53 protein-coding genes and 1 riboswitch (1 of these 54 running past the window's edge) are annotated in these 57,251 nt (G+C 71.9%); of the genes, 34 read left to right on the top strand and 19 right to left on the bottom strand.

The features are described from left to right. The 5 genes from AC067M_RS31455 to AC067M_RS31435 form a co-directional block, all read left to right on the top strand. Nucleotides 1-741: the 3' portion of a CoA transferase gene (locus tag AC067M_RS31455; RefSeq protein ID WP_478700427.1), read on the top strand. It extends 627 nt beyond the left edge of the window; only the last 741 of its 1,368 coding nucleotides appear in the window; its start codon lies beyond the left edge, outside the window; the stop codon is at nt 739-741. Nucleotides 742-933: 192 nt separating this feature from the next. Next, on the top strand, nt 934-3,534 hold the full coding sequence (locus AC067M_RS31450; protein ID WP_478700426.1) for an MXAN_6230/SCO0854 family RING domain-containing protein: 2,601 nt from the start codon (nt 934-936) through the stop codon (nt 3,532-3,534). Between the two features lie 132 nt (nt 3,535-3,666). After that, complete coding sequence (locus AC067M_RS31445) at nt 3,667-4,659, top strand: DEDDh family exonuclease (RefSeq protein ID WP_478700425.1); 993 nt, start codon at nt 3,667-3,669, stop codon at nt 4,657-4,659. Nucleotides 4,660-4,739: 80 nt separating this feature from the next. Beyond that, complete coding sequence (locus AC067M_RS31440) at nt 4,740-4,973, top strand: hypothetical protein (protein WP_079168513.1); 234 nt, start codon at nt 4,740-4,742, stop codon at nt 4,971-4,973. 49 nt (nt 4,974-5,022) lie between these two features. After that, nucleotides 5,023-5,817, top strand: coding sequence for an SURF1 family cytochrome oxidase biogenesis protein (locus AC067M_RS31435; RefSeq protein ID WP_478700424.1), 795 nt, complete (start codon nt 5,023-5,025; stop codon nt 5,815-5,817). Nucleotides 5,818-5,964: 147 nt separating this feature from the next. Here the strand turns inward: AC067M_RS31435 and AC067M_RS31430 are convergent, their stop codons facing one another. Continuing rightward, on the bottom strand, nt 5,965-6,174 hold the full coding sequence (locus AC067M_RS31430; RefSeq protein ID WP_478700423.1) for a YbdD/YjiX family protein: 210 nt from the start codon (nt 6,172-6,174) through the stop codon (nt 5,965-5,967). After that, the gene (locus tag AC067M_RS31425; RefSeq protein ID WP_478700422.1) at nt 6,174-8,297 is read right to left on the bottom strand and encodes a carbon starvation CstA family protein; all 2,124 of its coding nucleotides are present in this window, start codon (nt 8,295-8,297) and stop codon (nt 6,174-6,176) included. Before AC067M_RS31425 ends, AC067M_RS31430 begins: the two co-directional genes overlap by 1 nt. Before the next feature lie 227 nt (nt 8,298-8,524). On the opposite strand from AC067M_RS31425, the gene AC067M_RS31420 reads away from it, so the two are divergent. Genes AC067M_RS31420 through AC067M_RS31400 form a run of 5 tightly spaced genes read left to right on the top strand, consistent with a single transcriptional unit; the run spans nt 8,525 to nt 13,637 of the window. Then, nucleotides 8,525-10,081 (top strand): sodium:solute symporter family protein, encoded by a 1,557-nt coding sequence (locus AC067M_RS31420; protein ID WP_478700421.1) that lies wholly within the window; start codon nt 8,525-8,527, stop codon nt 10,079-10,081. Further along, nucleotides 10,078-10,677: an RNA polymerase sigma factor gene (locus tag AC067M_RS31415; protein WP_478700420.1), complete on the top strand. Its 600-nt coding sequence runs from the start codon at nt 10,078-10,080 to the stop codon at nt 10,675-10,677. The genes AC067M_RS31420 and AC067M_RS31415 overlap by 4 nt, the downstream gene beginning before the upstream one ends. After that, nucleotides 10,674-11,054, top strand: a complete 381-nt coding sequence (locus tag AC067M_RS31410) for a hypothetical protein (RefSeq protein WP_478700419.1) — start codon at nt 10,674-10,676, stop codon at nt 11,052-11,054. Before AC067M_RS31415 ends, AC067M_RS31410 begins: the two co-directional genes overlap by 4 nt. Before the next feature lie 34 nt (nt 11,055-11,088). Continuing rightward, a complete protein-coding gene (locus AC067M_RS31405; RefSeq protein ID WP_478700418.1) occupies nt 11,089-12,876 on the top strand; it encodes a glycoside hydrolase family 15 protein in 1,788 nt (595 codons plus the stop codon). A gap of 5 nt (nt 12,877-12,881) precedes the next feature. Next, nucleotides 12,882-13,637 carry an SDR family oxidoreductase gene (locus tag AC067M_RS31400; protein WP_478700417.1) on the top strand — a complete coding sequence of 252 codons (756 nt, stop codon included), beginning with the start codon at nt 12,882-12,884 and terminating at the stop codon, nt 13,635-13,637. 84 nt (nt 13,638-13,721) lie between these two features. Here AC067M_RS31400 and amaP read toward each other — a convergent pair whose 3' ends face one another. The 5 genes from amaP to AC067M_RS31375 all read right to left on the bottom strand — a co-directional run bounded on the left by amaP (nt 13,722) and on the right by AC067M_RS31375 (nt 16,170). After that, entirely contained in the window at nt 13,722-14,300 is a 579-nt protein-coding gene (gene amaP, locus AC067M_RS31395; RefSeq protein ID WP_478700416.1) for an alkaline shock response membrane anchor protein AmaP, read from the bottom strand. A gap of 5 nt (nt 14,301-14,305) precedes the next feature. After that, a complete protein-coding gene (locus AC067M_RS31390; protein WP_478700415.1) occupies nt 14,306-15,019 on the bottom strand; it encodes a DUF6286 domain-containing protein in 714 nt (237 codons plus the stop codon). Then, nucleotides 15,016-15,429 (bottom strand): Asp23/Gls24 family envelope stress response protein, encoded by a 414-nt coding sequence (locus AC067M_RS31385; RefSeq protein ID WP_478700414.1) that lies wholly within the window; start codon nt 15,427-15,429, stop codon nt 15,016-15,018. Before AC067M_RS31385 ends, AC067M_RS31390 begins: the two co-directional genes overlap by 4 nt. Nucleotides 15,430-15,435: 6 nt before the next feature. Continuing rightward, on the bottom strand, nt 15,436-15,621 hold the full coding sequence (locus AC067M_RS31380; protein ID WP_478700413.1) for a hypothetical protein: 186 nt from the start codon (nt 15,619-15,621) through the stop codon (nt 15,436-15,438). A gap of 63 nt (nt 15,622-15,684) precedes the next feature. Continuing rightward, nucleotides 15,685-16,170, bottom strand: a complete 486-nt coding sequence (locus AC067M_RS31375; protein ID WP_478700412.1) for an Asp23/Gls24 family envelope stress response protein — start codon at nt 16,168-16,170, stop codon at nt 15,685-15,687. Nucleotides 16,171-16,258: 88 nt separating this feature from the next. Between AC067M_RS31375 and AC067M_RS31370 the strand changes: the two genes are divergently transcribed. Next, on the top strand, nt 16,259-16,984 hold the full coding sequence (locus AC067M_RS31370) for a nucleopolyhedrovirus P10 family protein (protein ID WP_478700411.1): 726 nt from the start codon (nt 16,259-16,261) through the stop codon (nt 16,982-16,984). 129 nt (nt 16,985-17,113) lie between these two features. Here AC067M_RS31370 and AC067M_RS31365 read toward each other — a convergent pair whose 3' ends face one another. The 3 genes from AC067M_RS31365 to AC067M_RS31355 form a co-directional block, all read right to left on the bottom strand. Further along, entirely contained in the window at nt 17,114-17,917 is an 804-nt protein-coding gene (locus tag AC067M_RS31365; RefSeq protein WP_478700410.1) for an enoyl-CoA hydratase/isomerase family protein, read from the bottom strand. A 117-nt stretch (nt 17,918-18,034) separates the two neighbouring features. Then, the gene (locus AC067M_RS31360; protein ID WP_004002281.1) at nt 18,035-18,256 is read right to left on the bottom strand and encodes a helix-turn-helix domain-containing protein; all 222 of its coding nucleotides are present in this window, start codon (nt 18,254-18,256) and stop codon (nt 18,035-18,037) included. A gap of 358 nt (nt 18,257-18,614) precedes the next feature. Continuing rightward, nucleotides 18,615-20,213, bottom strand: a complete 1,599-nt coding sequence (locus AC067M_RS31355; protein ID WP_478700409.1) for an ABC-F family ATP-binding cassette domain-containing protein — start codon at nt 20,211-20,213, stop codon at nt 18,615-18,617. A gap of 257 nt (nt 20,214-20,470) precedes the next feature. Between AC067M_RS31355 and AC067M_RS31350 the strand changes: the two genes are divergently transcribed. Next, nucleotides 20,471-20,884, top strand: coding sequence for a VOC family protein (locus tag AC067M_RS31350; RefSeq protein ID WP_478700408.1), 414 nt, complete (start codon nt 20,471-20,473; stop codon nt 20,882-20,884). Nucleotides 20,885-20,906: 22 nt separating this feature from the next. On the opposite strand, the gene AC067M_RS31345 is transcribed toward AC067M_RS31350, so the two are convergent. The 3 genes from AC067M_RS31345 to AC067M_RS31335 form a co-directional block, all read right to left on the bottom strand. After that, on the bottom strand, nt 20,907-22,211 hold the full coding sequence (locus AC067M_RS31345; protein ID WP_478700407.1) for a hypothetical protein: 1,305 nt from the start codon (nt 22,209-22,211) through the stop codon (nt 20,907-20,909). Between the two features lie 481 nt (nt 22,212-22,692). After that, the gene (locus AC067M_RS31340) at nt 22,693-23,820 is read right to left on the bottom strand and encodes an alpha/beta hydrolase (protein WP_478700406.1); all 1,128 of its coding nucleotides are present in this window, start codon (nt 23,818-23,820) and stop codon (nt 22,693-22,695) included. A 236-nt stretch (nt 23,821-24,056) separates the two neighbouring features. Further along, complete coding sequence (locus AC067M_RS31335) at nt 24,057-24,758, bottom strand: class II aldolase/adducin family protein (RefSeq protein ID WP_478700405.1); 702 nt, start codon at nt 24,756-24,758, stop codon at nt 24,057-24,059. Between the two features lie 225 nt (nt 24,759-24,983). Between AC067M_RS31335 and AC067M_RS31330 the strand changes: the two genes are divergently transcribed. The 10 genes from AC067M_RS31330 to cobI all read left to right on the top strand — a co-directional run bounded on the left by AC067M_RS31330 (nt 24,984) and on the right by cobI (nt 38,801). Beyond that, nucleotides 24,984-25,733 (top strand): lysozyme, encoded by a 750-nt coding sequence (locus AC067M_RS31330; protein ID WP_478700404.1) that lies wholly within the window; start codon nt 24,984-24,986, stop codon nt 25,731-25,733. A 143-nt stretch (nt 25,734-25,876) separates the two neighbouring features. Beyond that, the gene (locus AC067M_RS31325) at nt 25,877-27,112 is read left to right on the top strand and encodes an inorganic phosphate transporter (RefSeq protein WP_478700403.1); all 1,236 of its coding nucleotides are present in this window, start codon (nt 25,877-25,879) and stop codon (nt 27,110-27,112) included. A gap of 42 nt (nt 27,113-27,154) precedes the next feature. Further along, nucleotides 27,155-27,376 (top strand): hypothetical protein, encoded by a 222-nt coding sequence (locus AC067M_RS31320; protein ID WP_478700402.1) that lies wholly within the window; start codon nt 27,155-27,157, stop codon nt 27,374-27,376. A gap of 147 nt (nt 27,377-27,523) precedes the next feature. Beyond that, a riboswitch (cobalamin riboswitch) is annotated at nt 27,524-27,663 on the top strand. A gap of 101 nt (nt 27,664-27,764) precedes the next feature. After that, nucleotides 27,765-28,817 (top strand): cobalamin biosynthesis protein, encoded by a 1,053-nt coding sequence (locus AC067M_RS31315; protein WP_478700401.1) that lies wholly within the window; start codon nt 27,765-27,767, stop codon nt 28,815-28,817. Next, nucleotides 28,814-30,349, top strand: coding sequence for a cobyric acid synthase (locus AC067M_RS31310; protein WP_478700400.1), 1,536 nt, complete (start codon nt 28,814-28,816; stop codon nt 30,347-30,349). Before AC067M_RS31315 ends, AC067M_RS31310 begins: the two co-directional genes overlap by 4 nt. Then, nucleotides 30,346-34,002, top strand: coding sequence for a cobaltochelatase subunit CobN (cobN, locus tag AC067M_RS31305; protein ID WP_478700399.1), 3,657 nt, complete (start codon nt 30,346-30,348; stop codon nt 34,000-34,002). The genes AC067M_RS31310 and cobN overlap by 4 nt, the downstream gene beginning before the upstream one ends. Next, the gene (locus AC067M_RS31300; RefSeq protein ID WP_478700398.1) at nt 33,999-36,020 is read left to right on the top strand and encodes a putative cobaltochelatase; all 2,022 of its coding nucleotides are present in this window, start codon (nt 33,999-34,001) and stop codon (nt 36,018-36,020) included. Before cobN ends, AC067M_RS31300 begins: the two co-directional genes overlap by 4 nt. Further along, nucleotides 36,020-36,619: a cob(I)yrinic acid a,c-diamide adenosyltransferase gene (cobO, locus tag AC067M_RS31295; protein WP_478700397.1), complete on the top strand. Its 600-nt coding sequence runs from the start codon at nt 36,020-36,022 to the stop codon at nt 36,617-36,619. Before AC067M_RS31300 ends, cobO begins: the two co-directional genes overlap by 1 nt. After that, entirely contained in the window at nt 36,616-38,055 is a 1,440-nt protein-coding gene (locus tag AC067M_RS31290) for a cobyrinate a,c-diamide synthase (RefSeq protein WP_478700396.1), read from the top strand. The genes cobO and AC067M_RS31290 overlap by 4 nt, the downstream gene beginning before the upstream one ends. Then, nucleotides 38,052-38,801, top strand: a complete 750-nt coding sequence (gene cobI / locus AC067M_RS31285) for a precorrin-2 C(20)-methyltransferase (protein WP_478700395.1) — start codon at nt 38,052-38,054, stop codon at nt 38,799-38,801. Before AC067M_RS31290 ends, cobI begins: the two co-directional genes overlap by 4 nt. A 20-nt stretch (nt 38,802-38,821) precedes the next feature. Here the strand turns inward: cobI and AC067M_RS31280 are convergent, their stop codons facing one another. Next, nucleotides 38,822-39,550 carry a ZIP family metal transporter gene (locus tag AC067M_RS31280; protein WP_478700394.1) on the bottom strand — a complete coding sequence of 243 codons (729 nt, stop codon included), beginning with the start codon at nt 39,548-39,550 and terminating at the stop codon, nt 38,822-38,824. A gap of 102 nt (nt 39,551-39,652) precedes the next feature. Between AC067M_RS31280 and cobM the strand changes: the two genes are divergently transcribed. The 6 genes from cobM to cobC are packed head-to-tail and all read left to right on the top strand — an operon-like array spanning nt 39,653 to nt 46,033. Continuing rightward, nucleotides 39,653-40,471, top strand: coding sequence for a precorrin-4 C(11)-methyltransferase (gene cobM / locus AC067M_RS31275; RefSeq protein ID WP_478700393.1), 819 nt, complete (start codon nt 39,653-39,655; stop codon nt 40,469-40,471). Further along, entirely contained in the window at nt 40,468-41,727 is a 1,260-nt protein-coding gene (cbiE, locus tag AC067M_RS31270) for a precorrin-6y C5,15-methyltransferase (decarboxylating) subunit CbiE (RefSeq protein ID WP_478700392.1), read from the top strand. Before cobM ends, cbiE begins: the two co-directional genes overlap by 4 nt. Then, complete coding sequence (cobJ, locus tag AC067M_RS31265) at nt 41,724-43,463, top strand: precorrin-3B C(17)-methyltransferase (RefSeq protein ID WP_478700391.1); 1,740 nt, start codon at nt 41,724-41,726, stop codon at nt 43,461-43,463. The genes cbiE and cobJ overlap by 4 nt, the downstream gene beginning before the upstream one ends. Next, nucleotides 43,460-44,047 (top strand): precorrin-8X methylmutase, encoded by a 588-nt coding sequence (locus tag AC067M_RS31260; protein WP_478700390.1) that lies wholly within the window; start codon nt 43,460-43,462, stop codon nt 44,045-44,047. Before cobJ ends, AC067M_RS31260 begins: the two co-directional genes overlap by 4 nt. After that, on the top strand, nt 44,044-44,982 hold the full coding sequence (locus AC067M_RS31255) for a sirohydrochlorin chelatase (protein ID WP_478700389.1): 939 nt from the start codon (nt 44,044-44,046) through the stop codon (nt 44,980-44,982). Before AC067M_RS31260 ends, AC067M_RS31255 begins: the two co-directional genes overlap by 4 nt. Continuing rightward, nucleotides 44,972-46,033: an Rv2231c family pyridoxal phosphate-dependent protein CobC gene (cobC, locus tag AC067M_RS31250; RefSeq protein WP_478700388.1), complete on the top strand. Its 1,062-nt coding sequence runs from the start codon at nt 44,972-44,974 to the stop codon at nt 46,031-46,033. The genes AC067M_RS31255 and cobC overlap by 11 nt, the downstream gene beginning before the upstream one ends. A 24-nt stretch (nt 46,034-46,057) precedes the next feature. On the opposite strand, the gene AC067M_RS31245 is transcribed toward cobC, so the two are convergent. From AC067M_RS31245 to AC067M_RS31225, 5 genes are all read right to left on the bottom strand, one after another. Next, nucleotides 46,058-47,824 (bottom strand): DUF2264 domain-containing protein, encoded by a 1,767-nt coding sequence (locus tag AC067M_RS31245; protein ID WP_478700473.1) that lies wholly within the window; start codon nt 47,822-47,824, stop codon nt 46,058-46,060. Nucleotides 47,825-48,261: 437 nt separating this feature from the next. Next, the gene (locus tag AC067M_RS31240; RefSeq protein WP_478700387.1) at nt 48,262-49,353 is read right to left on the bottom strand and encodes an amidohydrolase family protein; all 1,092 of its coding nucleotides are present in this window, start codon (nt 49,351-49,353) and stop codon (nt 48,262-48,264) included. 10 nt (nt 49,354-49,363) lie between these two features. Further along, entirely contained in the window at nt 49,364-50,158 is a 795-nt protein-coding gene (locus tag AC067M_RS31235) for an amino acid ABC transporter ATP-binding protein (RefSeq protein WP_478700386.1), read from the bottom strand. Continuing rightward, complete coding sequence (locus AC067M_RS31230; RefSeq protein ID WP_478700385.1) at nt 50,155-50,988, bottom strand: amino acid ABC transporter permease; 834 nt, start codon at nt 50,986-50,988, stop codon at nt 50,155-50,157. Before AC067M_RS31230 ends, AC067M_RS31235 begins: the two co-directional genes overlap by 4 nt. 4 nt (nt 50,989-50,992) lie before the next feature. Continuing rightward, nucleotides 50,993-51,838, bottom strand: a complete 846-nt coding sequence (locus AC067M_RS31225) for a transporter substrate-binding domain-containing protein (protein ID WP_478700384.1) — start codon at nt 51,836-51,838, stop codon at nt 50,993-50,995. 173 nt (nt 51,839-52,011) lie between these two features. Here AC067M_RS31225 and AC067M_RS31220 point away from each other — a divergent pair, with 173 nt between their 5' ends. From AC067M_RS31220 to thpD, 6 genes are all read left to right on the top strand, one after another. Next, entirely contained in the window at nt 52,012-53,109 is a 1,098-nt protein-coding gene (locus tag AC067M_RS31220; protein ID WP_478700383.1) for a pyridoxal-phosphate-dependent aminotransferase family protein, read from the top strand. A 57-nt stretch (nt 53,110-53,166) separates the two neighbouring features. Beyond that, nucleotides 53,167-53,694 (top strand): DinB family protein, encoded by a 528-nt coding sequence (locus tag AC067M_RS31215; protein ID WP_478700382.1) that lies wholly within the window; start codon nt 53,167-53,169, stop codon nt 53,692-53,694. Nucleotides 53,695-53,999: 305 nt separating this feature from the next. Continuing rightward, nucleotides 54,000-54,512 carry a diaminobutyrate acetyltransferase gene (gene ectA, locus AC067M_RS31210; RefSeq protein WP_478700381.1) on the top strand — a complete coding sequence of 171 codons (513 nt, stop codon included), beginning with the start codon at nt 54,000-54,002 and terminating at the stop codon, nt 54,510-54,512. Between the two features lie 32 nt (nt 54,513-54,544). Continuing rightward, nucleotides 54,545-55,816 (top strand): diaminobutyrate--2-oxoglutarate transaminase, encoded by a 1,272-nt coding sequence (gene ectB, locus AC067M_RS31205; RefSeq protein ID WP_478700380.1) that lies wholly within the window; start codon nt 54,545-54,547, stop codon nt 55,814-55,816. Nucleotides 55,817-55,835: 19 nt separating this feature from the next. Continuing rightward, complete coding sequence (locus AC067M_RS31200) at nt 55,836-56,240, top strand: ectoine synthase (protein ID WP_393624243.1); 405 nt, start codon at nt 55,836-55,838, stop codon at nt 56,238-56,240. A gap of 6 nt (nt 56,241-56,246) precedes the next feature. Further along, nucleotides 56,247-57,140 carry an ectoine hydroxylase gene (thpD, locus tag AC067M_RS31195; RefSeq protein WP_478700379.1) on the top strand — a complete coding sequence of 298 codons (894 nt, stop codon included), beginning with the start codon at nt 56,247-56,249 and terminating at the stop codon, nt 57,138-57,140. Nucleotides 57,141-57,251: the final 111 nt, after the last annotated feature.

The raw sequence follows: 57,251 nt of genomic DNA, 5'->3' as shown, positions 1-57,251 counted from the left end.
GTCCTCGACCTGACCCGCGTCATCGCGGGACCGGTCGCCACCCGCACGCTCGCCCTGCTGGGCGCGGACGTGCTGCGCGTGGACCCGCCGCAGCTGCCCGAACTGCCCGACCAGCACGCCGACACGGGCTTCGGGAAGCGCTCGGTGACGCTTGACCTGCGAGCCGACCGGCGCACCTTCGAGGAGCTGTTGTCGGCGGCTGACGTCGTCGTCACCGGCTACCGGCCGGGCGCCCTGGACGCCTTCGGCCTCTCCGCCGAGGCGCTGACCGAACGCCGTCCCGGCCTGGTCGTGGCTCAGCTCTCGGCGTGGGGCGCGTACGGGCCGTGGGGCGGCCGTCGCGGCTTCGACAGCCTGGTGCAGGTCGCGACCGGCATCGCGGCGATCGAGGGGTCGGCCCAGCACCCGGGCGCACTGCCGGCGCAGGCCCTGGACCACGGCACCGGATATCTGCTCGCGGCGGCCGTACTGCGGGCGCTGACGGAGCAGTCGTACGAGGGTTACGGCCGGGTCGTACGGCTGGCATTGGCACGGACGGCGGGCTGGCTGACGGGCGGGATCGTGGGCGGCGGGGGCGCGGAGGGCCTCCCGTACGACGGCCCGGGTGCCTGGCTCACCGAGAGCGCCAGCGACCTCGGGCGACTGCGGTACGCCCGGTCGCCCGTGTCCTTCGAGGGGAGTCCGGTGGACTGGGGGCGGCCTCCGGGGGCGCTGGGGGCCGATTCGGCTCACTGGGACTGAGCCGCACCGCAAGGCCGGACCACAGCGGGAAAATCAGTGGCGCACACGACGGGGCCCGGCCTACATTCGTGATCGCGGGGGCGGCTCCGCAAGTGTGCTTCCTTCTCCTTCTTCCAATGAATCCGTAGCGCGCTCACTCTCCGTCCCCGCTTCATCAGACTTCTTTCGCTTCGTTGCTCCGGGGGACTCCGCTTGTCCGTACTCGCGTCCGTGCTGCTCCGTCGTCTCCGTACCGTCTACGTCGACCAGGCAGGGCCACGGCCGGGCGACCCGTCGACGCAGGAGGGGCTCGTCGCGCTCGAAGCGGAGTTGCTGGACCGGGGGTTCGCGCCGACGGCTGAGTTGCGGGAGGCGCTGGCGTGGCTGGGGCCGCGGGGGCTGGCGGACGCGGGACGGCAGCTGGTGCGGAGTATCGACGTCGAACTGGGCGCCGACCGTACGCACATGCCGCTGTTCCGCAGCTTCCCGGCCTCGGTGCCGGACAACACGTTCCAGCTGTTCGTCGACCGGGTCTTCACGCTGCTGCTGCAGTGGCCGGCCCAGCCGTGTGTGCTGTGTGGCACGGTGGGCAGCGTTCAGCCGGTGCGGCCGTGCGCGCATCTGGTGTGCGGGGAGTGCTGGGACGGCGCCGAGTACTCGGGGTGCCCGATCTGCCACCGGCGGATCGATCCGGAGGACCCCTTCCTGAAGCCTCAGCCGCCGCGTCACCGGCGTGAGGTGTCCGTCGGACCGCTGAAGCTGCTCGCGCTCGGTACGGACGCGAAGGCCGATGCCGTGACGGCCCTGCTGACGCTGCTGGCCCGGCGTACGCCGCTGCCGCCGCAGGACCGCGCGGACGTGAAGATCCTGCTGGGCAACGCCCCGGCCGACCTCGGCTGGTTCCCGGACGACATCCCCGTCCGCGAGACCAAGGCGCTGGTGCTCGGCAACCTCCTGCTCGGCCGGAACACGCGCGTGACCGCGGTCGAGCTGCTGGACACGCATCTGACGACCGCGACGGACGTGCTGCGGCTGCTGGCCGTGCGGTCCGGCGGCGAGGCCGATCTGATCGAGCCGCCGCGGATGCGGTCGCTGCCGCGCGCGCTGCGCCGGCGGCTGCTCGCGGTGCTGAACGGCCTGCCCGTGCCGTCGCTCGTCGAGGACGTGCTGCGGCACCCGGTCACCTGGAAGCGCGCCGCCGAGATCCTGCACCCCTTCGAGCAGCACGCCCGTCACCCGAGGGCAGCGCTCGCCTTCGCGGTGCTGCGCGCCACCGACACCTCGGCGAGCGAGCTGGGTGAAGCCCTGCTGCGTACGGCGGCCGCGCACCCGGACGCCGTACGCGTCGACGGCCCCCGCATCAAGGCGGCCACCTGGGGCGCCCGCGTCGAACAGGCGCTGCACGAGAAGGACGTACCGGCCGCTCTCGCGTTGCTCACCCAGCGCCCCGGCGAGCTGCTGCGACGGCTCGACCACCTGCTGCGGCTGCGCGAACTCGACGCCCTGCCCGAGGACTTCGCGGCAGTGCTGCGGCGCGTCCTGCCCAAGGCGGGCCCCGGGCCGCTGCTCGCCGCGCTCGGCCGGATGAGGATCCGTCATCTGCCGAACGAACGGCGGGTGTTCTTCCCGCGCGGCCAGGTCACGCGCGCGCAGTCCGTCGACGACGACCGGCCTTTGCTGGCACCCGAGGTGACGGGCGAGATCTGCGCCCTGCTGGAGGCCGAGGCCGTGCGCCGGCTCACCGCCGCCCCGCGCGTGGAACTGGCCGTGCTGGACTCGGCGCTCGACGGCCTTGCGGTGCCGGCCACCGAGCGCGCCGACACCAAGGCGCTCGTCTCCGTGCCCCGGGGCAGCACCCAGCCGCTGCCCGCCGGCGAGGTCCTGCGGCTGTTCCTGCACTGGACCGAGCCTGCGAAGACCCGCGTGGACCTCGACCTGTCGGTGGCCCTGTACGACGAGGAGTGGACCTTCGTCGGCCTGTGCGACTACACCAACCTCGTCCACGGCGACCGGTGGGCCGTCCACTCCGGCGACCTCACCTCGGCGCCCGCGCCCGCCGGCGCGACCGAGTACGTCGACCTGGACCTCACCTCGCTCGGCGAGCAGGGTGTGCGCTACGCGGTGCCCGTCGTCTTCAGCTTCAACAACATCCCCTTCGAACGGCTCCTCGACGCCTTCGCGGGCTTCATGACGCTGCCGTCGGCGGCCGAGAAGACGCGCGACGCGTCGTACGACCCGCGTACGGTGCGTCAGCGCTACGACCTGGTCGGCGACTCGCGCGTCCACGTCCCGATGCTGGTCGACCTGCGCAGCCGGACGTTTCTGTGGACGGACCTGCACCTGTCGGGCTCCGACGGCTACCACGACGTGATGCGGCACCGTGACGACCTGGGCCGCGTCGGGCGGGACCTGTACGAGTACTTCGCCTCCGGCCGTACGACGCTGTGGGAGCTGGCGGTGTGGCATGCCGCCGCCCGCGCCGACGAGGTGGCGGTGGTGCGGCGCGCGCCGAGCCCGGGCGCTCCCGAAGAGCTGTGGCACTACCGGCGGCACGCCGGGGAGCCGGACACCGCGTTCGCGACCCGGGTACGGCTGCTTCAGCCGCCGGAGCGACAGGAGCGCGCCGACGGCTCGACGGCGGCGGCGCTCGCCGGTGAAGCCGCCGCGAAGAAGCGCGTGTTGCTGGCCTTGGTGGACGGCGGTGTGGCGCCGGAGGGGGCGAGCGGGTCGGTGTACCGCCTGCTGCCGGGCCCGGTCGACGGCTGCGGTCTGGAGGCCCTGGCGGCGGGCGACCTGGTCGCGGCCCTGGGCTGAGCACCCATCAGACCGGAGTCGAACAACAGTCAGGCAAGTCGGGCGAACCGGACGAACTTCCGTACCGTGTCCATTCCTTGCGCGCACCACGCGTGCGTGGCCTGTCAGTCGTGGCCCGTATCCTCAGGGACCATGCTCGAAGACGTCACGACCGCAGCCTCCCCCGCCACGGAGTGGCCGACCGCGTATCCCCAGGGATACGCGGTCGTTGACGTGGAGACCACCGGCCTGGCCCGGGACGACCGCATCATCTCCGCTGCCGTCTACCGTCTGGACGCGCGCGGCGAGGTCGAGGACCACTGGTACACGCTGGTCAACCCGGAGCGGGACCCCGGCCCGGTGTGGATACACGGTCTGACGAGCGAGGTACTCGAAGGGGCACCCCTGTTCAGTGACGTCGCCGAGGAGTTCGCGACCCGCCTCGACGGTCGGGTGCTCGTCGCGCACAACGCCGTCTTCGACTGGCAGATGATCGCCCGGGAGTACGCGCGCGCCGAGCGTGAGGCACCCGTGCGGCAGCGACTGTGCACCATCGCGCTCTCCAAGGAGCTGGGGCTGCCGCTGCCCAACCACAAGCTGGAGTCGCTGGCCGCGCACTTCGGTGTCGTCCAGCAGCGGGCGCACCACGCCCTCGACGACGCGCGCGTGCTGGCGGAGGCGTTCCGGCCGAGCCTGTGCGCCGCGGCGGCGGGTGGCGTGCGGCTGCCGCTGCACGAGTGCCGGCCGCTGACCGAGTGGACCGACCGGTCCGCGCCCCACATCGGCCGGCAGGCGAGCGGCGGCCAGGGCGGCTACCGGCCCACCAGTTGGCGCCCGTCCCGTAAACGGCCCGCATGCCCCTACCCCAACCCGGGCCGCTACGAGGAGGGCAAACCGCTCAAGCAGGGCATGCGGGTCGCCTTCTCGGGTGACACCTCGGTGGAGCGCGACCTGCTGGAGGACCGCGCCACCGAGGCCGGGCTGCACGTGGCGACGAGCCTGTCCCGCCTGACGAGCCTGCTCGTCACCAACGACCCCGACTCGGGGACGTCGAAGGTGGTCAAGGCACGCCAGTTCGGGACGCCGGTCGTCGACGAGGCGGCGTTCGGGCAGTTGCTGCGCGATGTGGAGCCGGCCGACGGGTGACCCGTACGTATGGGTGATTGCCGCGCGACTCGCCCGTGGGCCGCTCGCCCGCGCGACGGTGACGGCTCACCCTGTGGCGCATGGCGAGATGCGAAGTATGCGGCAATGACTACGGGATGACCTTCGAGGTCCACGCTCAGGGTGCTGTACATGTGTTCGACTGCTTCTCCTGTGCGATCCACCGTATGGCCCCCATCTGCGAACACTGTCGTGTCCAGATCATCGGCCAGGGTGTCGAGGTCGAGGGCCACTGGTACTGCGGCGCACACTGTGCGCGGGCCGAGGGGAAGGCGGGCATCGTCGACAAGGTGTGAGCCGGCACCCCGCTGAGAGCGCCCCACGACCGAGATGTACGGTCGTGGGGTGTACCGCTTCCTGTTGTCCCGGCAGTGGGTGATCATCACACTGGTCGCCTTCCTCCTCATCCCCACGATGATCAGGCTGGGCATCTGGCAGATGCACCGCTACGAGGAGCGCAGCGCCCGGAACCAGCTGGTCGCCGACGCGCTCGGTGCCAAGCCGGTACCCGTGGAGAAGCTCAGCTCCCCCGGGCACGCCGTCACCACCCACGAGCGGTATCGCAACGTGACCGCCGTGGGGCACTTCGACACCGACCGGGAAGTCGTCGTCCGGCGGCGCGTCAACGCGGACGATGAGGTCGGTTTCCATGTCCTCACCCCGTTCGTCCTGACGGACGGCAAGGTGCTGCTGGTCAATCGCGGCTGGATCCCCGCCGACGGGCCGAGCCAGACCGCGTTCCCCAAGATCCCCGCACCGCCCGGCGGGCAGGTCACCGTCATCGGGCGGCTGATGCCCGACGAGACGACCGCGGCGAGCGGCATCAAGGACCTCAAGGGGCTGCCGGACCGGCAGGTCATGCTGATCAACAGTGAGCAGGAGGCACGCCGCCTCGGCGCCTCGGTGCTCGGCGGCTATGTCGTACTGACGGCGCCGGAGCCCAAGGGCGACACACCGGAACTGCTGGGGAAGCCCGGCGAGGAGAACGCCCCGCTGAACTACGCGTACGCCATCCAGTGGTGGCTGTTCGCCGCGGGCGTCCCCGCCGGTTGGGTGGTTCTGGTCCGCCGGGAGATCCGTGACCGGGCGGCGGCGGAGAAGGAGACTGCGGCGAAGGCGGAGGAGCCGGCGGCGGTCTGACCTGACCGGCCGGGTCGAGGGTCAGTGGCCGTCGTCAGGTGGTCTCGCCTCGGGCTGCCCGCAGCTGCGCGGCCGAAGGGTGAGCGCCGGCCCAGCGGCGCCACTGCCCGCAGCTCGGCGGACTGAAGGTGCCGCCGCCGGGCTGCGTCAGCAGCAGCGGCTCTGGGGGTGTTCCTCCCTGTGCTGGGTGCGCAGCACCTCGTACTCGCGTCGGGTTGGAAGGGGAGCGTCCGGGTGGTGTTGGCGGTGGCGGGCGCAGTAGTGGTCGTACTGCGACTGGCCCGTCAGCTCGCGTAGGTACCAGCGCACTGCCCTGGCCCAGCGCACCCCCAGGGCCAGGGCGGCGGCTCGCCGCATCAGTGGGCCTCCTCCAGGATGCGGGACTCGACGTAGGGCGCCTCGGTCGTCGGCAGGGTGCCCGGGGAGCGGATGGCGCGGACGCAGACCACCGCCGCGTTGACCAGGACGACCGCGACCAGGAGGAGGAAGAGGGCGATCAGGACGCCGTCGACCGTGGAGTTGGTGACGACGGTGTGCATGTCGTCGAGGGACTTGGCCGGTGGGACGACCTGGCCCGCGTCGATCGCGTCGGCGTACTTCGCGCGCTGGGCGAAGAAGCCGATCTTGGGGTCGTCGGAGAAGATCTTCTGCCAGCCGGCGGTGAAGGTGATCGCGACGACCCAGGCCAGCGGGACGCCGGTGACCCAGGCCCAGCGCAGGCGGCCGGACTTGACCAGTACGGTCGTGCAGACGGCGAGGGCGATGGCGGCGAGGAGCTGGTTGGCGATGCCGAAGAGGGGGAAGAGCTGGTTGATTCCGCCGAGGGGGTCGGTGGCGCCGGTGTAGAGGAAGTAGCCCCAGGCCGCCACCACGAGGGCGCTGCACAGCCAGATGCCGGGCTTCCAGTTGACCCGGCCGACCGGCTTCCAGACGTTGCCGAGCATGTCCTGGAGCATGAAGCGGCCGACCCGGGTGCCCGCGTCCACCGTGGTCAGGATGAACAGCGCCTCGAACATGATGGCGAAGTGGTACCAGAAGGCCTTCATGGCCGTACCGCCGAAGACTCCGGAGAAGATCTCCGACATGCCGACCGCCAGGGTCGGGGCGCCTCCGGAGCGGGCGATCAGAGTCTGTTCCTCGACCGCCTTCGCCGCCTGCGTCAGCTGGTCGGGAGTGATGGTGAAGCCGAGGCCCGCGACCGCGTGGGACGCGGACTCGGCCGTCGCGCCGAGCAGGCCCGCCGGTGCGTTCATCGCGTAGTACAGGCCCGGCTCCAGCGTCGCCGCGGCGATCAGCGCCATGATCGCGACGAACGACTCCATCAGCATGGCGCCGTAGCCGATCAGCCGGACCTGGGACTCCTTCTGGATCAGCTTCGGAGTGGTGCCGGAGCAGACCAGGGCGTGGAAGCCGGACAGTGCGCCGCACGCGATCGTGATGAACAGGAAGGGGAACAGGGATCCCGCGAAGACCGGGCCCGCACCCGAGGTCGCGAAGTCGCTCACCGCGTCCGCCCTGAGCACGGGCGCGGCCACGACCACGCCGACCGCGAGCAGCGCGATCGTGCCGATCTTCATGAAGGTGGAGAGGTAGTCGCGCGGCGCGAGCAGCATCCACACCGGCAGGACGGAGGCGACGAAGCCGTACCCGACCAGGCAGAAGACGAGGGTGGTGGGGCTGAGGGTGAAGGTGTCGGCCAGGGAGGAGTTCTGCACCCAGCTGCCGCCGACGATGGCGAGCAGCAGCAGAGCGACGCCGATGAAGCTCGTCTCGACGACCCGGCCGGGGCGGATGCGGTGCAGCCAGAAGCCCATGAAGAGGGCGATGGGGACGGTCATCGCGACGGAGAAGGTGCCCCACGGGGAGTGGGCGAGCGCGTTGACGACGACCAGCGCGAGCACGCCCAGCAGGATGATCATGATGGCGAACACGGCGATCAGGGCCGCTGCCCCGCCCGCGCGACCGATCTCGTCGCGGGCCATCTGCCCCAGCGACTTGCCGTCGCGTCGCATGGACAGGAACAGCACGACCATGTCCTGCACGGCCCCCGCGAAGATCACTCCGGCGACGATCCACAGCGTGCCGGGCAGGTAGCCCATCTGCGCCGCGAGCACCGGTCCCACCAGCGGTCCGGCGCCGGCGATGGCGGCGAAGTGGTGGCCGAGCAGGACGCGTCGGTCGGTGGGGTGGAAGTCGACGCCGTCCTCGAGGCGTTCGGCGGGGGTGGCCCGGCTGTCGTCCGGCCGCAGCACACGGCGGACGATGAAGCGGGAGTAGAAGCGGTAGGCGATGGCGTACGAGCCGAGGGCTGCGACCACCAGCCAGACCGCGGAGATCTTCTCGCCCCGGGCCAGCGCGAGGACGCCCCAGGCGACGGCGCCGAGCAGGGCGACGACGGTCCACAGCAGGACGGACCGAGGTGATATGCGCGACTTTTCGGGCGCTGGCAGGCCGGTTTCGGGCAGGGTGGACGTAGGCATGGCGGCTCCTCACCGGGGCGGTGCGGGACACCTCGTGACACGAGGTGCCTGGAGATCAGCGAAACGGCGGCTCTCCCGCTCGCTGTCGGTCTGTGCAAGAGTTGCCCACCCGCCGGAACCGGTTGACAGCGAATTTCCAGAGGATTTCCCGCCGGTTCTGTGTCCTCCGATCGGGGCCGCCGCGCAACTCCCCCGTGAGGGTTCAGGCACACCAAGGACGGTGACCCATGGCCGACGGCGCCATGACCGCGACGTTCCTCGCCGTGATCGGCGGGGCGTCGCTGCTCGCCGTGACCGCGCGTCGCCTGCGCCCCAGCGACCGGCTGCCCTCACTGGAGGGCTGGGCGCTGGCCGACCGCAGCCTCGGCCCGGTGTGGACGTGGCTGCTGCTCGGCGGCACGATCTTCACCGCGTACACCTTCACCGCCGTGCCGGGCCTCGCGTACGGCAACGGGGCGCCCGCCTTCTTCGCGGTGCCGTACACGGTGATCGTCTGCCCGCTCGCCTTCGTGCTGCTCAGCCGCCTGTGGGCGGTGGCCCGCCGGCACGGCTACGTCACCGCCGCCGACTTCGTGCGGGGCCGGTACGGGTCGCCGCCGCTGGCTCTGGTGGTCGCGCTGACGGGGATCCTGGCGACGATGCCGTATCTGGCGCTGCAACTGCTCGGCATACGGGCGGTGCTGACGGCGGGGGGTGTCTATCCGCGGGGCGCGGCCGGCGACCTGGTGATGGTGGCGCTGTTCGCGGGGCTCGCGGTGGCCACGTACCGGCACGGGCTGCGGGCGCCCGCGGTGATCTCGGTGCTGAAGGCGGTGGCGGTCTTCGTATCGCTGACCGCCGTGTGCTGGCTGGTCCTGCGACGGCTCGGCGGCCCCGGCCCGGTCTTCGAGGGCGCGGCCCGGCGGCTGGGCGGGGCCGACGTGGCCCACTCCCCGCTGGTCCTCTCCCCCGCGCAGCAGCCCGCGTACGCCACACTCGCGCTCGGCTCGGCGCTGGCCCTGCTGATGTACCCGCACGTACTGACCGCGGGTTTCGCCGCCGACGGGCCGCGCACCCTGCGCAAGGTCTCCGTGGCGCTGCCCGCCTGGACGGGGCTGCTGGCCCTCTTCGGCTTCCTCGGCATCGCGGCCCTCGCGACGGGAGTTCAGGCTCCGAAGGGCGGGGCCGAGGCCGCCGTGCCGATGCTGGTCGACCGGCTGATGCCGGCGCCGCTGGCCGGGCTGGTGTTCGCCGCGATCACCGTGGGCGCGCTGGTGCCGGCCGCCGTGATGTCGATCGCCGCGGCGACGAGCTTCGTGCGGAACGTGTACGTCGAGTACGTGCATCCGACGGCCACGCCCAAGCGGCAGGTACGCATCGCCAAGGCGGTGTCGCTCACCGCGAAGGTGGGGGCGGTGGCGTTCGTGTTCGGGCTGCGCGACCAGGACGCCATCAACCTGCAGTTGCTCGGCGGGGTGTGGATCCTCCAGGTCTTCCCGGCCGTTGCCGTGGGGCTGTTCACCGGGCGGCTGCATCCGCGGGCGCTGCTCGCGGGGTGGGCCGTGGGCATGGTGGCCGGGACGCTCATGGTGGTGCGCGAGGGGTTCTCGTCCATCGTGACCCTGGGTTTCGGCCCGCTGGAGGTCTACGCCGGGCTCGCGGCGCTCGTGCTCAACCTCGTCGTCGCGGTGGCCGGCACCGCGTTCCTCGACCGTCTCGGCGTCCCGCGCGGCGCCGACGCCACCGACCTGCCGTCCCGCCTGAGTGTCAGGCGCCGCCCCGAGACGGGAGCGAACCACCCGTGAGACGCAGACACCCCATCCCCGTACCGGAGCCCTGTCTTGAGCCCGCGGCGGTGCCGTCGCCCGAGCCTCTCGCCCCCGCGGTGACCGACCCGGCCGAACTGGAACGCGAGGCGGGCCTGGCCCGGCTGTTCGAGGTGCACTACTCCTCGATGCTGCGTCTGGCCGTGCTGCTCGGGGCCGACGACCCGGAGAACGTCGTGGCCGAGGCGTACTACCAGATCTACCGCAAGTGGCGGCGGCTGCGGGACGTCCAGGCGGCGGAGGCGTATCTGCGCTCCACGGTGTGCAATCTGACCCGGATGCGGATACGCCACCTCCAGGTCGCCCGCAAGCACGTGGAGAACCCGCCGGTGCCGCCGGACGAGACCGTCGCGTCCGCCGAGAGCACCGCGCTGCTGCGGGACGACCAGCGGGTGCTGATCGACGCGCTCCAGCAGTTGCCGGCCCGGCAGCGCGAGGCGCTCGTGCTGCGGCACTGGCTCGGGCTGAAGGAGGGCGAGATCGCCGCCGCGATGGGCATCTCCGGCGGTTCGGTGAAGACACACACGGCACGCGGCATCGCCGCTCTGACCCAGGCGATGGAGGCGCGGCGATGAACGACACCGGACCGGACCGCACGGACGGGACGCGCACGGACGGGACCCGTGCTGACGGGGCCCGCACGGAGGGGAGCCGCACGGACGCGAACCGCGCTGACGGTGCCCGCACGGAGCGGGAACTGCGTGAGGCGCTGGAGGCGCTGGCCGGTGGCGTGCGCGCCGCTCCCGACGCCTACCGCACCGCACGCGGCGAGTGGCTGCGCCGCGAACGCAGGCGACGGCTCGTGCTGGCCGTGCTGATCACGGTCGTCTTCGCACTGGCCACGCTGATCGGTCTGTGGGTGCTGAACCAGACCCCGTCGGACCCCGGCGTGATCTTCTCCGGTGCCGGTGACGCCGTGAGCCATGCGTCACTCGCCCGGCCCCACCCCTGATTGCCCCGCCGACCCGCCGGGAACCCGAATCGCTGTGGACCCCCGTATCGAGGACTACGCGCTGATCGGTGACGAACAGACGGCGGCCCTGGTCGGCATGGACGGTTCCGTGGACTGGCTCTGCCTGCCGCGCTTCGACTCGGCGTCCTGCTTCGCCCGGCTGCTCGGCAACGAGAACGACGGGCACTGGCGCATCGCCCCCAAGGGCGTCGAAGGCCCCTGCACCCGCCGTGCGTACCGCCCCGACACACTCGTCCTCGACACCGAGTGGGAGACCGACGAGGGTGCCGTACGGGTGACGGACCTGATGCCGCAACGCGAGCGCGCACCCGATCTGGTGCGCGTCGTGGAGGGCCTGAGCGGCCGGGTGACCGTGCGCAGCACGCTCCGGCTGCGCTTCGACTACGGCTCGGTCGTGCCCTGGATGCGCCGCGCCGACGGCCACCGCGTCGCCGTCGCGGGACCGGACGCGGTCTGGCTGCGCAGCGAACCCCCGGTGCACACCTGGGGCGAGGACTTCGGCACGCACTCCGAGTTCACGGTCGCCGAGGGCGAGAAGGTCGCGTTCGTCCTCACCTGGCATCCCTCGCACGAGCCGCGCCCGCCGCTGGTCGACCCGTACGAGGCGCTGCGCACCAGCGTCGCGGACTGGCAGGCGTGGGCCGCGCGCTGCCGCTACTCCGGCCCCCACCGGGACGCCGTCGTCCGCTCCCTGATCACCCTCAAGGCCCTCACCTACGCCCCCACCGGCGGCATCGTCGCCGCCCCCACCACCTCGCTGCCCGAGGAACTCGGCGGAGTGCGCAACTGGGACTACCGCTTCTGCTGGCTGCGCGACGCCACCCTCACCCTGGGCGCCCTGCTGGCGGCCGGCTACCAGGAGGAGGCCGAGGCCTGGCGCAACTGGCTGGTGCGCGCGGTCGCGGGCGACCCGGCCGACCTCCAGATCATGTACGGCCTCGCGGGCGAGCGCCGACTGCCCGAGTTCGAACTGCCGTGGCTGTCCGGCTTCGCCGCCTCCAGGCCCGTACGCATCGGCAACGAGGCCGTCAAGCAGCTCCAGCTGGACGTGTACGGCGAGGTCATGGACTCCCTGTCGCTGGCCAGGATTTCGGGCCTGCCCGCCAGGCCGCACATGTGGTCGCTGCAGGTCGCGCTGATGAGGTGGCTGGAGAAGGAGTGGCGCCGACCCGACGAGGGGCTGTGGGAGATGCGCGGCGGGCGCCGCCAGTTCGTCCACTCGAAGGTCATGGTGTGGGTGGCCGCCGACCGGGCGGTGCGCACGCTCGAACGCGAACCGGAGCTGCACGGTGACCTGGACGCCTGGCGGGCGATGCGGGACGAGGTGCACCGCGAGGTCTGCGAGAAGGGCTACGACCCCGGGCGCAACACCTTCACCCAGTCCTACGGCTCCCAGGAACTCGACGCCTCCCTGCTGCTCATCCCCCGCGTCGGCTTTCTGCCGCCCGAGGACCCGCGCGTGACCGGCACCGTCGACGCGGTCCTCGCGGAGCTCGGCCACGGCGGCCTCGTGCGCCGCTACAGCGCCGAGGAGAGCTCCGTCGACGGGCTGCCGGGCGGCGAAGGAACCTTCGTCGCCTGCTCGTTCTGGCTCGCGGACGCGCTGCACATGACGGGCCGTACGAAGGAGGCACGCGAACTGTTCGAACGTCTCGTCGGCCTCACCAACGACGTGGGGCTGCTGTCCGAGGAGTACGACCCCGTGGGCGGCCGGCAGCTCGGCAACTTCCCGCAGGCCTTCAGCCACATCGCCCTGGTGAACACCGCCCTCGCCCTCCACGGGGACGAGGAGGCAGGATAGGGGCCATGGATCTTGGACTGAAGGACCGGGTGTACGTCGTCACCGGGGCCACGCGCGGCCTCGGCAACGCGGCCGCGCGCGAGCTCGTGGCCGACGGGGCGAAGGTGATCGTCACCGGACGGGACGAACAGCGCGCCGCCGAGGCCGCGGCCGGGCTCGGCCCCGACGCGGTCGGCGTCGCCGTGGACAACGCCGACCCCGAGGCGCCGACGCGGCTGATCGCGGCCGCACGCGGGCACTTCGGGGGCTTCGACGGCATCCTCGTCAGCGTCGGCGGGCCGCCGCCCGGCTTCGTCGCCGACAACACGGACGAGCAGTGGCAGGCGTCGTTCGACTCGGTGTTCCTCGGTGCGGTGCGGTTCGCTCGCGCGGCGGCGGCGGAGCTGGAGGCCGGCGGGGTCATCGGGTTCGTGCTGTCGGGGTCGGTGCACGAGCCGATTCCTGGGCTGACCATCTCGAACGGGCTGCGGCCGGGGCTCGCCGGGTTCGCGAAGTCCCTCTCCGACGAGCTGGGGCCGCGCGGGATCCGGGTCGTGGGGCTGCTGCCGGCCCGTATCGACACGGACCGCGTGCGCGAGCTGGATGGGTTGTCGGCGGATCCTGCGGCCACTCGTACGGCCAACGAGTCGCGGATTCCGTTGCGGCGGTATGGAACGCCTGAGGAATTCGGTCGGGCGGCGGCGTTCTTGCTGTCCCCGGCGGCTTCTTACCTGACGGGGATCATGTTGCCCGTCGACGGTGGGATGCGGCACGGGTTCTGAGGTCGGGTGCGGGCCGTGGTGGGTTCTCGCGCCCACGCGGCCAGTCCGCACATCGATACAGCCCCGCGCCGCTCTCAGGGCGCTTCAACTCACCCTTTCCTCACCATGCTTGACCGCCCTCAACCTGACCTCTGCCGGGAGTGACGCCAGGCCCGCCGAACTGCGTGCGTGGGCCAGGGCCTCTGTCGTGAGCTGGTGCAGGGCCGTCGCCGGGTCCACGTGAGGTTCCAATCGGAGCCTCACCCGGGCCTCCGGAGCCGTACGGCGGCCCGTGAGGTGGGCGTGGGCCTGGGACACTCCGTCCAACTCGGACGCCTCCCTGGCCAGTACGGACTGCAGGGCGCGGCCGCGGAGGAGGGCGCCCGCGCCGTCGCCCGTGTCGACGAGGACCTCGGCGAGCCGGCGTCGGCGCAGGACCCCGGTGAGCCACCACAGGACGAGGAGCAGGAGGACGGCCAGTACCGCGATGACGACCGGCCACCACCAGCCGGAGTCCTTCCAGCGGGTGCGCTCGGAGTCGCTGAGGAGCACGTCGTGGCGGTCCTGGTGGATCCACCAGGACGGTGCGGGAGCGCCGAGGCCGACGGCGAGCACGGAGCCGCCCAGTACGACCAGCAGGAGGCCGACGACCCCGATCAGCACCCGGTTGACGGTCCTGAGCATCGTCCTCACCCCTTCCGGCCGGGCCGCCGTACGTGCACCGACAGCGCGGGCGGCCGGGTCAGACCCAGCCCCCGGATCGCGTCGGCGAGCACGGCGTCCAGGTCTTCGCGTACGTCGTCCAGTTCACGGAAATGGGAGAGCGCGTGCACGTCGGCCTTGCGTCGGCGGACACGCGCGCGTGCCGACTGCACGCCGGCGACCTCCATGGCCCGGTCGCGCAGCACCATCGCGGCGGCGCGCCGGTGCAGTCCGGGGCGTACGTCGGGGTGCGTGCGCCGCATCGGCAGGACGTCCCGCAGGCCGGGCGTGATCGCCAGCACGATCAGCCAGAGGCCGAGTGCGGCGGCGACAGCGGCGCCGAGCAGCACCCAGATGTCGTCCAGGGGCCGTTCGGCGAGCTGTCCGGCCAGTTCCTTGCGCCAGGCGAGGGCGGAGCGGCCCGCGCGCACGGCGACGATGTCGTAGAGGAAGGCGCCCACTGCGACCAGGAGCAGCAGCGCGACGATGCCCGCGGGGACGCGGCGCGCGGACCAGAAGCGGCGGTTGCCGCCGTCCTCGCCGTCCACGAGGGGTGGCGGCGGTTCGTACTCCGCCGCGGACGCCGACTGGGCCGGCCGGCCCGTGCCGGTGTCGGTCTCGGCGCCGGTGTCGTCTCCGACGTCCTTCTCGATGACCGGCAGTCGTTGTGTGGTGCCCTCGGAGCCCTGGGGCTCGCTCATCGCGTCCTCCCCTGTGCCAGGCCGTGCGCCGCCGCCGGATGCAGCCGTTCGACGTACACGGCGACCTCCGGCACCTGCATTCCCACCAACGCGCCTACCCGCTCGGTGACATGCCGACGCACCTGACGGCTCCGGGTACCGACGTCGCACGGGTACTCGAGTTCGAGGTGCACGCTGACGTGGGCGGCATCGGTCGAGATCCGCCCCGTCGACGCCGGCCCGGCGGCGTGGGGGCGCACCACCACCGTGGCGTGCGGGGGCGAGGCGTCCGAGGGCAGTGGACCGACCGCCTCGCGCGCCGCCTGTGAGGCGATCTTCGCCACGACCCGGTCCGCGATCCGGGTGGCGCCCCGTTCACCCGGCGGGACGGCTGCCGGGCGTCCGTCGGGCGCGCCGGTCCCTTCACTCACCGGACGTCACCGCCGCCGCTCCTCGCGCGTGTGGAAGAAGTCGCCGAGTTCCCAGGCCCCTTCCAGGAACCGGCCGACGACGAAGCCGACGGCGCCCAGCGCCGCCACCAGCAGGAAGGCACCGAAACCGCCGAAATACCCGGCGAAGCCCAGTGCCATGCCGGCGATCATGCCGACCACTGCCATGCTCATGGTGCGCTCCTCAGCCTGTCCGTCTGTCGGCCGGCCCGCCCACCGGTCCGGTTCCGGGATGGGTCACTGGAGCCGGGTCTCCGGCTCCTCTTCCTCTTCCTCGGGCAGCTTCACGTCGCTCACCGCGATGTTGACCTCGACCACTTCGAGGCCGGTCATCCGTTCGATGGCCGCGATGACGTTCTCGCGCACCGCCTGGGAGACGTCGGTGATCGAGACGCCGTACTCGACGACGATCTCCAGATCGAGCGCGGTCTGCACCTCGCCGACCTCGACCTTGACGCCGCGTGTCACGGACTTCGTCCCGCCGGGCACTCGGTCCCGCACGGCTCCGAAGGTGCGCGACATTCCGCCGCCCATCGTGTGGACGCCCACGACGTCCCGTGCCGCCATTCCGGCGATCTTCTCCACCACCCCGTCGGCGATCGTGGTCCGCCCCCGGGTTGCCGGATCCCCGCCGCCTCGCCTGGTGGTCTTGCGGGTCTGTACCGGCGTGTCCCTCTCGCCTTCGGAGGTCTGCGTCCGGTTCTGCTCCGTGATGTCGGCCATCGCCGCACGTCCCTTCCGATTTGTCTTCCTTCGACCACGGTAAGCGCCGTTGCGCTGTTCCGCGCCAGGGATGCGGCAGGCTGGAGCAATGACGGCGGACGGATGGACGCAGACGGTACGGCAACAGCTACGCCTCGGCAGGCTCCTGCCCCTGGGCGGCTTGAGCGACGGCGCTTGGATCGCGGAGAACGCCGCGGAGGCGGTGCTACGGCAGGGCGTGCGGGGTGTGCGCGGGGTGCGCCTCGGTGCCCTGCGGATCGGGTCGGCGGACCCTGAGGGGGCCTACGAGGCCGCCGTCCCCCCGCCGCCGAGCGCCCTGCCACCAGGCCCCCTCCGAGTGACGGCGGACTTCGCCGCAGCGGCCCCGTCCGAGCCGCTGCCCACAGTCGCCTCCCGCCTGCGCGCGGCCCTGGCGACGACCGCCGCGGAACGCCTCGGCCTGACGGTGACGGAAATCGACCTGCGGGTGACGGCCCTGCTGGATGCCTTGCCCGAACCCGAACCCGTACGCCCACCCGAGCCAACGGAAGCCAGACCGGACATGGCCCCCGACGAGTCCCGCGCCGCCACAGCCGCCCTGGCCGTCCCCGGCGTAACCCGCCTGACCGGCACCCTGGGCGGCCTGGGCCGGGCGATCCACTTCGAGGAGCGCGCCGACGACACGACGGCCCTCCCCCGCCGCCACGCGCGCGTGGAGATCGCCGTACAGGCGGACCACCGCGCACTGGACGTGGCCCGCGCGGTACGCACAGCGGTATGGGAGTCGCTGCAGGATCACCCGACGGTGGCGGTACTGGTCACAACGGTGAGCTGACCACCGGCTGTGCTCCGCCTCGCCGTGGGCAGGCGTTCCGCGGGGCGATGGGCCCCCCGCTCGAGTGAAGCCGAGAGCGGGGAAGGGCAGGCGCAGCGACCAACGCCGGGTGCCTGTCGACGCAGGGCATCATTCGCCGACGCCGGCCAGCTCCCGCAGCCGCCGCGCCTGCGCAGCACGCTCAGCCGCACGCTGCTCGTCGTACCCACGACCCCCCGCACCACGCAGCAAGGCCTTGGTCTCGATCACCGCATCCCGCGGCGCGGCCAAAACCGCCCCGGCCAGGTCCGCCACCGCCCCGTCCAGCTCCTCCGACGGCACCGCAAGATTCGCCAGCCCCGAGCTGACCGCCTCCTCCGCACGCACGAACCGCCCGGTCACACAGATCTCCACCGCACGGCCGTACCCGACCAGCGAAACCAGCGGATGCGTGCCCGTGAGGTCGGGCACGAGCCCGAGACTGGTCTCGCGCATGGCGAACTGCACGTCGTCGGCGACGACGCGCATGTCACAGGCGAGCGCGAGCTGGAAGCCCGCACCGATGGCATGCCCTTGGACGGCGGCGATGGACACGATGTCGTTCCGTCGCCACCAGGTGAATCCCTCCTGGAACTCGGTGATGGCCGCGTCCAGTTCGGCGTCGGCACTGCGGGCGAGATCGATGAACGACGGCTCGCCCTCGATCCCCTCGGGCGTGAACATCTGCCGGTCGAGCCCTGCGGAGAAGGACTTGCCCTCACCGCGCAGCACGACCACACGGACGGAGCCCGGCAGCAACCGCCCGGCCTCGGCGAGCGCCCGCCACAAGGCGGGGCTCTGTGCGTTGCGCTTGGCCGGGTTGGTCAGCGTCACCGTGGCGAGCGCGTCGTCGACGGTGAGCCGTACGCCGTCCTTGTCGAGCAGGGGAACGAGTTCCTGGCCGGACGTGGCCATGGGGCGCCTCCGATGAGTGCGGTCAGCAGAGCGAAGCTAAGTGACTGCACAGTAACCACCCGGCCGATCAATCAATCGACCGGGTGGCCACCATCGAAGCCGATGGGCCGCCCGGAGTCAGGACGATGCGGCCTTCTTGCCCCGCGTTGCTCCGCCACGCCCACGCAGCGTGACGCCCGACTCGCTGAGCATCCGGTGTACGAAGCCATACGAGCGGCCGGTTTCCTCGGCCAGTGCTCGGATGCTCGCACCGGAGTCGTACTTCTTCTTCAGGTCTGCCGCGAGCTTGTCGCGCGCGGCGCCGGTCACCCGGCTGCCCTTCTTCAGAGTCTCGGCCACCCGGTCCTCCTCATGGGAAGTGCGCTCTGGTCCCCTCATGATCACCCCTCCGGGGCTTCCTGGCCACCCATTCGGCAAGGTCCGTGCGACAGGGTTTTGACGACAGGAGTGCGTCCCCACAAACGGAAGCGACGATTCCACCCGTTCGTGTCCGTACCGCCGAACGGGTTCTTTCGCGAAATGCCAGGTCAGGGACGCACGACGGCCGATCCCTTGTCGACAAAGGGATCGGCCGCGAAATCGATGTAGGACACACCTCGATACGAGGAGATCTCACACAGATGATGGATCACGGATAGGCCGAATGATCCATAGGCAGTGGATCAAGCCATGAGAAGCCTCGGGAAGCCGCAGTGGATCACGCCAGGGCGACGAGATCGGCGTAGTCGGCACCCCACAGGTCCTCGACGCCGTCCGGCAGCAGGATGATCCGCTCCGGCTGGAGCGCCTCGACCGCGCCCTCGTCGTGGGTGACGAGGACGACCGCGCCCTTGTAGGTGCGCAGCGCCCCGAGGATCTCCTCGCGGCTGGCGGGGTCGAGGTTGTTGGTCGGCTCGTCGAGGAGCAGCACGTTCGCCGAGGAGACCACCAGCGTGGCGAGCGCGAGACGGGTCTTCTCACCGCCGGAGAGGACACCGGCCGGCTTGTCGACATCATCGCCGGAGAACAGGAACGAGCCCAGCACCTTGCGGACCTCGACCAGGTCCATGTCGGGGGCGGCCGAGCGCATGTTCTCCAGGACCGTGCGCTCGGGGTCGAGGGTCTCGTGTTCCTGGGCGTAGTAGCCGATCTTGAGCCCGTGGCCGGGGACGACGGCGCCGGTGTCCGGCTGCTCGACACCGGCGAGGAGCCGCAGCAGGGTCGTCTTGCCGGCGCCGTTGAGGCCGAGGATGACGACCCGGGAGCCCTTGTCGATGGCCAGGTCGACGTCGGTGAAGATCTCCAGGGAGCCGTACGACTTCGACAGGCCCTCGGCCGTCAGCGGGGTCTTGCCGCAGGGCGCGGGCTCGGGGAAGCGCAGCTTGGCGACCTTGTCGGAGACCCGTACCGCCTCGAGTCCGGCGAGCAGACGGTCGGCGCGCCTGGCCATGTTCTGCGCGGCGACGGTCTTGGTGGCCTTGGCGCGCATCTTGTCGGCCTGGGAGTGCAGTGCGGCGGCCTTCTTCTCGGCGTTCTGCCGTTCCCGCTTACGGCGCTTCTCGTCGGCCTCGCGCTGCTGCTGGTACAGCTTCCAGCCCATGTTGTAGACGTCGATCTGGGCGCGGTTGGCGTCCAGGTAGAACACCTTGTTGACGACCGTCTCGACCAGGTCGACGTCGTGGGAGATCACGATGAAGCCGCCGCGGTAGGTCTTGAGGTAGTCGCGCAGCCAGACGATCGAGTCGGCGTCGAGGTGGTTGGTCGGCTCGTCGAGGAGCAGGGTGTCCGCGTCGGAGAACAGGATCCGGGCCAGCTCGACACGGCGGCGCTGACCACCGGAGAGGGTGTGCAGGGGCTGGCCGAGCACCCGATCGGGCAGGTTCAGCGCGGCGGCGATGGTGGCGGCCTCGGCCTCGGCGGCGTACCCGCCCTTGGTGAGGAACTCCGTCTCCTGGCGCTCGTACTGCTTCATCGCCTTGTCGCGGGTGGCGCCCTGGCCGTTGGCGATGCGCTGCTCGTTGTCGCGCATCTTGCGGATCAGGGTGTCCAGGCCGCGCGCGGAGAGGATGCGGTCGCTGGCGAGGACGTCGAGGTCGCCGGTCCGGGGATCCTGCGGGAGGTAGCCGACCTCGCCGGAGCGGGTGACCTGGCCCGCCGCGGGGATGCCCTCGCCGGCGAGGACCTTGGTGAGGGTGGTCTTGCCGGCGCCGTTGCGGCCGACCAGGCCGATGCGGTCGCCCTTGGCGACTCGGAACGTGGCGGACTCGATGAGGACGCGGGCACCGGCGCGCAGCTCGATGCCGGAGGCGGAGATCACGGACAGACTCCAGTGCGGGGTCGTTGGCGGGATGGGCGGCTGAGGACGTTCCCGCCGTCTAATGCGCGAGGAGAATGGCCATGGGGGCCATTCTACCGGGGCCGTGCAACCACTTTTTCTGTGTTCAGGCGTTCTAGCCGAGGGGCCGCAGCTTCCGGGGGCCGTTGTCAGTGGGCGCTGCGAGACTGGATGGCGAGGGGATTTCCGGCAGGGACCACAGCAGGGGTCGCAGCAGGGATCACAAGGGAGTGATCGGCATGGCAGGCAGGAGCGGCGGACGCCCGAGCTTGTACCCGACGCTGGTGTACTCGGACGCCAAGGCGGCGATCAGGCAGCTCACCGAGGCCTTCGGTTTCACGGAACTGTCCGTGTACGAAGGCGAGAACGGCCTGGTGCTGCACGCCGAACTCACCCAGGGCAACGGCGCGGTAATGCTCGGCTCGAAGGGCACCGGCGGTGTCTTCGACACCGCGATGAAGGGCGCGGGCCCCAGCGGGGTGTACGTCGTCGTGGACGATGCCGACGCACACCACCGGCGGGCCGTGGAGCACGGCGCGGAGATCCTGATGCCCCCGACGGACCAGGACTACGGCTCGCGGGACTACATGGCCCGCGATCTCGAGGGCAACATCTGGAGCTTCGGCACCTACGCCCCGGAGATGACGGGCTGACACAGGGCCGAGGCCGGGCCGTTCAGCTGCCCCCGGTGTGCACCTGGAAGGCCGCGCGGCGCACGGCCTTGGCCAGGGCGGGATCGGGGTGGGCGGCGGCCAGCGCGACGAGGACCTGCACGGTGCGGGGGTGTCCGACGGCGCGCACCTCGTCGAGGAGCGCGGGCACGGTCGGCTGCAGCGCGGACTCCAGATGCCGTACGAGCATCGGTGCCTCGCCGTGGTCGGCGACTGCGGCGGCGGTGTCGACCCACAGCCAGGTGGCCTCCTCGCGGGTGAGCACCTCGTGGGCGTCCTCGGGGTCAACGCCGTCGTGCTCGGCCAGCCACAGCAAGGCGTAGGGCCGCAGCGCCGGATCCTCGACGACGGCCCGTACGTCGGGCTCGGCGGGGGCGCCGACGACGCGCAGCGCCTCGAAGGCGAGGCCGCGCAGCAGGGCGTCCTCGCCGCGGGCGGCGACCAGCAGCTCGGTGACGGCGTTGCCGACGGGGCGGGCGGCGAGCCAGGCGCGGTACTCGGCGCGGGCCGCGTTGGGGCGCAGTTGGGCGCAGCCGCGCAGCATGTCCTCGGCGGCCTGCTCGATGTTCCCGGCGGGGCTCTGCGCGGCCACGCAGATCTGCTCCAGCTTCACCCAGACCGCCCAGCTGCCGAGCGGCGTGAGGGTGGCCTGCCCGTCGCCGTAGGTGAGCGCGCCGACGGAGCCGAGGGCCCGCAGGGCCCAGTCGAGGAGGGGGGCGAGCTCGGTGTCCTCGGCGGGCTGCGCGGGGTGGGCGTCGGGCGCGGGCCCGGCGGGCTCGGCCGCGGCGAGGGACATCGGCTGCCGCTGTGGGCCGTAGGGGATCTCGCAGCGTTCGGTGCGCAGTTCGGTGACGCGCTGCTGGAGGAGGTCCAGGAGCTGCGGCACCGGGACGGGGCCGGCGGAGAGCTGGAGGAAGGAGAGCACCTGCGGCATCGCCGAGACGACCTCGGCGACGGCGGCGGGCTCGTGACCCTCGGAGTCCCCGGGTTCCGGGTAGGCGAGCGACCAGGCGTCGAAGAGGGCGACCCAGCCGCGCAGTACGGCGCTGTCGTCGCGGTCCCAGGCGCGCAGCCGCCAGCCGGGGCGGGCGCTGTCGCCGTGCACCTCGACGAGGCCGGCCAGGCGGGCCGTGTCCCAGTCGGCGCGGACCTGATCGGCGGTCAGGCCGAGTTCGCGTGCCGCCTGTTCGGCGGTCGCGTCGGCGAGGGTGGCCTTGCCGTCGGCGGTGGCGCCGTGGCGGCCGGGGCCGAGGGAGCCGTCGGCCCAGCGGGCGAGACGGGCTGCGGCGGCCAGTCCGGAGCGAGCCATTCTGGCCAGCTCCGCGGGGGCCGGCGTGCCCTCCGGAGGGCGGGGTGCGGGGCGGTGCGGGCGCCGCTGGTTCACGGCTCTGGGGGCGGCGGCCAGGGGTCGCGGACGGACGAGTCGAAGCCTGGAGTCGCGCGGGATACGGGACGTCACGGGTGCAGTCTTCCGGTTGACGGTCCGAAAACCCAAACGGAATGTCACGGGGGGCGACGGGGATGGCCAACGCAAGGGGTCCCGCGGGGGACTCAGGGCCGAGATCAGGCCAGTGGTACGGCCTTAAACGGAATGAGGACGACCGGTGTGGAACGGGGGCGGCGCAGGGGGGAACAGGGGTGTGGTGCGGGAGGGTCCGGCACCGCCGGATGCGTGCGTGGGGGCTGAGCACCGTTGCCACGGGAAGTGGGGAGCGGCGCTGCACGGGGGCAGGGGGTGGCAACAGCGGGAACGCCGTGCGGCAAGGGGCGAGGGCTACATCAGGCGAGGGCTACATCAAGGGGGTGAGGAAGCGGCGTAGGGCCTCCTCGTAGCCCTGGGGATCGGCGTTCCACATGGCGCCGTGGGGGGCCTGGGGGACCGTGTGGAGGGTCACCAGGCCGGGGCGGCGGGCGGCGAGTCGGCGGGAGGTGGCCCAGGGGGCGATCGTGTCGTCGGGGCCGTGGACGATCAGGGTCGGCACCCGGAGCCGGCCGGGGTCGGCGGCCTCGGCGATGCGGCGGCCGTCGAGACCGGTGCGGCCCTGCGCGGCCCGTACGGCCAGCGGAAGCAGCGCGCCCGGCGTCCGACGGGCGGCGGCGAGCGCCCGTACCGTGGCCTCCCAGTCGAGGACGGGGGAGTCCAGCACCAGCCCCGACACCCTCTCGCGCAGTCCGGAGTGCGCCGCGGCGCGCAGCGCCATGGTGGCACCGGTGGACCAGCCGTACAGGACGACGCGCTCGGCGCCGTACCGCACCGCGTACCGGATCGCCGCGTCCACGTCGCGCCACTCGGTCTCCCCGAAGTGGTGGAGGCCGTCCGGCGAACGGGGCGCGCCGAGGTCGCCGCGGTAGGCGAGGGCGAGCACCGACAAGCGGTGGCGGTGCAGGAACTCCATGACGTTCATCGTGTGTTCCCGGGTGGCGCCCAGGCCGTGCACCGCGATCACCCAGGTGTCGCGGGCGCCGGGCACGAACCAGGCCGGCAGTGCGCCGAGCTCGCCGGGGACGTCGACGTCGGCGTGGTCCAGGCCGAGGGCGGCGCTCGGGTTGCCGACGTGGACGTTGGGGGTGAACCACACCGCGTCGCCGGGGTTCAGGGTGCCGTGGGTGACGCGTTCCAGGCGGCGTACGACGGTGTCGGCGGTGTGCGGGGTGCTGTCGAGGACGGCGCCTACGACCGCGTGGGAGCCGTCACCGGCGAGGCCGTAGGTGCCGGGGCGCTGGGAGGCCAGGGCGCGGGTGAGGGTGATGCGGCCCGCGGCCGTGCCGTGCACGGTGAGCCGGGGCTCCGTGGGCAGCGGCCTGCCCGGCGTCGGACGGAGCGCCGCGTCGCTCGCGAACCGGCCGGCGGCGACGCTGGCCGCGCCGGCTGCCAGGACTGCGGTGACGACGGCGGCCGTCGCTTTGACAGTACGCACGGCTCCAGTGTCCCGGCGCACCCCGTCACCGGCCAGCGGTACGGCGGTTCGGAGTGACGCGAGAGGTGGCGCGAGGTGGGACGCGAGGTAGGACCCGGAGCGTGGCGCAGGGCGCGACAGGGGACGCGCTGCGGGGGCTGCCCCGGAGAGGCGACGGCGCACGGCGACGAGAAGGCTCACTCCATTGCGGTACCCCGGCAGGCGCCGACCAGGCTCGCCCCGTCACCCGTCACCCGTCACCCCCGCTGCCCGTACCCCCTGAGCCGCTCCCCCGCCTCCGCCACCTGTTCCTCCGACAGCAGGCTCGGGGTCAGACCCGGCACCGACGACGCCGTGAGCCACAGGCGGCACATCCACTCGAGTTGGGCCGTGCGGTCGTAGGCCTGGTCGAGGGTGGTGCCGTAGGTCAGGGTGCCGTGGTTCTGGAGGAGGCAGCCGGAGCGGTCGGTCAGAGCGACGCGTACGTTCTCGGCCAACTCGTCGGTGCCGTAGGTCGCGTAGGGGGCGACGCGGACGGGCCCGCCGAGGGCGCCGACCATGTAGTGGACGGACGGGAGTTCGGTCACGAGCGTGGAGACGGCGGTGGCGTGCACGGCGTGGGTGTGGACGACCGCGCGGGCGTCGGTCGTGCGGTACACCGCGAGGTGCATGGGCAGTTCGCTGGTCGGCACCAGCGTGCCGAGCACCTGCCGTCCGTCGAGGTCGACGCCGGTCACGTCGCCCGGCGTCAGCCGGTCGTACGGCACGCCCGAGGGTGTCACCAGGACGGTGTCGCCGACGCGGACCGACACGTTGCCGGAGGTCCCGACGACCAGGCCGTCGGCGACGGTCCGCCGGGCGGTGGCGACGAGCGCCTCCCAGGCCGTCGCCTCCTGCGCGCGCCCCTGCGCACCCCGTACATCCCGTTCACCCCGTTGGTCCCTCGACTGCTCAGCCATGCGGTGATCTTGCCAGGGCGGGCCCCGGTGCGCCTCGGTGCTGGGCACTTCAGGCCGGAAGCCACACCTTCGGCAGGGCGTATATCCGCATAAACCGCTTTCCTCACGGGTTGGCCGGATAGTGACGGAGTTTCACCGATCCTCAAGTACCCTTCGGGGGATTTGTCTGCACATCACCACATCACCACATCGCACCATCGCCACGTCGCCATTCCGGGGGGAACCATGGCCCGTGACCGTAAACCGTCCCGTCACCGCGTCCCCATGTTCGCGGCGCACGTGACGGCCCTCGCCATCGGGTGCACCGCACTCGTCGAGATACCGGCATCGGCGGCGGCCCTGCCGAAGGGGCACGACGTCTCGTCGCACCAGAAGATCGTGGACTGGCAGAAGGCGAAGGCCGAGGGCGCCCGGTTCGTCTACATCAAGGCGACCGAGTCCACGGACTACCGCAACCCGCACTTCGACCAGCAGTACAGCGGCTCGCGCGACGCGGGCCTGATGCGCGGCGCCTACCACTTCGCACTGCCGGACACGTCGTCAGGCAGGGCGCAGGCGGCGCATTTCGTACGCAACGGCGGCGGCTGGACCGCGGACGGCTGGACGCTGCCGCCCGCGCTCGACATCGAATACAACCCCTACGACAAGAAGCACAAGTGCTACGGCCTGAGCAGGGCGAGCATGGTCGGCTGGATCGCGTCGTTCAGCGCCGAGGTGAAGCGGCTCACCGGCCGCCGTCCGGTGATCTACACGACCACGCACTGGTGGAACACCTGCACCGGCCGCAGCCGCGCCTTCGCCGCCGATCACGCCCTGTGGATCGCCCGTTACGATGCGGCCGACGCCGGGGCGCTGCCCGCCGGCTGGTCGTTCTGGACGTTCTGGCAGTACGACAACCGCGGCAGCCTGCCGGGTGACCAGAACGTCTTCAACGGCTCCGGCAGCGGCCTGCGGGAGCTCGCCCGGGGCTCATGAGCGGAGGGCGTGCGGGCCGCCGTTTCGGAACGGAGCCGCGGCCTTCCGTTTGCGACACTTCGACGCCTGCCTCAGTTCATCTTCCGTTCACTCAGGTTACTTACGGTCGTTCAGCCAATGACCTCGAACGATTGCCTGGGTAAATGGAAAGCTTCTCGCTGATCCTCGCGATTGTGGTAGTAACCGCACTCGCGTTCGATTTCACGAACGGTTTCCACGACACCGCCAACGCGATGGCCACAACCATCTCCACCGGTGCACTCAAGCCCAAGGTCGCGGTGGCCATGTCCGCCGTGCTCAACCTTGTCGGCGCCTTTCTCTCGGTGGAGGTCGCCAACACGATCTCCAAGGGTCTCGTCGACGAGACCGGCATCCGTCCCGAGGTCATCTTCGCCGCCCTGGTCGGCGCGATCCTCTGGAACCTGCTGACCTGGCTGGTGGGCCTGCCCTCCAGTTCCTCGCACGCCCTGATGGGCGGTCTGATCGGTGCCACGATCGCCTCGGCGGGCGTCGGCGCGGTCCACGGCGACGCGCTCGTCACCAAGGTCCTGATCCCGGCGATCGCGGCTCCGATCGTCGCGGGCGTCGCCGCGATGCTCGCCACCCGCCTGTCCTACACCCTCGGGAAGAAGGCCGACGGCAAGGCCGCCGAGAAGGGCTACCGCGCGGGCCAGATCGCCTCCGCCGGCCTGGTCTCCCTCGCGCACGGCACGAACGACGCCCAGAAGACGATGGGCATCATCACCCTCGCCCTGGTCGCCGGCGGCGCCGTCGCCCCCGACTCCGACCCGCCCCTGTGGGTCATCCTCTCCGCGGGCCTCGCCATCGCGCTCGGCACCTACCTCGGTGGCTGGCGCATCATCCGCACCATGGGCAAGGGCCTGACCGACCTCCAGCCGCAGCAGGGCTTCGCCGCCCAGACCAGCGCCGCGACGGTCATCCTGGCCTCCTCCCACCTGGGCTTCTCCCTCTCCACCACCCACTCGGTCTCCGGCTCGGTGATGGGCGCGGGCCTCGGCCGCAAGGGCGGCGTCGTCCGCTGGTCGACCGCCACCCGCATGTTCGTCGCCTGGGGCCTCACGCTCCCGGCCGCGGCCCTGGTCGGCGCGCTCGCGGAGTACGTGACCGGCTTCGGCGACTGGGGCACGGCCGTCGTCGCCGTCTTCCTCGTCGCCTCCAGCGCCGCGATCTGGAAGATCTCGCGCCGCGAGGTCGTCGACCACAGCAACGTCAACGACTCCGAGGAGCCGCCCGGCGTGGTGACCACCGCGATCGCCGTGGTGAGCCCGCCGCCCGCGGGCACGGTCGCCGAGGACCTGTCGGCGACGATCCCGGCCTCCGCGGCCGAGTCCGCCCCGCCGGCCACCACCACCGTCTGAGCCGCATCCGGTCCGTACGCCAGGTATGAAGGAAGAGACAGCATGAAGATCGACTGGGCGGCTCTCGGCTCCGTCTTCGGGGTCAGCCTCGTGGTCACCGTGGCCCTCGTGGCCCTGTTCACCCTCGGCATCACCGGCCTCTCCCGGCGCGAGCGGGCCGCGGCCCAGGGCGGCTCCGCCGCTCTCGCGGTCACCGGCGCGTACGTGTGCTTCGCGGCGTGCGCGGCGGCGGTGGCGTACGGGATCTCCCTGATCATCGCCTGATCGCCGCCTGACCGGCGGCACACGGGCACCACGTGGGGTGCGGGACGGATCGTCGTCCCGCACCCCACGTGCGCGTGTGACGCCCTCGACGGCCCGCGTGTGGGGTTCTCCACACTCTCCCGTCGCAGGTCAACAGCAAGTTGACGGCTCTTCCGGGGCCGTGGTGGACTGCCGGAGCCATGTACGGCGGCAGGAGAGGAAGCCGGTGAGAATCCGGCGCGGTCCCGCCACTGTCACCGGGGTAGGAAGCCCCGGGAGCCAGGAACTCTCACCGCCGGTCTCGTCGAACCAGGGCGCGGACACCCTGAGTGAGGACATATCGCCATGCGCGGCTGCCGATTGAGGGCCAGTACCAGCTTGTTGCCCGACCCCACGGACGGCTGAGCCGATGGGTGCCGATCGCGTCTTCGCGTACGGCGCCGCCGCCGGCCTCCTCGGTGACCTGCTCCTCGGCGATCCCCGCCGCGGACACCCGGTCGCCGCGTTCGGGCGGGCCGCGGGTGCCGTCGAGCGGGTGCTGTGGCGCGACCACCGGGGGTGGGGGGCGCTGCACACCGCGGTGTGCGCCGGTGGCGCCGTCGCCCTCGGCGCCATGGCCGCTCGTGCGGTACGCCCCTCCCCGGCTGCTTCCGTCGCGCTGACCGGTGCCGCCACCTGGGCCGTCGTCGGGGGGACTTCACTCGGCCGGGAAGCCCGGACCATCGGGCGGGCGCTCGAAGCGGGGGACGTCGACGCGGCGCGGGCACGACTGCCGCATCTGTGCGGGCGGGACCCACAGGCCCTCGACGCGGACGGGATCGCCAGGGCCGTCGTGGAGTCCGTCGCGGAGAACACGTCGGACGCGGTGGTGGGGGCGCTGGTGTGGGGCGGGATCGCGGGCGTGCCGGGGCTGCTGGGGTTCCGGGCGGTCAACACGCTGGATGCGATGGTCGGGCACAAGTCGGCCCGTTATCGGCGGTACGGGTGGGCTTCTGCGCGGCTCGACGACGTCGCCGGGTGGCCGGGGGCTCGGGTGACCGCGGTGCTGGCGGCTGTGGCGGGGCCCGATCCGCGGGGGGCCGTACGGGCCTGGCGTGCGGATGCGGCCAAGCACCCGAGTCCCAACGCCGGGCCTGTGGAGGCGTCGTTCGCGGGGGCGTTGGGGGTGCGGCTGGGCGGGACGTTGTCGTACGAGGGGCGTGTGGAGCATCGGCCTGTGCTGAATGGAGAGGGGCGTGCGGTGGAGGTGCGGGACATCGAGCGGGCTGTTCGGTTGTCGCGGCGGGTGAGTTGGCTGGCGCTCGGGGTGAGTGCGGCGGGGGCGTTGCTGCGGGGGCGGGTTACGAGGCGCCCGGCGCTGCAGACCGTGGCCACCCTCCCCCACTCTCGGCTTCACTCGAGCGGGGGCACCCCCATCGCCCTGCCGAACGACCGCCCACAGCCGGTAGGAGGTCTCTCGTGAACGGGCGCGGGTTGCTCGTCGCCGGCACCACCTCCGATGCCGGGAAGAGTGTCGTCACCGCCGGGATCTGTCGGTGGCTGGTGCGCCAGGGCGTCAAGGTCGCGCCGTTCAAGGCGCAGAACATGTCGCTCAACTCGTTCGTCACACGGGAAGGTGCGGAGATCGGGCGGGCGCAGGCCATGCAGGCCCAGGCCTGTCGGGTCGAGCCGACCGCGCTGATGAACCCGGTGCTGCTCAAGCCCGGCGGGGAGCAGAGCAGTCAGGTCGTGCTGCTCGGGAAGCCCGTGGGTGAGTTGAGTGCGCGTGGCTATCACGGTGGGCGGCAGCAGAAGCTGCTCGGGACGGTGCTGGACTGTCTCGCCGAGTTGCGGGGCACGTATGACGCGGTGATCTGTGAGGGGGCCGGGAGTCCCGCCGAGATCAATCTGCGGCGGACGGACATCGTGAACATGGGGATCGCCCGCAACGCGCGGCTCCCCGTGCTCGTCGTCGGCGACATCGACCGCGGCGGGGTCTTCGCCTCCTTCTTCGGGACCGTCGCCCTGCTGTCGCCCGAGGACCAGGAGTGTGTCGCCGGGTTCCTGGTCAACAAGTTCCGCGGTGACGTCTCCCTGCTCGAACCCGGGCTCGACATGCTGCACGGGCTCACCGGACGGCACACGTACGGGGTTCTCCCGTTCCGGCACGGGCTCGGCATCGACGAGGAGGACGGGCTGAGGGTGTCCCTGCGGGGCACGGTGCGGGAGTCGAACGTCGCCCCGCCCGTCGGCGAGGACGTGCTGCGGGTCGCCGTCTGCGCGATTCCCCTCATGTCCAACTTCACCGACGTGGACGCGCTGGCCGCCGAACCGGGTGTCGTGGTGCGGTTCGTGGACCGGCCGGAGGAACTGGCCGACGCGGACCTCGTCGTGATTCCGGGGACGCGGGGGACCGTACGGGCGCTGGAGTGGCTGCGGGAGCGGGGGCTCGCGGAGGCCATCGAGCGCAGGGCCGCCGAACAGCGGCCCGTCCTCGGCATCTGCGGTGGCTTCCAGATCCTCGGCGAGCACATCGAGGACGAGGTCGAGAGCCGGCTCGGGCACGTCGACGGGCTCGGCGTGCTGCCCGTGCGGGTGCGGTTCGCCCGCGAGAAGACCCTCACCCGGCCGGTGGGGGAAGCCCTCGGCGAGCGGGTCGAGGGGTACGAGATCCATCACGGGGTCGCCGACGTCCACGGAGGGGAAGCGTTCATCTCCGATGACCAAGGACACAGCCTCGACGGTTGCCGGGTCGGACAGACCTGGGGAACCCACTGGCACGGTTCGCTGGAGTCGGACGGTTTCCGGCGGGCCTTCCTGCGCGAGGTGGCGGCCGCCGCGGGCCGCCGTTTCGTGCCGGCCCCCGACACCTCGTTCGCCGCGCTGCGCGAGGAGCAGCTCGACCGGCTCGGCGACCTGATCGAACAGCACGCGGACACGGACGCGCTCCGGCGGCTCATCGAGTCGGGCGCGCCGCAAGGACTGCCTTTCATTCCACCGGGAGCGCCCGCATGAGCACAGTGTTGTTGTTGTCGACCGCCGACACGGACCTGCTGGCGGCGCGGGCCGCTTCCGGTGCGTCGTACCGGATCGGCAATCCGACCCGGGTGGACGCCGCGGAGGAACTCCCCGGCCTCATCGAGGGCTCGGACATCGCCGTCGTACGACTGCTCGGAGGCAAGCGGGCCTGGGAGGACGGGCTGGCGGTCCTGAAGGCGTCCGGCATCCCGACCGTGCTGCTCGGCGGAGAGACCGTGCCCGACGCGGAGTTGATGGCCGAGTCGTCGGTGCCCGCCGGTGTCGTGGCGGAGGCGCTGAGGTACCTCGTCGAGGGCGGGCCCGCCAACCTGACCGAGCTGGCCCGGTTCCTCTCCGACACCGTGCTGCTGACGGGTGAGGGGTTCGTCGAGCCGCAGAAGATGCCCGAGTACGGCGTCCACGGCGAGCGTGCTGTCGTGGACGGCCGTCCCACCGTGGGCGTGCTCTTCTACCGGGCGCACGAACTGAGCGGCAACACCGCCTTCGTGGACACGCTCTGCGACGCGATCGAGGCGCGGGGCGCCAACGCGCTTCCCGTGTACTGCGGTTCGCTGCGCGGTGCGGACGCCGGGCTGTACGAGATCCTCGGCCGGGCCGACGCCCTCGTCGCCACCGTCCTCGCCGCCGGCGGCACGCACGCCTCGCAGGCCTCGGCGGGCGGCGACGAGGAGTCCTGGGACATCGGGGCGCTCGCCGACCTGAACATCCCGGTGCTGCAAGGACTCTGCCTCACCTCCTCGCATGCCGCCTGGGACGAGTCCGACGCCGCCCTCTCCCCCATGGACGCGGCGATGCAGGTCGCGATCCCGGAGTTCGACGGGCGCCTCATCACCGTGCCGTTCTCCTTCAAGGAGCAGGGCCCCGACGACGTCCCGGTCTACGTCGCCGACCCCGAGCGGGCCGGGCGGGTCGCCGGGATCGCCGTACGGCACGCGCGGCTCAAGCACAAGCCGAACGCGGAGAAGAAGCTCGCGCTGGTCTTCACCGCGTATCCGACCAAGCACTCGCGGGTCGGCAACGCGGTCGGGCTGGACACGCCCGCGTCGGCGGTACGCGTGCTCGACGCGCTGCGGGACGCCGGATACGGCCTGACCCAGTACCCGGACAACGGCGACGAGCTGATCCACCGTCTCATCGAGGCCGGCGGTCACGACGTCGAGTGGCTGACAGAGGACCAGCTGGCCGCCGCGCCCGCGCGTGTGCCGCTCGCCGACTACCGGGCGTGGTTCGACAAGCTCGACCCCGAGCTGCGGGACGCCATGCTGGAGGCGTGGGGTGAGCCGCCGGGCAGCCTGTACGTCGACGGGGACGACATCGTCCTCGCCTCCCTCCAGTTCGGGAACGTCGTCGTGATGATCCAGCCGCCGCGCGGCTTCGGGGAGAACCCGATCGCGATCTACCACGACCCCGACATGCCGCCGTCGCACCACTACATGGCCGCCTACCGGTGGCTGGAGAACAGTTTCGGCGCCGACGCGATCGTCCACATGGGCAAGCACGGCACGATGGAGTGGCTGCCGGGCAAGGGGCTCGGCCTGAGTGGCGGGTGCGCGCCGGACGCGGTCCTCGGCGACCTTCCGCTGATCTACCCCTTCATCGTCAATGACCCCGGTGAGGGCACCCAGGCCAAGCGGCGCGGGCACGCCACGGTCGTCGACCACCTGGTGCCGCCGATGGCGCGTGCCGACACCTACGGCGACCTCGCCAAGCTGGAGCAGCTCCTCGACGAGTACGCGCTCGTCTCCGACCTGGACCCGACCAAGGCACCGGCCGTACGGGCCCAGATCTGGACGCTGGTCAAGGCGGCCGAGCTCCACCACGACCTGCACGTGGCCGAGCAGCCCGGCGACGACGACTTCGACGAGTTCGTCATGCACATCGACGGCTATCTGTGCGAGATCAAGGACGTGCAGATCCGGGACGGGCTGCACATCCTGGGCGGCGGCCCGGTCGGTGAACCGCGCGTCAACCTCGTGCTGGCCGTGCTGCGCGCCTCACAGGTGTGGGGCGGCAAGGCGAACGCGCTGCCGGGGCTGCGGGCTGCGCTCGCCGCGCACTTCGGCCTCGTGGAGAAGGAGCTGCTGGCCGAGCCGGGCGCGCCGGTGAAGCTGCCGGTGGAGCTGACGGACCTGGTGGAGGGTCCGTCCCGCACGGGGGCCGACGCGATCGACCTGCTGGAGCAGTTGTGCCGGCGGATCGCGGAGGGGATGGAGTCCCGGGCGTGGGACGTGACGGCGGCCCCGGCTCTCGTCCGTGAAGCACTCGGCACCGAACTCCCGGACGCCGTCGCGGTGTTGGAGTTCGCCTGCACCGAGGTCGTACCGCGGCTGGAGAAGACCACCGACGAGATCGGGCACATCCTGCGGGCCCTCGACGGCGGTTACGTCCCGGCGGGCCCGTCCGGTTCGCCGACGCGCGGGCTGGTCAACGTGCTGCCGACGGGCCGGAACTTCTACTCGGTCGACCCCAAGGCCATCCCGTCGAGGCTGAGCTGGGAGGTCGGCCAGTCGCTCGCGGACTCGCTGGTGCAGCGCTACCTCCAGGACACGGGCGAGTACCCGAAGTCCGTCGGTCTGACGGTCTGGGGTACGTCCGCGATGCGCACCCAGGGCGACGACATCGCCGAGATCCTGGCACTGCTGGGCTGCCGTCCCGTGTGGGACGACGCGTCGAGGCGCGTGACCGGCTTCGAGATCGTTGCGCTGGAGGAGCTGGGCCGGCCGCGCATCGACGTGACGGTCCGTATCTCCGGGTTCTTCCGGGACGCGTTCCCGCACGTGGTCGGGCTCATCGACGACGCGGTGCGGGCGGTCGCCGAGCTGGACGAGCCCGCCGACGGCAACTTCGTGAAGGCGCACGCCGACGAGGACACCGCCGAGCACGGCGACCGACGCCGGGCCACGGCCCGTGTCTTCGGCTCCAAGCCGGGCGCGTACGGCGCGGGTCTGCTGCCGCTGATCGACGCCCGCAACTGGCGCTCCGACGCGGACCTCGCCGAGGTGTACGCGGTGTGGGGCGGCTACGCCTACGGGCGCGGGCTCGACGGGCGGGCGGCGCGGGGCGACATGGAGACGGCGTTCAAGCGGATCGCCGTGGCCGCGAAGAACGTCGACACCCGTGAGCACGACCTCGTCGACGCCGACGACTACTTCCAGTACCACGGCGGCATGGTGGCGATGGTGCGCCATCTGACGGGCGCCAGCCCCGAGGCCTACGTGGGTGATTCGGCCACCCCGGATCAGGTGAAGACGCGGACGCTGGGCGAGGAGACCCACCGCGTCTTCCGCGCCCGCGTGGTCAACCCGCGCTGGATGGCGGCGATGCGGCGGCACGGCTACAAGGGCGCCTTCGAGATGGCGGCGACCGTCGACTACCTCTTCGGCTACGACGCCACGGCGGGCGTGGTCGACGACTGGATGTACGAGAAGCTCAGCGCGGAGTACGTCTTCGATCCGGAGAACCGTGACTTCATGAAGAAGTCCAACCCCTGGGCCCTGCGCGGCATCACGGAGCGGCTGCTGGAGGCCGCCGACCGTGGTCTGTGGGCCGAGCCCCACGCGGACACGCTGGAGCGGCTGCGTGCCACCTACCTGGAGCTGGAAGGCGACTTGGAGGGCGACGACAAGTGAGTACCCCGTTTCCGTTCACGGCTGTCGTCGGGCAGGACGACCTGCGGCTCGCGCTGCTGCTGAACGCCGTCTCCCCTGCCGTGGGTGGTGTGCTGGTCCGAGGGGAGAAGGGCACCGCGAAGAGCACCGCCGTGCGGGCGCTTTCCGCGTTGCTGCCCGAGGTCCCCGTCGTTCCCGGGTGCCGTTTCTCGTGCGACCCGGCCAAGCCCGACCCGGCGTGCCCGGACGGGCCGCACGAAGCCGGCGGCGGCGTCGAGCGGCCGGCCCGGATGGTCGAGTTGCCCGTCGGTGCCTCCGAGGACCGGCTGGTCGGCGCGCTGGACATCGAGCGGGCGCTGGCTGAGGGCGTGAAAGCCTTCGAGCCGGGACTCCTCGCGGACGCGCATCGCGGGATCCTGTACGTCGACGAGGTCAACCTGCTCCACGATCACCTCGTCGACCTGCTGCTGGACGCGGCCGCGATGGGCGCCTCGTACGTCGAACGCGAGGGTGTCTCCGTACGGCACGCCGCCCGTTTCCTGCTCGTCGGCACCATGAACCCCGAAGAGGGCGAGCTGCGGCCGCAGTTGCTGGACCGGTTCGGGCTGACGGTGGAGGTGGCTGCCTCCCGGGAGCCCGACCAGCGGGTGGAGGTCGTGCGACGGCGGCTCGCCTACGACGACGACCCGACCGGGTTCGCGGCGAAGTGGGCCGACGAGGAGGCCGCCGTACGGGCGCGGATCGTGGCGGCGCGGGAGCTGTTGCCGTCGGTGCGGCTGGGCGACGGGGCGCTGCGGCAGATCGCGGCGACCTGCGCGGCCTTCGAGGTGGACGGCATGCGTGCCGACATCGTGATGGCGCGTACGGCGACCGCGCTGGCCGCCTGGGCCGGGCGGACCGATGTGCTGGCTGAGGACGTACGGCAGGCGGCGCTGCTCGCGTTGCCGCACCGCAGGCGGCGCAATCCCTTCGATGCTCCGGGGCTCGACGAGGACAAGCTGGACGAGACGCTGGAGGAGTTCGGGGACTCCCCCGAACCCGATGACGACCCCGACCCCGACCCCGACCCCGACTCCGGTCCGGACGGGCCCGGTGGGGGCGGCGGGGAGCCGTCGCCCGAGGAGGGGCCGCAGGGCGGTGACACGGGCGCGCAGCCCGAGGCCGGTGAGGGAGGCGAACCGCAGGCTTCGGGAGCTGGTGAGCAGTCCGCCGTACGGGCCTCCGAGCCGTTCCGTACGAAGGTGCTGAGCGTGCCGGGCATCGGCGAGGGTGCCGCCGGGCGGCGTTCGCGGGCGCGGACCGAGCACGGGCGGACGACCGGTGCCCGACGGCCCCGGGGAACGCTCACCAAGCTGCACCTGGCGGCGACCGTACAGGCGGCCGCGCCGCACCAGCGGGCGCGCGGCCGGTCGGGGCCGGGGCTCGTGGTGCGCCGGGACGATCTGCGGCAGGCGACCAGGGAGGGGCGTGAGGGCAACCTCGTGCTGTTCGTGGTGGACGCCTCCGGATCGATGGCGGCGCGGCAGCGGATGAGTGCCGTGAAGGGTGCCGTGCTGTCGCTGCTGCTTGACGCCTACCAGCGGCGGGACAAGGTGGGTCTGGTGACCTTCCGGGGGTCGGCGGCCGATGTGGCGTTGCCGCCGACGTCGTCCGTGGACGCGGCGGCGGCCCGGCTGGAGACGCTGCCGACCGGCGGGCGGACGCCGCTGGCGGCCGGACTGCTCAAGGCGCACGACGTGCTGCGCGTGGAGCGGTTGCGGGATCCCGCGCGGCGGGCGCTGGTCGTGGTCGTGACGGACGGGCGGGCCACCGGTGGGCCGGAGCCCGTCGCGCTGGCGGGGCGGGCGGCTCGGCTGTTCGCGGCCGAGGGCACCGCCTCGGTCGTCGTGGACTGCGAGTCGGGGCCCGTGCGGCTGGGGCTCGCGGGGCAACTCGCCGGTGAGCTGGGGGGTACGGCCGTGACGCTGGACGAGTTGCGGGCCGACTCGATCGCCGGGCTGGTCAGGGATGTGCAGGGTTATTCGAGGAGGGCCGCGTAATGCCGCAGGGGCAGCCGAGTGTAGTGCCGGACGACGGGCTGACGACGCGGCAGCGTCGTAATCGGCCGCTCGTGGTCGTGCACACGGGCGTGGGGAAGGGCAAGTCGACCGCCGCTTTCGGGCTCGCTCTGCGGGCCTGGAACCAGGGGTGGCCCATCGGGGTGTTCCAGTTCGTCAAGTCGGCGAAGTGGAAGGTCGGCGAGGAGAACGCGCTGCGGGTGCTGGGGGCGTCCGGGGAGGGCGGCTCCGTCGACTGGCACAAGATGGGCGAGGGCTGGTCGTGGGTGCAGCGGGATCAGCAGATGGACAACGAGGAGAAGGCCCGTGAGGGCTGGGAGCAGGTCAAGCGGGACCTGGCCGCCGAGACGTACAGGCTCTACGTGCTCGACGAGTTCGCCTACCCCATGCACTGGGGGTGGGTCGACACCGATGAGGTGATCGATGTCCTGCGGAATCGGCCCGGCACCCAGCATGTGGTGATCACCGGGCGGAACGCGCCCGAGAAGCTCGTCGACTTCGCCGACCTCGTGACCGACATGTCCAAGGTCAAGCACCCCATGGACGTCGGGCAGAAGGGGCAGAGGGGCATCGAGTGGTGACTTCTTCCGTCCCACGGCTGGTCATCGCCGCGCCCTCCTCGGGCAGCGGCAAGACCACCGTTGCCACGGGGTTGATGGCCGCGTTCGCCGCGCGGGGGCTCGCCGTGTCCCCGCACAAGGTCGGGCCGGACTACATCGATCCCGGGTATCACGCGCTCGCCACCGGGCGCGTGGGGCGGAACCTCGACGCGTACCTGTGCGGGCCGGAGTTGGTCGGGCCGCTGTTCGCGCAGGGCGCGCGCGGGTGTGACATCGCCGTCGTCGAGGGTGTGATGGGCCTGTACGACGGCGCGGCGGGGGAAGGGGAGCTGGCGTCCACCGCTCATGTCGCGAAGCTGTTGCGGGCGCCGGTGGTGCTGGTCGTCGACGCGTCGTCGCAGTCGCGGTCCGTCGCGGCGCTGGTGCACGGGTTCGCTTCCTGGGATCCGGAGGTCCGGGTCGGGGGCGTGATCCTGAACAAGGTCGCGTCGGACCGGCATGAGGAGTTGTTGCGGGAGGCGTTGGATTCGGCGGGAGTGCCGGTGCTGGGGGTGCTGCGGAGGGTTCCGCAGGTGGATACGCCTTCGCGGCATCTGGGGTTGGTGCCGGTCGCGGAGCGGCGCTCCGCTGCGGTCGACGCCGTCGAGGCGATGGCGGCACAGGTGTCCCGAGGGTGCGACCTGGAGGCGCTGACGGCGCTGGCGCGGAGTGCTGGTGCGTTGGAGGGTGCGGCTTGGGACGCGGCTGAGGCTCTGGCTTCTGCGCCCCCGCCGCCCCTGCCCGTCCCGCCCCTGGGGGCCGCAGCCCCCGGGCCCCCGATGTCGGCCCTGGAGGGGCCTCGCCCTCACACGCCCGGGCCGGTCATTGCCGTCGCCGGTGGAGAGGCGTTCACGTTCTCCTATGCCGAGCATGCCGAGCTTCTCGCCGCCGCCGGTGCCGAGGTGGTCACCTTTGATCCCCTGCGGGACGAACAACTCCCGGAGGGCACCGCCGGGCTCGTCATCGGCGGCGGTTTCCCCGAGGTGTACGCCGCCGAGCTCGCCGCCAACGAGCCTTTGCGCAAGGCCGTCACCGAACTGGCCCTGAGTGGCGCTCCCGTGGCGGCGGAATGCGCCGGACTGCTGTATCTGTGCCGGGAGTTGGACGGGCAGCCGATGTGCGGCGTGCTGGATGCCACCGCGCGGATGTCGGAGCGGCTCACTCTGGGGTATCGGGACGCGGTGGCCGTGAGCGACAGTGTGCTCGCCGCGGCGGGCACGCGGTTGCGCGGGCACGAGTTCCACCGCACGGTCGTCGAGCCCGGCGCCGGAACGGCCCCCGCCTGGGGGGTGCGCACCCCCGTCAGGCGCGTCGAAGGTTTTGTACAAGGTGGTGTGCACGCGAGTTATCTGCACACGCACTGGGCGTCCGAGCCCAGTGTGGCCCGTCGGTTCGTGGAGAGGTGCCGGACGTCATGAGCAGCAGGCTGATCGGAGTGGGGGTCGGGCCGGGCGATCCGGAGCTGGTGACCGTGAAGGGGGTCAACGCGCTCCGCGAGGCGGATGTCGTCGTCGTGCCGGTGATGGCTGCGCCTGATGGAAGAGATGGCGGAGAGCGCGGGCGGGCCGAGGCGACCGTGTTGCACTACGTGCCCGAGGAGAAGGTCGTCCGGGTGGTGTTCGCGTTGAACGAGCGCACCGACCGGGAGCGGCGGGAGGCCGCGTGGGACGCGGCGGGTGAGCGGGTGGCGGGGCTGTTGCGGGAGCACGGCACGGTCGCCTTCGCGACGATCGGCGACCCGAACGTGTACTCCACGTTCACCTATCTCGCGCAGACCATCGCCGAGCTGGTGCCGGGTGTCGGCGTCGAGACCGTGCCCGGGATCACCGCCATGCAGGATCTGGCGGCCCGGTCGGGTGCCGTACTCACCGAGGGGACGGAGCCGTTGACGCTGGTGCCGGTGACCGCGGGGTCCGCGGTGCTGAAGGACGCGCTCGCCGGGCCCGGGACGGTCGTCGCGTACAAGTTCGGGCGGCAGGCGGGCGAGGTCGCGGAGGCGTTGCGGGAGACCGGGCGGCTCGGTGACGCCGTGTGGGGGTCGGCACTCGGGCTCACCGACGAGTCGATCCGGGCGGCCGCCGACCTCGACGGGGCTCCCCTGCCGTATCTGTCGACGCTGATCGCGCCCGCGCGGCGCGACGGCGGGCGGGGCGGCAAGCTGTGAACTCCGCCGGGGTGAAGCGCTCAGCCGGCCACGCCCACCACCAGCCAGATGAAGCCGACGCCCGCGACCGTGCACAGCAGGGTCGAGTGGGCGGGGTGTTCGTGGTGGGCCTCGGGGAGGATCTCGGCGGCGGCGAGGTAGAGGAGCGCGCCGCCGAAGAGGCCCAGATAGCCGCCGAGCACGTGCTCCGGGATGGTGACGAACGAGGTCGAGGCCGCGCCCACGACCGGGGCGATCGCGTCGGCGAACAGCATGGCGAGCGCCCGGCGGCGGGCGTTGCCGTACAGGCTGGTGAGTGTGTAGGTGTTGAACCCGTCCGCGAAGTCGTGCGCGATGACCGCGAGGGCCACCGCCACGCCCATGCCGCCGCCCACCTGGAAGGCCGCGCCGATCGCCACGCCGTCCATGGCGCTGTGGCCCACCATCGCGGCGGCGGCCGTCAGACCCACTTCGGGCGTGCGACCGGTTGCCTCCTCGCCTCCGTGCGCGGCCTGGCGGTGGGCCAGCAGGCGTTCCACCAGGTGGGCCAGGAGGAAGCCGGCCACGAACAGGAGCAGGGCCGCGGGGACGCCGTGGATCTCCCGGCCGGCCGCCTCCAGGGCCTCCGGCAGCAGGTCCAGGCCGACCACGCCCAGCATCAGGCCGCCGGCCAGGCCCAGCACGAGGTGACGGCGGTCCGTCACACGCTGTGCCGTCCAGCCGCCGGCCAGCGTCATCAGGAACGCGCCGAGCGCGACGAAGACGGCCATGTGCTCTTGCTATCCGATCGACCCGCGCTGACGCACACCCGGCCGTAGCCGCCGTACTCGCAGGACTTTGCTCGTAGGACTTGTAGGAGAGGACAGATTCTCATGGCCGATGCCCCCACCGGCAAGGTGACCTTCGTCGGTGCCGGCCCCGGCGCCGCCGACCTGTTGACGTTCCGTGCCGCGCGTGCCATCTCCGACGCCGACGTCGTGATCTGGGCGGCGAGCCTGGTCCAGGCGGAGGTCCTCGAGCACGCGCGCGAGGGCGCGGAGATCCTCGACTCGGCGACCATGTCGTTGGAGGACGTCGTCGCCGTGTACGAACGGGCGTTCGCCGAGGGGCTCAAGGTCGCCCGGATCCACTCCGGCGATCCCGCGCTGTGGGGCGGCACGCAGGAGCAGGTCGACCGGTGTGCCGAGATCGGCATCGAGACGGAGATCGTGCCGGGTGTCTCGTCGTTCTCCGCCGTCGCCGCGCTCGCGCAGCGCGAGCTGACCGTCCCGGAGGTCGCCCAGTCCGTGGTCCTGACCCGGCTCGGCGGCGGCAAGACGCCGATGCCGCCGGGCGAGGAGGTGCGGGAGTTCGCCAAGCACGGCACGACCATGGCGATCTTCCTGTCGGCGGCCCGCAGCGGCCAGCTGGTGCGGGAGCTGCTGGAGGGCGGCTATCCGACGTCCACGCCGGTCGTGGTCGCCTACCAGGCGACCTGGCCCGAGGAGCTGGTCGTGCGGTGCACGATCGGCACGCTGGAGGAGACCGTCAAGGAGCACAAGCTCTGGAAGCACACCCTGTTCCTCGTCGGCCCGGCCCTCGACGCGCACGGCACCCGCTCGCACCTCTACCACCCCGGTCACTTCCACGGCTTCCGCAAGGCCGACCCGCAGGCCCGCCGGGCGCTGCGCGAGCGCGGGGCGAGCACGTGATCACGGTCGTCGGTACGGGCACCGGCGCGCCGGTGGCCGAGGAGGCCGAGCATCTCCTCGCCGGGGCCGAGCTGGTCGTGGGCGGGCGACGGCACCTGGAGGCCGTACGGCTGCCGGAGACCGCCGAGCGGATCGTGCTCGGGCCGCTCGCCCCCGCGCTCGACGCCATCGAGGAGTACGTCGTCAAGGAGCGGCCGGTCGTCGTGCTGGCCTCCGGGGACCCCGGGTTCTTCGGGATCGTGCGGGTGCTGGCCGAGCGGTTCGGGGCAGAGCGCCTGGAGGTGCGGCCGGGGGCGTCCTCCGTGGCCACCGCGTTCGCTCGACTCGGGCTGACCTGGGACGACGCCGTCGTGGTCAGCGCGCACGGGCGGGATCCGCGTACGGCCGTCAACGTCTGCCGGGCGCATCCGAAGGTCGCCGTGCTGACCGGGCCCGGTGCCGGGCCGGCTGAGCTGGGCGCCGCGCTCGCGCGCACCGCGCCCGGGCGGATCCTCGTCGTCGCGTCCGCGCTGGGCGACCCCTCGGCTGAACGCGTGGAGCGGGTCTCCCCCGCCGAGGCCGCGGCGCGCGACTGGGGTACGACGGTGAGTGTCGTGCTCTGCCTGGACGAGGCGCGGTCGGTCGGTCCCGTACGGACCCTCGCGGGACCCGGTGAACGGCCCGCCGGATGGGCCCTGGACGAGTCCGCGTTCGCGCACCGCGACTCGATGATCACCAAGTTCGAGGTGCGGGCCCTCGCCCTGGCCCGGCTCGGACCGCGCCCCGGCGATCTCGTCTGGGACGTGGGGTCCGGCTCGGGTTCCGTGGCCGTGGAGTGCGCGCGGCTCGGCGCCGCCGTCAGCGCGGTGGAGAAGGCCGGGGACGGTGTCGGGCGGATCCGTGCGAACGCCGACGCGCACGGCGTCGACGTGCACGTGGTGCGGGGCGTGGCGCCGGACGCGCTGAGCGGACTCGCCGATCCCGACGCCGTGTTCGTCGGGGGCGGCGGACGCGAGCTGCCCGACATCGTCGGCGCGTGCGCGCGCCGGGCCCGGCGGACCGTGGTCGTCGCCCTGGCCGCGCTGGACCGGGTGCCGGCGGTGCGTTCCGCGCTCACGGGTGCCGGGCTCGACTGCGACGGGGTGCTGTTGCAGTCCTCGCGGCTCGCGCCGCTGCCGGGGGATGTGACCCGGCTGGCGGCCACCAATCCTGTTTTTCTGCTGTGGGGTGTCAGAGGTGTCGAAGACCCCGACTTTCGAGAAGGAGTTGCCCAGTGATCGGCCTTATTTCCGCCACCGCGGCGGGGGCGGCGGCGCGCGACCGGCTGGCCGCGGCCTGGCCGGAGCGGACGCGGGTGTACGACGGGCCCGTCGGGGACGCGGTACGGCGGGCGTTCTCGGAGTGCGAGCAGCTCGTGTGCTTCCTGGCGACGGGGGCTGTCGTACGGCTCGTCGCGCCGCTGTTGGGTGACAAGGCGTCCGACCCCGGTGTGGTGTGCGTCGACGAGGGCGGGCGGTTCGCTGTCTCCCTGGTCGGGGGGCACGGCGGTGGGGCGAACGAGCTCGCCGTCGAGGTGGGGGAGTTGCTGGGGGCGGAGCCCGTGGTGACCACGGCGACGGATGCGGTCGGAGTGGCCGGCCTGGACACGCTGGGGCTCCCCGTCGAGGGGGATGTCGCGGGGGTCTCCCGAGCGGTGCTCGATGGTGAGCCCGTCGAGCTGAACTCGGAGTTCGCCTGGCCTCTGCCCGCGCTGCCGTCGAACGTGGGGCGCCCGGCACGGCGAGGACCGGCGATTCACGTCACCGACCGCCTTCTCGCCCCCGGTGACGCCCAAGTGATCCTCCGCCCGCCCTCCCTCGTCGTCGGCGTCGGTGCCTCCAAGGGTGCCCCCGGCGAGGAGGTGCTGGAGCTGATCCGCGGCGCGCTGCGAGACGCGGGGCTGTCTCCTCGTAGCATCGCCGAACTCGCCACCGTGGATGCCAAGGCCGAGGAGCCGGGGATTCTGGAAGCCGCCCGGCGTCTCGGGGTTCCCCTGGTGACCCACTCCGCCGAGGAGTTGGCCGGGGTCGAGGTCCCGAACCCCTCCGAGGCTCCCCTCGCGGCCGTCGGCACCCCCTCCGTCGCCGAGGCCGCCGCGCTCGTGGGTGGGGGCGAACTCCTCGTTCCCAAGCGCAAGTCGACGCGGGAGGACGGGCAGCCCGCGATGGCGACCTGTGCCGTCGTACGGCGGCCCGCGCGGGGGCGGCTCGCGGTCGTCGGGCTGGGACCCGGCGCCCGGGATCTGCTGACGCCGCGCGCGAAGGCGGAGCTGCGGCGGGCGTCCGTGCTCGTCGGGCTCGACCAGTACGTGGACCAGATCCGCGATCTGCTGCGGCCCGGTACCCGGATCCTGGAGTCGGGACTGGGCGCGGAGGAGGAGCGGGCGCGGACCGCTGTGGCCGAGGCGCGGAAGGGGCAGGCGGTCGCCCTCATCGGCAGCGGGGACGCCGGCGTGTACGCGATGGCCTCGCCCGCGCTGGCCGAGGCGTCCGACGACATCGACGTGGTCGGGGTGCCCGGTGTCACCGCCGCGCTCGCGGCGGCCGCGCTCCTCGGTGCGCCGCTCGGGCACGACCATGTGTCGATCAGCCTGTCCGACCTGCACACGCCGTGGGAGGTCATCGAGCGGCGGGTGCGGGCGGCGGCCGAGGCGGACATCGTGGTCACGTTCTACAACCCCCGTTCCCGGGGCCGGGACTGGCAGTTGCCGAAGGCGCTCGCGATCCTCGCCGAGCACCGGGAGCCGACGACGCCGGTGGGTGTCGTACGCAACGCCTCACGCCCGGACGGGACCGCCCGGGTGACCACCCTCACGGACCTGGACCCGGCGACGGTCGACATGATGACGGTCGTGACTGTCGGCAACACGGCGACCCGGGACATCGCGGGGCGCATGGTGACGCCGCGCGGCTACCGATGGCAGGACGCTGCATCGATGAGCGGCTCCGCCGCGGGTCAGGAGGAAGCCAAGTGAACCGTGTGGTCCACCCGATCGAGCAGGAGTCCTTCCGGCGGCTGCGCGCACGCCTGGACACCTCGCACTTTTCTCCGCTGACCCGCGCGGTCGTGGAGCGGGTCATCCACTCCGCCGCCGACCTGGAGTACGCGAGCGATCTCGTCATGGACGAGGGCGACCTGGAGAAGGCGCACGTCGCCCTGCATTCGGGGGCGCCCGTCGTCGTGGACGTGGAGATGGTCGCGGCCGGGATCACCCGGCGCGAGACCGTCTGTCGCCTCAAGGAGGCCACCGCCGGTCCCGGGCTGACCCGTTCCGCGCACGCGATCCGGCTCGCCTACGAGCAGGTCGGGCCCGGTGCGCTGTGGGTGATCGGCTGTGCGCCGACCGCTCTGGAGGAGTTGCTGACGCTGGACGCCTCCCCCGCGCTCGTGATCGGTCTGCCCGTCGGGTTCGTCGGAGCGGCCGAGTCCAAGGCCGCGTTGCGCGAGAGCGGGCTGCCCGCCGTGAGCAACGTGTCCGAGAAGGGCGGTTCGGCCGTGGCCGCGGCCGCGCTGAACGCCCTGCTGTACCACCCCCTTTCTGCTGAGGAGCAACCGTGACCACCCCGCCGCCCGCCCTGCTCATCGCCGGCCATGGCACCCGGGACGATGCCGGAGCCGAGGCGTTCCGCGACTTCGTACGGGAGTTGGGCCGCCGCCACCCCGAACTGCCCGTCGCGGGCGGCTTCATCGAGCTGTCCCCACCGCCGCTGGGTGAGGCGGTGACCGAGCTGGTGGAGCGGGGGGTACGCCGTTTCGCCGCCGTTCCGCTGATGCTGGTGGCCGCCGGGCACGCCAAGGGGGACATCCCGGCGGCGCTGGCCCGGGAGAAGGAGCGGCACCCCGGGATCACGTACACGTACGGACGTCCGCTGGGCCCGCACCCGGCGCTGCTGAGCGTGCTGGAGCGACGCCTGGATGAGGCCCTCGGGTCTTCCGGGCGCACGCCGGGGGACCGCTCGGACGTGACCGTCCTGCTCGTCGGCCGCGGCTCCACCGACCCGGACGCCAACGCCGAGGTGTTCAAGGCGGCGCGGCTGCTGTGGGAGGGGCGCGGGTACGCGGGTGTGGAGACGGCGTTCGTCTCGCTGGCGGCACCGGACGTGCCGAGCGGTCTGGACCGGTGCGTGCGCCTGGGTGCCAGGCGGATCGTCGTCCTGCCGTACTTCCTGTTCACGGGCATCCTGCCCGACCGGGTGCGGCACCAGACGGAGGGCTGGGCGGCCGCCCACCCGGAGGTCGAGGTCCGGTCGGCGGACGTCATCGGGCCCGAGCCGGAGCTGCTGGACCTGGTGATGGAGCGGTACGAGGAGGCCGTGAAGGGCGATCTGCGGATGAACTGCGACTCGTGCGTGTACCGCATCGCGTTGCCGGGGTTCGAGGACAAGGTGGGGCTGCCCCAGCAGCCGCACTTCCACCCGGACGACGACGGACACGACCACGGTCACGGGCATCACCACCATCACGGAGGGCACGCGCACTCCCATGCACACTGACGGGCACGATCTGCGCCACCACGGGGACGCCGAGGTCCGCGACGACGGCTCGGCCCTGGTCGACCTCGCTGTGAACGTCCGCGCGGACACCCCACCGGAGTGGCTGCGCGCGCACATCGCCGAGTCGCTGACAGCTCTCGCGGCCTACCCGGACGGGCGGGCCGCGCGCGCGGCGGTGGCGGCGCGGCACGGACTGCCGGTGGAGCACGTGCTGCTGACGGCGGGCGCGGCGGAGGCGTTCGTGCTGGTGGCGCGGGCGCTGAAGGTGCGCCGCCCTGTCGTGGTGCACCCGCAGTTCACGGAGCCGGAGGCGGCGCTGCGGGACGCGGGCCACTCCGTCGACCGGGTGGTGCTGCGCGAGCAGGACGGCTTCCGTCTGGACCCGGCGGCGGTCCCCGAGGACGCCGACCTGGTGGTGATCGGCAACCCGACGAACCCGACGTCGGTGCTGCACCCGGCCGCCGTCATCGCGGAACTCGCCCGCCCCGGACGGACGTTGGTGGTCGACGAGGCGTTCATGGACGCCGTACCCGGTGAGCGGGAGGCGCTGGCCGGCCGGACGGACGTACCCGGGCTGGTCGTCCTGCGCAGCCTCACCAAGACGTGGGGCCTGGCCGGGCTGCGCATCGGCTACGTCCTGGCGGCCCCGGAGACGATCGCGGAGCTGGAACGGGCCCAGCCGCTGTGGCCGGTGTCCACGCCGGCACTGGCCGCGGCGGAGGCGTGTGTCTCCCCGCGGGCCCTGGCGGAGGCGGCCCACGCGGCCCATCGCATCGCCGCGGACCGGGCCCACCTCGTCGCCGGACTCACCGAGTTCGCGTCGGACGGCGTCCAGGTGGCCGAGCCCGCCGAGGGCCCCTTCGTCCTCATACGACTCCCCCGGGCCCCCGCCGTCCGCCGCCACCTGCGCGACCTCGGCTACGCGGTCCGACGCGGGGACACCTTCCCGGGCCTGCACGAGGAATGGCTACGGCTCGCGGTCCGGGACCGCCAGACGGTGAACGGTTTCCTGCAGGCACTGGACCAAGCGATCACGCTGGCGTCGGGCTGAGAGGGAGCGAGAGCGGGAGCGGGCTCAGGATGGTGGCGGCACGGTCTCCGTCGTGGCGTCCGGGAAGCGGATCGTCACCGTTGCGTCGGGCGCGACCCGCGCGCTCGCACCCGCCCACCGGGCGGGCGGATCGGCGCTGAGCAGTACAAGGGTGACCAACAGGCTTGCCCCCTCAGATCGTTGGAGGACGGGTGTCGCCGAGCAGCGGCCGACGGCGTTGGCGTCGACGTCCTGGATGACCGTGTCCTCGGTGTCGCCCCAGCCGTAGAGGCCGACGAGCGCGCTGGTCAGACCGTCCGCACGGCGGGCGACGGCCAGCGCGGGGCCGGTCTCCCCCACCGGCGCCACGGTGTCGTCGGCGACGGCCCAGCCGCCCTCCCGCACGGATGTGCCGGGGGGCGCGTCGAGACGGTGCACCCGCACTTCCCACGGCCCGTGCACCACGCTCACGGTCTCGATGCGGTGCCCCTCACCGGTGTCCTCCGGCACCCGTGCCCGGTGCCACGAAGCCGCCCGGCGGCCCTCGGCGCCGAGGGGATGGATGCGGCCTCGCGGGGACGGCGTGCCGTCGGCGGCGAGCAGGGCGATGTGGTTGTCGGGGCCCGTGGCCGTCCCCGGAGTCTCGGGCGCGGTGACACTGGAGTAGGCGAGACGGGCGTAGTGAGGGCCGTCGTCGGCCGTGGCGGGCGAGGGCGGGAGCCGGTCGCTGCCGTGGTTGACGAGCCGTACGATCCCGTCGGCGGCGGTCGAGTGCAGCAGCCAGCCCGGAGCGGACAGCGCGAGGGTGGTGTCGGCCGTGTCCACGGGTGCCGCCTCCTCCGGCGCCGCCCACACAGGATGCTCGGCGGGCAGCAGCAGACCGAGGAACGCCTTGCTCGCCCAGTACGGGGAGGCGGGCCCGGAGTAGCGCTGGGTGACGGGGAGGAAGGGCCGGTACCAGCCGAGGCTGAGCAGTCCCCGCTCGTCGGGCGCGCCCTGCTCGGCGAAGTGCTTCAGCGCGCCCGACGCGAGGCGGCGGGTACGACCGGGCGGCAGCGGCGTGGCGTCGGCCAGCGCGCCCGCCCACAGCGGGGCGGTGGTCGCGAACCGGTACGTCAGGGAGCGGCCCTGATGGACCGGAGCGCCGTCGGAGCCGAAGAAGTACTGGTGCGCGGTGAGGAACTCACTCAGTCTCGCCCGGTGCCGGGCCACCGTGCCGGCGTCCGCGATCCGCGCCCACAGCACCGGATACAGATGCAGCGCCCAGGCGTTGTAGTAGTCGAACTTCTTGCCGTCACCGTCGGTGTACCAGCCCCCGCCCCGATGCCAGTCGTCGAGCCGGGCGAGCCCCGCGTCGATCTCGGCACGGCGGTACGGGGCGCCGACGGAAGCGAGGAACTCCTCCACGATGACTTGGAACAGCCGCCAGTTGGAGTCGTTGACCTCCGCACCGACGAACCCGCCCAGCCAGTCGGCGACCTGCGCCCGGACGGGGTCGTCGAGGTGGTCCCACAGCCAGGGGCGTGACTCGTGCAGGGCGACGGCGATCGACGCGGCCTCGACCATCGGCTGAGCGCGGTCGGTGATCGGCGGCCAGTGTTCGGGATGGTACGGATCGGTGCCGGCGGCGAGCCCGGCGGCGTACCGCTCGATGAGGGCAGGGCCCACGCGGCCGCTCGAACCGGCGATACGGAAGGCCGCAAGGAGGAAGGAACGCGCGAACCCTTCCAGCCCGTCGGACCAGGCCCCGGAGTGACTGGGCGGCCCGGGCAACCGGTACTGCGCGAGCCCCGGGGACGCGTAGGGCACCAGCCCCTCCAGCGCCGAGCGCGTACCGCTTGCCTCCGGTGGCCCGCTTGGCCACGGCGGCGAAGTCGCCGGCGGTCCAGCCCTCCTTCATGCCCGCGTCGGTGAACATGCCCTGGTTGAGCCAGAGAGTGGAGCCGGGCAGCGGGCGCTCCAGCGGGATGCCGTAGATGCGGCCGCCGACGCGGCCCATGTCCTTCCAGGGGGATGTTGGCCAGGTTGGGGTGGTCGGCGATCGCCTCACCGGACAGGTACGGCGTGAGGTCCTCGGCCCACCGCTGCACGAACTCGGACTCGCGGGGCAGGACGAATCCGGAGAAGAGGTTGATGATGTCGGGCAGGGCGTCGGGATCGGCGGCCGCATTGGGCAGTCAACAGCCCTGACCCGGAACGGCCGCCGCTTCTCGAAAGTTTTCGGAGTCCGCCGGGTCTTTCTGGTCGCTCTAGTCGACGACCCGTCCGTCGAGTACCACCCGGCGCGGAGACGCCAGCACCCGTACGTCCGCACGCGGATCGCTCTCGTAGACGACGAGGTCAGCCGCCGCGCCCTCCTCCAGCCCGGGTCGGCCGAGCCATCCGCGGGCCGCCCAGGCGGTCGCCGCGAGCGCGTCGACCCGGGGGATGCCGGCCGTGACCAGTTCGGCGACCTCGGCGGCGACCAAGCCGTGGGGCAGACTGCCGCCCGCGTCCGTGCCGACGTACACCGGGATGCCGGCGTCGTAGGCGTTGCGGACGGTGTCGTAGCGGCGTTCGTGCAGGCGCCGCATGTGGGCCGACCAACGGGGGTACTTCGACTCGCCGCCGTCGGCGAGCGAGGGGAAGGTCGCGATGTTGACCAGGGTCGGCACGATCGCCACGCCACGCTCCACGAAGAGCGGAATCAGGTCGTCGGTGAGGCCCGTGGCGTGCTCGACGCAGTCGATGCCCGACTCGACGAGGTCCCTCAGTGAGTTCTCGGCGAAGCAGTGGGCGGTGACCCGGGCGCCGAGGCGGTGGGCCTCCGCTATAGCCGCCTCGACCGCGGCCCGCGGCCAGCAGGGCGACAGGTCGCCCACCTCGCGGTCGATCCAGTCGCCGACCAGCTTCACCCAGCCGTCGCCCCGGCGGGCCTCCTGGGCGACGTACGCCACCAGGTCGTCCGGTTCGATCTCGTGGGCGTAGCCCCGGATGTAGCGTCGGGTGCGGGCGATGTGCCGGCCCGCTCGGATGATCTTCGGCAGGTCCTCGCGGTCGTCGATCCAGCGGGTGTCGGAGGGCGAGCCCGCGTCGCGGATCAGCAGGGTGCCGGCCTCGCGGTCGGTCAGCGCCTGCTTCTCGGCGACGTCCGTGTCGACCGGGCCGTGTGCGCCCAGGCCCACGTGGCAGTGGGCGTCGACCAGGCCGGGCAGGGCCCAGCCCTCCACCGTGCGGACGTCGCGGGCGCCCGCGGGCCGGTCGTAGGAGATCCGGCCGTCGACGACCCACAGCTCGTCCCGGACATCCTCGGGGCCGACCAGAACCCGGCCCTTCACGTGCAGCACCGCGCGATCGCTCATGTACCGCACCCTAGTCAGTCGTCTTGCGCGCCTGCTCCGAGGTCTCCTCCTCCACGTCCGCCATCGCGGGGTCGAGGAGACGGGAGAGGAAGTGGCGGGTGCGGTCGTGGGTGGGGTCGCCGATGACCTGGGCGGGGGTGCCGTCCTCGACGATCACGCCGTCGTCCATGAAGACGACCCGGTCGGCGACCTCGCGGGCGAAGGTCATCTCGTGGGTCACGACCATCATCGTCATGCCCTCGTTCGCCAGCATGCGCATGACCGCCAGTACGTCGCCCACGAGCTCCGGGTCGAGCGCCGACGTCGGCTCGTCGAACAGCATCACCGAGGGGCCCATCGCGAGGGCGCGGGCGATCGCGACGCGCTGCTGCTGGCCGCCGGAGAGGGAGGAGGGGTAGGCGTTCGCCTTCTCGGACAGCCCCACCCGTTCCAGGTTCTCCGCCGCCACCTTCGCGGCCTGGGCCTTGTCCCGCCTGAGCACCCGGCGCTGGGGCAGGGTCAGGTTCTCGGTCACCGTGAGGTGCGGGAAGAGGTTGAACTGCTGGAAGACCATGCCGATGCGGCGACGGGCCGCGTCGATGTCGACATCGGGGTCGGTCAGTTCGGCGCCGCCCACGAAGACCTGGCCCTTCGTCGGCTCCTCCAGGAGGTTCACGCAGCGCAGCAGCGTCGACTTGCCCGACCCCGACGGGCCGATGACACAGACGACCTCGCCCTGGGTGATCTCCAGGTCGATGCCCCGCAACACCTCGTTGTCGCCGAAGGACTTGTGCAGCCCGCGTACGTCGATCTCGGGTCGGCTCATTTCACGGCCTCCTGGGCCTTGGCCTCCATACGGCGTACGACGAAGCCGAGCGGGATGGTCACGAGCAGGTAGCACAGGCCGGCGACGAGGATCGGCGTGGAGTTGGCGGTCTGGCTGGCCAGGTCGCGCCCGTACTTGGACAGTTCGCGCTCCTCCAGGGTGACGCCGAGGAACAGCACCAGGGAGGAGTCCTTGAACAGCAGCACCAGTTCGTTGGTGAGCGGCGGGAGGATGATCCTGAACGCCTGCGGGATGATGATCGAGATCATCGCGCGGGCCGGTGAGAAGCCCAGGGAGCGGGCGGCCTCCATCTGGCCCTTGGGCACCGCCTGGATGCCGGCGCGGATCGTCTCCGCCATGTACGCGGCCGCCACCAGGCCGAGCGCGAGGGCGACCTTGCCGTAGGTGCCGCCGACGATCTCCGTGCCGGGGAAGGCGAGCGGCACGGCCACGCCGATGAAGATGAAGATCAGCAGGGCGGGCAGGCCGCGGAAGATCTCGATGTAGATGCCGGCGAGCCACCGGTAGGGGCCCACGGACGACAGCCGCATCAGCGCGATCACCATGCCGAGAGCCAGTCCGACAACGAAGCCGGACACCGTGTACAGCACGGTGTTCTTCAGCGCCAGCGTGATGACGTCGGGGAACATCCGCTCGGCGATGTCGGCCTGCGCGAACTGGTTCTGCAGCCGCCCCCAGTCCGCCGAGACCGCGAAGGCGATCACGGCGGCGACGAAGACGGCGTACTGCACCCCGCGGGAGACACTCCGCTTCTGCCGGCGGGTCAGGCCCTTCTTCTTGGGCGTGAGTCGTACGTCTGTGTCGGTCATGGGGTCAGGAGGCGGACGGTGAGGCGGCGGACGCGTCGTACGGGCCGATCCACTTCTCGTACAGCTCCTTGTAGGTGCCGTCGGCCTTGGCGTCGGCGAGCGCCTTGTTGATGGCGGCGACGAGCTTGGCGTTGCCCTTCTTCACCGTGAAGCCGTACTGCTCACCGGTGTTGAGGTTGTCGACCACCTTGTAGGCGTCCGCGTTGGCCTTGTCCTTGAGCCAGCCCTGGACGACCGGGTAGTCGATGATGACCGCCTTGACCTGGCCGGTGCGCAGGCCGTTGAGGACGGCGTCGGAGGACTCGAAGGAGACCGGGTCGAAGCCCTTGCTCCTGGCGTAGTCCTCGCCGGTGGTCTGCGCCTGGGCGCCGAGCTTGACCTTCTTGGACTTGACGTCGGCGAGGGAGTTCACGCCGCTCTTCTTGTCGACGAGGACGGCCTGGGTGGCGTCGAAGTACGGGTCGGAGAAGTCGACGTTCTTCTTGCGCTCCTCGGTGATGGTCATGCCGGCCGCGGCGAGGTCGCACTCACCGGAGTTGAGGAAGGCGCCCGTCTTGAAGTTCTCGAAGGGGGTGTCGAGGATCGCCTGCTTCACGCCCAGGTCCTTGGCGACCAGGTCGATGAGGGAGACGTCGAAGCCCTGCACCTTGCCGTCGATCTCCGACTGGAACGGCGGATACGGCAGGTGCGTGCAGGTGGTGAGCTTGCCCGCCTTGACCAGCTCGACCCCGCCCGCGGCGGTCTTCGAGCCGCCGTCGTCGGTGGACGTGCAGGCGGCCACGAGCAGGAGACCTGCCGTCGCGGTGGTGGCGGCCAGGACACGGGTGCGACGCCCGAGGAGCGTGTTCACGGCGGGCCTTCCTGTGGGGGAACTGTAGGTCCGATCATAAGGAGAAGTTTGAGTCTCTCAAACCAAACCGATGGTTGGGGAGTCGCTCGACCTACGAAGTCGCCAGTCCAGGGGTCAGGTGCGTGCCGGTTAGTCTCGTCACCTCTACCCCGTGAGTTGAAGAGAGCACCGCCGTGACGCACCCGTTCCTGGACCTGACCCCGCTGAGCGCCGCCCGCTTCGCCTCGATCGAGGACCGGGTGGCGCGACTGCTCGACACCCGGCAGGACGTCGTGATCATGCAGGGCGAGGCCCTGCTGCCGCTGGAGGGCGCGATCCGGGGCGCGGCCGGCCCGGGCACGACGGCGCTGAACGTCATCACGGGCCCGTACGGGCAGACCTTCGGTGACTGGTTGCGGGACTGCGGTGCGACGGTGATCGACCTGGCGGTGCCGTTCCACACGGCCGTCACCGCCGAGCAGATCCGGGAGGCCTTCGCCGAGCACCCCGGCATCGACTTCGTGTCGCTGGTGCACGCGGAGGCCGCGACCGGCAACACCAACCCGGTCGCGGAGATCGGCGAGGTGGTGCGGGAGCACGGCGCGCTGTTCTACCTGGACGCGGTCGCCTCTGTCGGGGCCGAGCCGGTGCTGCCGGACGCGTGGGGCGTGGACCTGTGCGTGATAGGCGCGCAGAAGGCGATGGGCGGTCCGGCGGGTGTGTCGGCGGTGTCGGTGAGCGAGCGGGCGTGGGCGCGGATGGCGGCCAACCCGAAGGCGCCGCGCCGGTCGTACCTCTCCCTCCTGGACTGGAAGGAGCGCTGGATCGACGGCGGCCGCAAGGCCCTGCCGCACGCGCCGGCCCAGTTGGAGATGCTGGGGCTGGAGGCGTGTGTCGAGCGGATCGAGGCGGCGGGACTGGACGCGGTGATGGCCCGGCACGCGCGCGCCGCGGCGGGCACGCGGGCGGGGGCGGTGGCCCTGGGCGGACTCGCACCGTATGTGCACGAGGCGCGGGACGCGGCCCCCGTCGCCACCACGCTGCGGGCGCCGTCGGGGGTCGTGGCGTCGGAGCTGGTGGCCAGGGCCCTGGAGGCCGACCCGGCCCTGCCGCTGGCCGCGGGCGGCGGCACCCTGGCCAAGGAGATGATCCGCGTCAACCACTACGGCCCGGACGCGGCACCGGGAGCGGTGCGCAGCTGCCTGGCGGCGCTGGGCGGGGCACTCGCGGGCAAGGGGCTGGTGGTGGACCTGGGGGCGGCACTCGGGGCGGTCGAGGACGCGTGGCGGTGAGGTCCGCCCGCAGCTGAAGGCGGCACCGCTGTCAGTGAGTCCTGGGATGCTCGCCACATGACCACCAAGACTCCCGGGACTCTCCCCGACGGCCGCCCCATCCCCCTCCTGACCGGCGACGAGCGCCCCATGCTCGAGAGCTGGCTCGACTTCCATCGCGCCACGCTGGAGCTCAAGTGCCGTGGGCTGGACGACGCGCAGGTACGGCTGGCGTCCGCCGAGCCGTCGGGGCTGACACTGCTCGGGCTGGTGCAACACCTCGCAGAGGTCGAGCGGAACTGGTTCCAGCGGACGTTCTCGGAGCCGGACATACCGCCGGTGTTCGAGGAGGAGACCGGGTACGCGCTTGTGCCGGGGCGGGGGCTCGACGAGGCGTTGGCGGTCTGGCGGCGGGAGATCGCGCGGGGGCGGGAGGTGTGCGCCGGGCGGTCGCTGGAGGACTCCGGGCGGATCGCCGATGGTCCGATGGCCGGTCTCGAGGTCAGTCTGCGCTGGGTGCTCATTCATCTGATCGAGGAGTACGCCCGGCACAACGGTCACGCGGACATCCTTCGAGAACGCATCGACGGAGTTACCGGAGTCTAAATAAAAAGTAATTCTGGAATTCTTTACAGGGGTAGCTTCCCACTTTCTTCTGCCCGCTTTCCTCGCACCTAAACGCAAAGATTCTGCGAACGCCGAGTGGGGTGATTCGGGCAGATTCCGTGAGGGTTACGCTCCTGTGACGCGTTCCACAGGTGAGGCATTTTGCGCCTTTTGGTGCGAACAAATCCGGGCATTCATGACATTCCCGCGCGCCCGCTCCCGCACGCGCGATAACACATAGACCCTCCGCACGTAACCCCGAGCGGCAATGCAATTTTGAATTTCCCTGGGTAAATTCAATTCGCATGACTGCCGCACCAGCAGACCTACACATAGACCACCCGACGGTGGCCGACGGGGCCGCGCTCTGGCGGATTGCCAAGGAGTCCGGTTCTCTCGACCTGAACTCCTCCTACAGCTATCTGCTGTGGTGTCGCGACTTCGCCGGTACGTCGGTGGTGGCCCGTGGGGTCGACGGCGAGCCCGTCGGCTTCCTCACCGGCTACCTGCGTCCGGAGCGTCCCGGGACCCTCCTCGTGTGGCAGGTCGCCGTCGACGCCGCGCAGCGGGGGCGGGGGCTCGCCGCCCGGCTGCTCGACGGGGTGACCGCGCGCGTCATGGCCGAACACGGTGTGACATCCGTCGAGACGACGATCACGCCGGGCAACACCGCCTCCGAGCGCCTGTTCACGTCGTTCGCCGCCCGGCACGGCGCCGTCGTCGAGCGGACGGTCCTGTTCGACCGGGAGCAGTTCCCGGACGGCCCGCACGATCCCGAAGTCCTGTACCAGATCGGCCCGTTGGCCTTCACCCGTTGACATCCGCCCGTCGTATTGAGGAGCGATTCGCCGTGACCATCACCCAGCCCGACCTCAGCGTCTTCGAAACCGTGGAGTCCGAGGTGCGCAGCTACTGCCGCGGCTGGCCCACCATCTTCGACCGTGCCAGCGGCAGCCGCATGTACGACGAGGACGGCCACAGCTACCTCGACTTCTTCGCCGGCGCCGGGTCACTCAACTACGGCCACAACAACCCCGTGCTGAAACGGGCGTTGGTCGACTACCTGCTGCGCGACGGCGTCACCCACGGTCTGGACATGTCGACCGTGGCCAAGCGCTCCTTCCTGCAGACCTTCCAGGACCTCGTCCTGCGTCCGCGTGACCTGCCGTACAAGGTCATGTTCCCGGGGCCGACCGGCACCAACGCCGTGGAGTCCGCGCTGAAGCTGGCGCGGAAGGTCAAGGGCCGCGAGGCCATCGTGTCGTTCACCAACGCCTTCCACGGCATGTCGCTGGGGTCGCTCGCCGTCACCGGCAACGCCTTCAAGCGCGCCGGCGCGGGCATCCCGCTCGTGCACGGCACCCCGATGCCGTTCGACAACTACTTCGACGGCACGGTGGAGGACTTCCTCTGGTTCGAGCGGCTCCTGGAGGACCAGGGCTCGGGCCTCAACAAGCCCGCCGCCGTGATCGTCGAGACCGTGCAGGGCGAGGGCGGCATCAACGTCGCGCGCCCGGAGTGGCTGCGTGCGCTGTCCGAGCTGTGCGAGCGCCAGGACATGCTGCTGATCGTCGACGACATCCAGATGGGCTGCGGTCGTACGGGCGCCTTCTTCTCCTTCGAGGAGGCGGGGATCGTGCCCGACATCGTCACCGTGTCCAAGTCCATCAGCGGCTACGGACTGCCCATGTCGCTGTGCCTGTTCAAGCCCGAGCTGGACGTCTGGGAGCCGGGCGAGCACAACGGCACCTTCCGCGGCAACAACCCGGCGTTCGTCACCGCCACCGCCGCCCTGGAGACGTACTGGGCCGACGGCTCCGCCATGGAGAAGCAGACGCAGGCGCGCGGCGAGCAGGTCGAGCAGGGGCTCATCGCGATCACCGAGGAGAACCTGGCCGACGTCAAGGAGTACCGCGGCCGCGGCCTGGTCTGGGGCATGGAGTTCCACGACAAGGACCGCGCGGGGCGCGTCGCGAAGCGCGCCTTCGAGCTCGGGCTCCTCGTCGAGACCTCGGGTCCGGAGAGCGAGGTCCTCAAACTGCTCCCCGCCCTCACCATCACGCCCGAGGAGCTGGACGAGGGCATGCGCGTCCTCGCCCGCGCCGTACGGGAAACCATCTAACGAGGAGGCATCGCACCCCGTGATCGTCCGTTCGTTCAAGGACATCGAAGGAACCGACCGGCATGTGAGGTCGGCGTCCGGCACCTGGGAGAGCAAACGCATCGTGCTCGCCAAGGAGAGGGTCGGCTTCTCGCTGCACGAGACGGTTCTGTACGCCGGGACCGAGACGTCCATGTGGTACGCCAACCACATCGAGGCCGTCGTCTGTGTCGAGGGCGAGGCCGAGCTGACCGACCACGAGACCGGGCAGGCGCACACCATCACGCCCGGCACCATGTACCTCCTCGACGGTCACGAGCGGCACACGCTGCGCATCAAGGAGGACTTCCGCTGCATCTGCGTGTTCAACCCGCCCGTGACCGGACGGGAGGACCACGACGAGAACGGCGTCTACCCGCTGCTCACCGAACCCGAGGAGGTGTGAAGGATCATGACCACGACCATCGCCACTGATCTGTACCCCAGCCGCGGAGCCACCGAGGTGTCCGTCCCCCGGCAGGACCCCGTCGTCTGGGGGGCGCCGGGCACGCCCGGCCCGATCGCCGCCGGTGACCTGGAGGCGTACGAGCGGGACGGCTTCCTCGCCGTCGAGCAGCTCATCACGGACGACGAGGTCGCCGTCTACCGGGACGAGCTGAACCGGCTCGTCGCCGATCCGGAGATCCGCGCCGACGAGCGGTCGATCATCGAGCCGCAGTCCAAGGAGATCCGGTCGGTCTTCGAGGTCCACAAGATCAGCCAGCTGTTCGCCGCGCTGGTGCGCGACGAGCGGGTCGTCGGGCGGGCCCGGCAGATCCTCGGCTCGGACGTGTACGTCCACCAGTCGCGGATCAACGTCAAGCCCGGCTTCGGCGCGTCCGGCTTCTACTGGCACTCGGACTTCGAGACCTGGCACGCCGAGGACGGTCTGCCGAACATGCGCACGGTGTCCGTCTCGATCGCGCTGACCGAGAACTACGACACCAACGGCGGGCTGATGATCATGCCCGGGTCCCACCGCACCTTCCTCGGGTGTGCGGGGGCCACGCCGAAGGACAACTACAAGAAGTCGCTGCAGATGCAGGACGCGGGCACGCCCTCGGACGAGGCGCTGACGGCCATGGCCTCCCAGTACGGCATCAAGCTGTTCACCGGGCGGGCCGGTTCGGCGACCTGGTTCGACTGCAACGCCATGCACGGGTCGGGCGACAACATCACCCCGTTCCCGCGCAGCAACGTCTTCATCGTGTTCAACAGCGTGGAGAACGAGGCCGTGGAGCCGTTCTCGGCTCCCGTACGGCGGCCGGAGTTCATCGGGGCGAGGGACTTCACGCCCGTGAAGTGACCCTGACCTGACCCCGGGGTGGGGGGGGGGGGGGGGGGGGGGGGGGGGGGGGGGGGGGGGGGGGGGGGGGGGGGGGGGGGGGGGGGGGGGGGGGGGGGGGGGGGCGGCGGT

The organism is Streptomyces sp. NPDC043427, from assembly GCF_056436655.1.
Note: the sequence above shows the minus strand (reverse complement) of the source record. Positions and strands in the feature narration are given on the sequence as shown.

Coding starts and splice junctions, on each gene's coding strand:
- cobN (WP_478700399.1), top strand. CDS start 30,346: ATGAGCACAGTGTTGTTGTTGTCGACCGCCGACACGGACCTGCTGGCG.
- AC067M_RS31320 (WP_478700402.1), top strand. CDS start 27,155: ATGAAGATCGACTGGGCGGCTCTCGGCTCCGTCTTCGGGGTCAGCCTC.
- AC067M_RS31330 (WP_478700404.1), top strand. CDS start 24,984: ATGGCCCGTGACCGTAAACCGTCCCGTCACCGCGTCCCCATGTTCGCG.
- AC067M_RS31370 (WP_478700411.1), top strand. CDS start 16,259: ATGACGGCGGACGGATGGACGCAGACGGTACGGCAACAGCTACGCCTC.
- AC067M_RS31380 (WP_478700413.1), bottom strand. CDS start 15,621: ATGAGCATGGCAGTGGTCGGCATGATCGCCGGCATGGCACTGGGCTTC.
- AC067M_RS31325 (WP_478700403.1), top strand. CDS start 25,877: ATGGAAAGCTTCTCGCTGATCCTCGCGATTGTGGTAGTAACCGCACTC.
- AC067M_RS31400 (WP_478700417.1), top strand. CDS start 12,882: ATGGATCTTGGACTGAAGGACCGGGTGTACGTCGTCACCGGGGCCACG.
- AC067M_RS31410 (WP_478700419.1), top strand. CDS start 10,674: ATGAACGACACCGGACCGGACCGCACGGACGGGACGCGCACGGACGGG.
- AC067M_RS31350 (WP_478700408.1), top strand. CDS start 20,471: ATGGCAGGCAGGAGCGGCGGACGCCCGAGCTTGTACCCGACGCTGGTG.
- AC067M_RS31420 (WP_478700421.1), top strand. CDS start 8,525: ATGGCCGACGGCGCCATGACCGCGACGTTCCTCGCCGTGATCGGCGGG.
- AC067M_RS31230 (WP_478700385.1), bottom strand. CDS start 50,988: ATGACCGACACAGACGTACGACTCACGCCCAAGAAGAAGGGCCTGACC.
- cobM (WP_478700393.1), top strand. CDS start 39,653: ATGGCCGATGCCCCCACCGGCAAGGTGACCTTCGTCGGTGCCGGCCCC.
- AC067M_RS31430 (WP_478700423.1), bottom strand. CDS start 6,174: ATGCGGCGAGCCGCCGCCCTGGCCCTGGGGGTGCGCTGGGCCAGGGCA.
- AC067M_RS31390 (WP_478700415.1), bottom strand. CDS start 15,019: ATGAGCGAGCCCCAGGGCTCCGAGGGCACCACACAACGACTGCCGGTC.
- cobI (WP_478700395.1), top strand. CDS start 38,052: ATGAGCAGCAGGCTGATCGGAGTGGGGGTCGGGCCGGGCGATCCGGAG.
- AC067M_RS31335 (WP_478700405.1), bottom strand. CDS start 24,758: ATGGCTGAGCAGTCGAGGGACCAACGGGGTGAACGGGATGTACGGGGT.
- thpD (WP_478700379.1), top strand. CDS start 56,247: ATGACCACGACCATCGCCACTGATCTGTACCCCAGCCGCGGAGCCACC.
- AC067M_RS31440 (WP_079168513.1), top strand. CDS start 4,740: ATGGCGAGATGCGAAGTATGCGGCAATGACTACGGGATGACCTTCGAG.
- AC067M_RS31280 (WP_478700394.1), bottom strand. CDS start 39,550: ATGGCCGTCTTCGTCGCGCTCGGCGCGTTCCTGATGACGCTGGCCGGC.
- cobO (WP_478700397.1), top strand. CDS start 36,020: ATGCCGCAGGGGCAGCCGAGTGTAGTGCCGGACGACGGGCTGACGACG.
- AC067M_RS31240 (WP_478700387.1), bottom strand. CDS start 49,353: ATGAGCGATCGCGCGGTGCTGCACGTGAAGGGCCGGGTTCTGGTCGGC.
- AC067M_RS31445 (WP_478700425.1), top strand. CDS start 3,667: ATGCTCGAAGACGTCACGACCGCAGCCTCCCCCGCCACGGAGTGGCCG.
- AC067M_RS31235 (WP_478700386.1), bottom strand. CDS start 50,158: ATGAGCCGACCCGAGATCGACGTACGCGGGCTGCACAAGTCCTTCGGC.
- ectA (WP_478700381.1), top strand. CDS start 54,000: ATGACTGCCGCACCAGCAGACCTACACATAGACCACCCGACGGTGGCC.
- AC067M_RS31215 (WP_478700382.1), top strand. CDS start 53,167: ATGACCACCAAGACTCCCGGGACTCTCCCCGACGGCCGCCCCATCCCC.
- cobC (WP_478700388.1), top strand. CDS start 44,972: ATGCACACTGACGGGCACGATCTGCGCCACCACGGGGACGCCGAGGTC.
- AC067M_RS31365 (WP_478700410.1), bottom strand. CDS start 17,917: ATGGCCACGTCCGGCCAGGAACTCGTTCCCCTGCTCGACAAGGACGGC.
- AC067M_RS31375 (WP_478700412.1), bottom strand. CDS start 16,170: ATGGCCGACATCACGGAGCAGAACCGGACGCAGACCTCCGAAGGCGAG.
- AC067M_RS31345 (WP_478700407.1), bottom strand. CDS start 22,211: ATGGCTCGCTCCGGACTGGCCGCCGCAGCCCGTCTCGCCCGCTGGGCC.
- AC067M_RS31315 (WP_478700401.1), top strand. CDS start 27,765: ATGGGTGCCGATCGCGTCTTCGCGTACGGCGCCGCCGCCGGCCTCCTC.
- AC067M_RS31425 (WP_478700422.1), bottom strand. CDS start 8,297: ATGCCTACGTCCACCCTGCCCGAAACCGGCCTGCCAGCGCCCGAAAAG.
- amaP (WP_478700416.1), bottom strand. CDS start 14,300: ATGCTCAGGACCGTCAACCGGGTGCTGATCGGGGTCGTCGGCCTCCTG.